The 57,671-nt window shown below is 56.6% G+C and carries 39 protein-coding genes and 1 tRNA gene (2 of these 40 running past the window's edge); 16 read left to right on the top strand and 24 right to left on the bottom strand.

What is annotated here, in order from left to right; genetic code table 11:
• Window positions 1–909 carry the end of a TlpA disulfide reductase family protein gene (locus tag GSQ91_RS15505; RefSeq protein ID WP_158822669.1) on the top strand. 1,224 nt of this gene lie to the left of the window's left edge, so the window shows 909 of its 2,133 coding nt (coding positions 1,225–2,133); its start codon lies beyond the left edge, outside the window; it ends in the stop codon at window positions 907–909.
• Between the two features lie 227 nt (window positions 910–1,136).
• Here GSQ91_RS15505 and GSQ91_RS15500 read toward each other — a convergent pair whose 3' ends face one another.
• Both GSQ91_RS15500 and GSQ91_RS15495 read right to left on the bottom strand, forming a co-directional pair.
• On the bottom strand, window positions 1,137–1,979 hold the full coding sequence (locus tag GSQ91_RS15500) for a hypothetical protein (RefSeq protein ID WP_158822668.1): 843 nt from the start codon (window positions 1,977–1,979) through the stop codon (window positions 1,137–1,139).
• A gap of 76 nt (window positions 1,980–2,055) precedes the next feature.
• Window positions 2,056–3,141, bottom strand: coding sequence for a mechanosensitive ion channel family protein (locus GSQ91_RS15495; RefSeq protein ID WP_158822667.1), 1,086 nt, complete (start codon window positions 3,139–3,141; stop codon window positions 2,056–2,058).
• 543 nt (window positions 3,142–3,684) lie between these two features.
• Between GSQ91_RS15495 and GSQ91_RS15490 the strand changes: the two genes are divergently transcribed.
• Together GSQ91_RS15490 and GSQ91_RS15485 are read left to right on the top strand one after the other, a co-directional pair.
• Window positions 3,685–4,251: a deoxynucleoside kinase gene (locus tag GSQ91_RS15490; protein WP_158822666.1), complete on the top strand. Its 567-nt coding sequence runs from the start codon at window positions 3,685–3,687 to the stop codon at window positions 4,249–4,251.
• The gene (locus GSQ91_RS15485; RefSeq protein ID WP_158822665.1) at window positions 4,245–5,129 is read left to right on the top strand and encodes a hypothetical protein; all 885 of its coding nucleotides are present in this window, start codon (window positions 4,245–4,247) and stop codon (window positions 5,127–5,129) included. The genes GSQ91_RS15490 and GSQ91_RS15485 overlap by 7 nt, the downstream gene beginning before the upstream one ends.
• A gap of 241 nt (window positions 5,130–5,370) precedes the next feature.
• On the opposite strand, the gene GSQ91_RS15480 is transcribed toward GSQ91_RS15485, so the two are convergent.
• Genes GSQ91_RS15480 through GSQ91_RS15470 form a run of 3 tightly spaced genes read right to left on the bottom strand, consistent with a single transcriptional unit; the run spans window position 5,371 to window position 11,281 of the window.
• The gene (locus GSQ91_RS15480; protein WP_158822664.1) at window positions 5,371–6,822 is read right to left on the bottom strand and encodes an efflux transporter outer membrane subunit; all 1,452 of its coding nucleotides are present in this window, start codon (window positions 6,820–6,822) and stop codon (window positions 5,371–5,373) included.
• Between the two features lie 17 nt (window positions 6,823–6,839).
• Window positions 6,840–8,096, bottom strand: a complete 1,257-nt coding sequence (locus GSQ91_RS15475) for an efflux RND transporter periplasmic adaptor subunit (RefSeq protein ID WP_158822663.1) — start codon at window positions 8,094–8,096, stop codon at window positions 6,840–6,842.
• 2 nt (window positions 8,097–8,098) lie between these two features.
• Window positions 8,099–11,281 carry an efflux RND transporter permease subunit gene (locus GSQ91_RS15470; protein ID WP_158822662.1) on the bottom strand — a complete coding sequence of 1,061 codons (3,183 nt, stop codon included), beginning with the start codon at window positions 11,279–11,281 and terminating at the stop codon, window positions 8,099–8,101.
• Window positions 11,282–11,831: 550 nt separating this feature from the next.
• On the opposite strand from GSQ91_RS15470, the gene GSQ91_RS26275 reads away from it, so the two are divergent.
• Entirely contained in the window at window positions 11,832–12,278 is a 447-nt protein-coding gene (locus GSQ91_RS26275; protein WP_371417117.1) for a MarR family winged helix-turn-helix transcriptional regulator, read from the top strand.
• A 497-nt stretch (window positions 12,279–12,775) separates the two neighbouring features.
• Here the strand turns inward: GSQ91_RS26275 and GSQ91_RS15465 are convergent.
• The 6 genes from GSQ91_RS15465 to GSQ91_RS15440 form a co-directional block, all read right to left on the bottom strand.
• Window positions 12,776–12,863 (bottom strand) — tRNA-Ser (locus tag GSQ91_RS15465).
• A gap of 53 nt (window positions 12,864–12,916) precedes the next feature.
• A complete protein-coding gene (locus tag GSQ91_RS15460; protein WP_158822661.1) occupies window positions 12,917–14,668 on the bottom strand; it encodes a carboxypeptidase-like regulatory domain-containing protein in 1,752 nt (583 codons plus the stop codon).
• Window positions 14,665–16,296, bottom strand: coding sequence for a carboxypeptidase-like regulatory domain-containing protein (locus tag GSQ91_RS15455; RefSeq protein WP_158822660.1), 1,632 nt, complete (start codon window positions 16,294–16,296; stop codon window positions 14,665–14,667). Before GSQ91_RS15455 ends, GSQ91_RS15460 begins: the two co-directional genes overlap by 4 nt.
• A 111-nt stretch (window positions 16,297–16,407) precedes the next feature.
• Complete coding sequence (locus GSQ91_RS15450; RefSeq protein ID WP_158822659.1) at window positions 16,408–16,812, bottom strand: hypothetical protein; 405 nt, start codon at window positions 16,810–16,812, stop codon at window positions 16,408–16,410.
• Window positions 16,813–16,884: 72 nt separating this feature from the next.
• A complete protein-coding gene (locus tag GSQ91_RS15445) occupies window positions 16,885–18,381 on the bottom strand; it encodes a glycoside hydrolase family 32 protein (RefSeq protein ID WP_158822658.1) in 1,497 nt (498 codons plus the stop codon).
• Window positions 18,382–18,878: 497 nt separating this feature from the next.
• Window positions 18,879–22,574, bottom strand: a complete 3,696-nt coding sequence (locus GSQ91_RS15440; RefSeq protein WP_158822657.1) for a carboxypeptidase-like regulatory domain-containing protein — start codon at window positions 22,572–22,574, stop codon at window positions 18,879–18,881.
• 380 nt (window positions 22,575–22,954) lie between these two features.
• On the opposite strand from GSQ91_RS15440, the gene GSQ91_RS26270 reads away from it, so the two are divergent.
• Window positions 22,955–23,116 carry a carboxylesterase family protein gene (locus GSQ91_RS26270; protein WP_158822656.1) on the top strand — a complete coding sequence of 54 codons (162 nt, stop codon included), beginning with the start codon at window positions 22,955–22,957 and terminating at the stop codon, window positions 23,114–23,116.
• A gap of 142 nt (window positions 23,117–23,258) precedes the next feature.
• Here the strand turns inward: GSQ91_RS26270 and GSQ91_RS15430 are convergent, their stop codons facing one another.
• Window positions 23,259–24,191, bottom strand: a complete 933-nt coding sequence (locus GSQ91_RS15430) for an AraC family transcriptional regulator (protein ID WP_158822655.1) — start codon at window positions 24,189–24,191, stop codon at window positions 23,259–23,261.
• Window positions 24,192–24,323: 132 nt separating this feature from the next.
• Here GSQ91_RS15430 and GSQ91_RS15425 point away from each other — a divergent pair, with 132 nt between their 5' ends.
• Complete coding sequence (locus GSQ91_RS15425) at window positions 24,324–24,680, top strand: nuclear transport factor 2 family protein (protein ID WP_158822654.1); 357 nt, start codon at window positions 24,324–24,326, stop codon at window positions 24,678–24,680.
• Between the two features lie 335 nt (window positions 24,681–25,015).
• On the opposite strand, the gene GSQ91_RS15420 is transcribed toward GSQ91_RS15425, so the two are convergent.
• Entirely contained in the window at window positions 25,016–25,609 is a 594-nt protein-coding gene (locus tag GSQ91_RS15420) for a hypothetical protein (RefSeq protein ID WP_158822653.1), read from the bottom strand.
• Window positions 25,610–26,155: 546 nt separating this feature from the next.
• On the opposite strand from GSQ91_RS15420, the gene GSQ91_RS15415 reads away from it, so the two are divergent.
• The 3 genes from GSQ91_RS15415 (at window position 26,156) to GSQ91_RS15405 (ending at window position 35,206) form a co-directional block, all read left to right on the top strand.
• On the top strand, window positions 26,156–30,019 hold the full coding sequence (locus GSQ91_RS15415; RefSeq protein WP_158822652.1) for a carboxypeptidase-like regulatory domain-containing protein: 3,864 nt from the start codon (window positions 26,156–26,158) through the stop codon (window positions 30,017–30,019).
• An 801-nt stretch (window positions 30,020–30,820) separates the two neighbouring features.
• On the top strand, window positions 30,821–33,877 hold the full coding sequence (locus tag GSQ91_RS15410; protein ID WP_158822651.1) for an RICIN domain-containing protein: 3,057 nt from the start codon (window positions 30,821–30,823) through the stop codon (window positions 33,875–33,877).
• A 33-nt stretch (window positions 33,878–33,910) separates the two neighbouring features.
• The gene (locus GSQ91_RS15405; RefSeq protein ID WP_254064609.1) at window positions 33,911–35,206 is read left to right on the top strand and encodes a glycosyltransferase; all 1,296 of its coding nucleotides are present in this window, start codon (window positions 33,911–33,913) and stop codon (window positions 35,204–35,206) included.
• On the opposite strand, the gene thiS is transcribed toward GSQ91_RS15405, so the two are convergent.
• Together thiS and thiD are read right to left on the bottom strand one after the other, a co-directional pair.
• Entirely contained in the window at window positions 35,156–35,380 is a 225-nt protein-coding gene (thiS, locus tag GSQ91_RS15400) for a sulfur carrier protein ThiS (RefSeq protein ID WP_254064608.1), read from the bottom strand. The genes GSQ91_RS15405 and thiS overlap by 51 nt on opposite strands.
• Window positions 35,381–35,409: 29 nt before the next feature.
• Entirely contained in the window at window positions 35,410–36,219 is an 810-nt protein-coding gene (thiD, locus tag GSQ91_RS15395) for a bifunctional hydroxymethylpyrimidine kinase/phosphomethylpyrimidine kinase (RefSeq protein WP_158822649.1), read from the bottom strand.
• 317 nt (window positions 36,220–36,536) lie between these two features.
• On the opposite strand from thiD, the gene GSQ91_RS15390 reads away from it, so the two are divergent.
• Entirely contained in the window at window positions 36,537–36,938 is a 402-nt protein-coding gene (locus tag GSQ91_RS15390; protein ID WP_216845272.1) for a septal ring lytic transglycosylase RlpA family protein, read from the top strand.
• Window positions 36,939–37,028: 90 nt separating this feature from the next.
• On the opposite strand, the gene GSQ91_RS15385 is transcribed toward GSQ91_RS15390, so the two are convergent.
• From GSQ91_RS15385 to GSQ91_RS15375, 3 genes are all read right to left on the bottom strand, one after another.
• Window positions 37,029–37,946, bottom strand: coding sequence for a dimethylarginine dimethylaminohydrolase family protein (locus GSQ91_RS15385; protein WP_158822647.1), 918 nt, complete (start codon window positions 37,944–37,946; stop codon window positions 37,029–37,031).
• Window positions 37,947–38,232: 286 nt separating this feature from the next.
• Entirely contained in the window at window positions 38,233–38,412 is a 180-nt protein-coding gene (locus tag GSQ91_RS15380) for a hypothetical protein (protein WP_158822646.1), read from the bottom strand.
• A 218-nt stretch (window positions 38,413–38,630) separates the two neighbouring features.
• On the bottom strand, window positions 38,631–40,169 hold the full coding sequence (locus GSQ91_RS15375; RefSeq protein WP_158822645.1) for an FAD-dependent monooxygenase: 1,539 nt from the start codon (window positions 40,167–40,169) through the stop codon (window positions 38,631–38,633).
• A 75-nt stretch (window positions 40,170–40,244) separates the two neighbouring features.
• Between GSQ91_RS15375 and GSQ91_RS15370 the strand changes: the two genes are divergently transcribed.
• Both GSQ91_RS15370 and GSQ91_RS15365 read left to right on the top strand, forming a co-directional pair.
• Window positions 40,245–40,883: a TetR/AcrR family transcriptional regulator gene (locus GSQ91_RS15370; RefSeq protein WP_158822644.1), complete on the top strand. Its 639-nt coding sequence runs from the start codon at window positions 40,245–40,247 to the stop codon at window positions 40,881–40,883.
• 322 nt (window positions 40,884–41,205) lie between these two features.
• Window positions 41,206–41,949 (top strand): hypothetical protein, encoded by a 744-nt coding sequence (locus tag GSQ91_RS15365; protein WP_158822643.1) that lies wholly within the window; start codon window positions 41,206–41,208, stop codon window positions 41,947–41,949.
• A gap of 156 nt (window positions 41,950–42,105) precedes the next feature.
• Here the strand turns inward: GSQ91_RS15365 and GSQ91_RS15360 are convergent, their stop codons facing one another.
• The 4 genes from GSQ91_RS15360 to GSQ91_RS15345 all read right to left on the bottom strand — a co-directional run bounded on the left by GSQ91_RS15360 (window position 42,106) and on the right by GSQ91_RS15345 (window position 47,994).
• On the bottom strand, window positions 42,106–44,214 hold the full coding sequence (locus GSQ91_RS15360; RefSeq protein ID WP_158822642.1) for a S9 family peptidase: 2,109 nt from the start codon (window positions 44,212–44,214) through the stop codon (window positions 42,106–42,108).
• Window positions 44,215–44,386: 172 nt separating this feature from the next.
• Window positions 44,387–44,776 carry a hypothetical protein gene (locus tag GSQ91_RS15355; RefSeq protein WP_158822641.1) on the bottom strand — a complete coding sequence of 130 codons (390 nt, stop codon included), beginning with the start codon at window positions 44,774–44,776 and terminating at the stop codon, window positions 44,387–44,389.
• Window positions 44,777–44,935: 159 nt separating this feature from the next.
• Window positions 44,936–47,647, bottom strand: a complete 2,712-nt coding sequence (locus GSQ91_RS15350; RefSeq protein WP_158822640.1) for an ABC transporter permease — start codon at window positions 47,645–47,647, stop codon at window positions 44,936–44,938.
• A gap of 2 nt (window positions 47,648–47,649) precedes the next feature.
• Window positions 47,650–47,994, bottom strand: coding sequence for a PadR family transcriptional regulator (locus GSQ91_RS15345; RefSeq protein WP_158822639.1), 345 nt, complete (start codon window positions 47,992–47,994; stop codon window positions 47,650–47,652).
• A gap of 350 nt (window positions 47,995–48,344) precedes the next feature.
• Between GSQ91_RS15345 and GSQ91_RS15340 the strand changes: the two genes are divergently transcribed.
• From GSQ91_RS15340 to GSQ91_RS15330, 3 genes are all read left to right on the top strand, one after another.
• Window positions 48,345–51,581 carry a carboxypeptidase-like regulatory domain-containing protein gene (locus GSQ91_RS15340; protein WP_158822638.1) on the top strand — a complete coding sequence of 1,079 codons (3,237 nt, stop codon included), beginning with the start codon at window positions 48,345–48,347 and terminating at the stop codon, window positions 51,579–51,581.
• Window positions 51,582–51,701: 120 nt separating this feature from the next.
• The gene (locus GSQ91_RS15335) at window positions 51,702–52,394 is read left to right on the top strand and encodes a GntR family transcriptional regulator (RefSeq protein ID WP_158822637.1); all 693 of its coding nucleotides are present in this window, start codon (window positions 51,702–51,704) and stop codon (window positions 52,392–52,394) included.
• 38 nt (window positions 52,395–52,432) lie between these two features.
• Window positions 52,433–54,280 carry a gamma-glutamyltransferase family protein gene (locus tag GSQ91_RS15330; protein WP_158822636.1) on the top strand — a complete coding sequence of 616 codons (1,848 nt, stop codon included), beginning with the start codon at window positions 52,433–52,435 and terminating at the stop codon, window positions 54,278–54,280.
• 28 nt (window positions 54,281–54,308) lie between these two features.
• Here the strand turns inward: GSQ91_RS15330 and GSQ91_RS15325 are convergent, their stop codons facing one another.
• Together GSQ91_RS15325 and GSQ91_RS15320 are read right to left on the bottom strand one after the other, a co-directional pair.
• A complete protein-coding gene (locus GSQ91_RS15325; RefSeq protein WP_158822635.1) occupies window positions 54,309–55,679 on the bottom strand; it encodes an FAD-binding oxidoreductase in 1,371 nt (456 codons plus the stop codon).
• A gap of 60 nt (window positions 55,680–55,739) precedes the next feature.
• Window positions 55,740–56,498: an AraC family transcriptional regulator gene (locus tag GSQ91_RS15320; protein ID WP_158822634.1), complete on the bottom strand. Its 759-nt coding sequence runs from the start codon at window positions 56,496–56,498 to the stop codon at window positions 55,740–55,742.
• A 420-nt stretch (window positions 56,499–56,918) separates the two neighbouring features.
• On the opposite strand from GSQ91_RS15320, the gene GSQ91_RS15315 reads away from it, so the two are divergent.
• Window positions 56,919–57,671, top strand: partial view of a M3 family metallopeptidase gene (locus tag GSQ91_RS15315; RefSeq protein ID WP_158822633.1) — the start only. 813 nt of this gene lie beyond the right edge of the window; the window shows 753 of its 1,566 coding nt (coding positions 1–753); the start codon lies at window positions 56,919–56,921; its stop codon lies off the right edge, out of view.

Raw genomic sequence — 57,671 nt, 5'->3', positions numbered from 1 at the left:
AAGCAGGTGCAGGCGATCCAGATCAAAGACGCAGCGGAAGCTGCAAAGAGAGATGATCGCTCCGCCGACCAGATCAAAGATAGCGAGAAAGAACAGGAAGAGATGCGGCAGGGAATGAGGAGCCAGCTGCTCGAAGCGGCTCTGCTCGCGAAGAAGCCCGATGCCGTGCTCTCTTTGAAGGCGGAGATTGAAACCGACCCGCCCAAAGAGAAGAAAGACGAGTCGCAGTACTGGTTCAACCGGGCGCGGCTGGCGGTTCTCGAAAACCGCAAAGAAGACGCGCTGACGTACTACCAGAAATCCCTGCAGACGCGCATGAAAGCTCCGTCGTACCAGGAAGGAACCCTCACCGACAAGCTGACGGATGAATCCCGTGCACTATGGAACGGGATGGGCGGCACCGAAACCGCATGGGCGGTGTGGAGCAAGGCGCCGACGGACAGAGCGGTCGATGCCTCGGAGGCCCGGTGGGAGAAGCCGACAAAGACTCTTCCAGATTTCGCACTGGCAGACCTCTCCGGAAAAACCTGGAAGCTGACGGAGCTGAAAGGAAAGACCGTTCTCATCAATCTGTGGGCGACGTGGTGCGGTCCCTGCAATCAGGAGCTGCCGCAGTTGGAGAAGCTATATGAGAAGGTCAAAGGCCGCTCCGATATCCAGATCATTACTTTCAATATCGATGAGGATGTGGGACTGGTCGCTCCCTATATGAAAGAGAAGGGATATACCTTCCCCGTTCTACCGGCATTTTCCTACACAGTGAATCTGCTGGATGGTTACGCGATTCCGCAAAACTGGGTGGTCGACACAAAAGGCTCATGGCTCTGGACGCAGATAGGCTATAGCCCCGACGACACCTGGGTGCAGAACATGACGCAGAAGCTGGAAGCAACAAAGCCGGGGAGTTAGAGCAGAATCCCTATTACTATCCCCCGGAAAGAGCTTAGAAGTGGCACTTTTCTTGGAAAAAAGTGCCCATCAAATGATCGCCCCTGGGTACATGTATAGGAATTCTGCTCTAGGCGGTATCGCCGTATAAGCGGGTGCCTCTGTCTGATCTGTAATAAGGTGAGTGCCCACCTATCTCATGCTTGAGAAGGGAGTACAGGCTCTGCAGTCGGCATGATTCTGCAGAGTTATGGCACGGGTGTCCCGCCGCCAGGAAGGATGCGCGTCGTAACTTCCATCTTGTGGTAGTTGCGATAGGTAGCCCGGTACGACCAGGCAGTCATGTGGAAGGTTCCGGAATCGCTGGTGTTACGCATGGTGATCGTGGAGGGCATCCAGAAGGTCTCGCCGCCGAGCAGGACAGGCGCATAGTCGACGGTGAGCTCCCGCTTTCCAATGACCGGTGCCGTATAAGAGATCGCCGGGATGATGACGTGATGTGGAGTGGTGAGTTCCAGGTGCGTAATCTGCATGGATGCAGGGTCGATGAAGGCGCGCCCCTTGCTGTTCTCCTGGAGAAGACAGTCGTCGGTGTTCTGGGGGGTAAGGACGGTGGAGAAGCGGACAACGTAAGGCTCCGTCGGGCGGTTCTTGTTGATCCGCTGCAAGGTGTAGTTCATACAGGCTGTCTGGCTGAGGGAGACGACGGCGAGGCCGCCCTCAAACGCTCCGCTAAGCAGGCTGGGACCATCCATCTGCTGCTTAGTCGCCGGCTTGCCGTTGACGCTCTTGATCTCGCGTAACTCTACAAGCATTGTCGTCGTATGATCGGCGCTGGGGATGCGTTTGAGGCGGAAGACGGAGTCAGTAACGGTGTCCTCATTGGGCTGGCCAGATTCCACGATCTGCGAGATGACATGCTCATCGCAGAAGATGCTTGGGACACGGGCGTCGTAGTGGTTCAGATTAGCTTCCAGCCTCTGCAGAATCTCTTCCATCGTCGGCGTCTTCGCTCGTTGCGCACACAGCACAGCCGAAAACCCTAGAAAGGCGACAAGCGAAATGGCCGCGGATGACGTTCTGGAGGTCATGGCTAATCGTACCTTCAAGACCTGGGTAGAGGAGTAGCGAAGTTCCTGCAAATATCGCTCAATCGTTTTCACGAACTCAGCTAGGCTGAGCCGCAGATGAATCTACCGGGCTGTTGGACAGATCTGAAAAGCGCGTCGTGGGGAAGGCATCCGGATAGTTCTTCTGGAGGAAGGCAGTCATCTTCTCTCGGACAAGACAACGGAGATCGAAGTTCTGGCTGGAGTTGTGGCTGCTCATCAGGCAGCGCAGCTCCATAGTGCGCTCCGAGAGGTTGGTTACCTGCAGGCCGCAGACCTTTTGGTCCCAAAGCGGTGAGGCATGGACAATGCGGTCGAGCTCGACTCGAAGCTCCTCGACGGGGACGGAGTAGTCGACGTAGAGGAAGGCAGTACCCATGATATCGGTCTGCTCGCGGCTCCAGTTCTGGAAGGAGTTCTCGATGAAGTAGCTGAGCGGAACGATCAGGCGGCGCAGGTCCCAGATCTTGATGACGACGTAGGCGGAGGTGATCTCTTCGATGCGTCCCCACTCGCCTTGCACGACGACTACATCGTCGATGCGAATGGGCTCGGTGATGGCGATTTGCAGGCCGGCGAGAAAATTGGCGGCGGTGGATTTAGCAGCGGTAGCGAGGATCAGCGAGGCGACACCGGCGGAGGCGAGCAGTCCGGTGCCGTAATGCCAGATGCGCGGATCGTGGAAGCTCCAAAGCAGCGCACCTAAGTCGATAACGATGACAAAACTAATGACCATGCGACGGAAGAGCTGGAACTGGGTATGGACACGGCGGGCCTGGATGTTGTTCTCGGCGGCGAGATCGTAGCGGCGAAGGAAGACATTTTGCAGAACATAGACACATCCAACCGCAAACCAGCCAAGCACAGCGATGAGCGCCATGACGAAGATCTGGTTGAGTAGGTCCTGCAGTTTGTCGGGCAAGCGCGGAACCACAGGAAGAGCGATGAGCACGCAGGTAATGAAGAAGACAGCGCGTGAAGGTGCGCCAAGATGGCGTTGAAGCCCCCATCCTAGATGGGCTTCCTTCGCTTCCTTGCGACGAAGAAGGCGAAAGAGCACAAAATGAATGACATTGGCAAAGACCAAGGCAGTGCAAAAGAGGAAGATCGCGAAGAACCAGTCGTGATGAAAGTGATAAGTCATGCTGTGCTCTAATCCCCAAGCGCTGCTGATTGACGCCGCGTCCCATGTACAAGGATCGCCTGCAAGAAGTTGGATGCTAGTTATTGAAAAGGAGCGCCTCGATGACGTTCCATCGTCTGGCCGAGCATCTCCGGAACTGCTCGCAATCTTCAATTTGGGCATGAGACAGGAGTTCTCATGGAGATTGAGTCGAACGGCCCAGGCCTGAGTCTAAGCAAAAATAGGTACCGTAGTCTGCGGTTGGCCGTGTGTCTGTGTCGTTGAATCTAATGAGCCGCCCAGTGCGTATACCCAAAGGGAACGTTAGAACAAAGCGTATGAATCTGAACAAAATGTTCCACTACAACGAAGGCCAGTGGCCTCAGGCCATGAATGCGCGTCTGAGGAGATGGGCTTGTCTGACGCCTGCCATGCCTCAGAATTGTTACATTCACTATTGGGCCCGTGCAGAAGTCTTAGGATGATCAACCATAGACTACGTTCGCTCACTCCCTCCGCTGGTGACGGATGTGATCGCAGACTAAAGATGTTTGGGTACCGCAGATGATGATTTGGCTTTCAGGACCTACAGGCGCAGGCAAGACTTCGCTGGCTCGTTCCTTGCGTACGAGCGGGTATTCGATCGTCGAGGAAGACGTGCCCGAGGAGTTGTTCAAGGCATTCATCTCCGAACCGACTGTATATTGCGAGCCCTTACAGCGCCACATCATGCAAGCCAGATACGATGGATGGCGTAAAGTCTCAGGCAATCCCAAGATAGCATTCGATCGCAGTATCGATGAAGATATCGAGGTGTTCTGCAAGATGCACATGCGAGCGGGCTTGCTGACAACGGAGCAATTCGATAGGCTGGCTCAACTCGGAAAAAATCTCCAGGCTCAGATTCCTGAGCCTGATTTGATCGTCACTGTTACTTCGGGCCAGGATGTCCTTCGTAGACGCATGCTGAATCTAGCGGGCCCCGGTCTCATTATCGACAACCTCAAAGAACAGATGTCTTTGTACACGGAGTGGCTCCAGAATCGAAGTGGAGAGGTTCTGGAACTCGACACGACACGGTTAAGCGAAAGAACAATGGCGAAGTTATTTTCGGAGATCTCCTCGTGCTGAAATCCATAGAACGCTCAACAGCGTTTGTTCTCTTTTGCGTCTTCACGGCTGCCTGCGTCGGTCTTGAAGTATATCTCTGCTATTCCATGATTGCGATGGGCTTTACCGTCGGCAAAGCAGTTACGGGCGTGCTGAATTTGACGGTTCTGTACGCCACCTGGAAGGCCTTTCTAACAGTGGTCTCTAGAGAGCCAGAGGATGTCATTTCCTTCAGCAAGTTGGACCGGTTTTCGTCCGATCGATACCGCCTGTTAGAGAAAGATATACATGCTGGACTGGACGACTACGCCACGCGCCAATATATTCTCACTGAGATTTTGAGGTTCGCGGAAGAATTTCTTCACGAGTGGTTACCCGGATCGCACTTTGAACTCTCTATTTTTATCGATCGCGACCAGCCACTACTCTTTGCACACTTCGATTCAAACCACGAGAGCACTGCCAAAAGTATGGAGATCAGAGAGCGCAATTCCCATTGGTATTTGGAAAACAAATACGAAGTGACGAAGCTCTTCAGTGAACCAAGCTCGCATCCGAGAATCATCTATAACACAGAGGATAAGAAGAACAGTTATTTTTTTTCGTCAGACCAACGGCGCAAACAGCTGCGGTCGACGATGCTTTGGTGCATCGATCTCGACGCCCCGTGCGCCATTGTGGTCTCCAGTAACGCCAGGAATGCGTTCCAGGAAGCGGATCCAGAGGTGGTGGCTTTCATTAAATTTATCGGCAACATGTCGCGGTTCTACCTTCATGAGAGAGGTTTCCTCTACCGTATCTATGAACTGAGACCCGACTTATTTCCTCCAGAGGCGATTCGATCTGTCGACGAGCGCCATAGTTCGTCGGCGAGGCAGTCGACATCTTCTCGGTTCTAAGGGAAAATAGATCGAAAGCTTCTGGATGAGGGCTGAAATGCGCTATGACGAGAAGGTCACAAGGCGCTGACCGAACCCAGGAATAGACCGACATCTATCGTTGAGCCCAGCGCCATAAGGCGAATGTGCCGTTCCCGCAAACCGCGATTCTATGGCTTTTCGTTCATATGCATATACTACCTTTCGTTTGCCGATGGGCCGGGGTGACTTATAGAACGCGTTTCGCCTCGGACCTCGGGGCTCAAAAGCCTGGTAGCTGTTGCGTGGTCCATCCACCACCCAGGGCTTTGATCAACAGGACACTTGCATCAAGCTGCCGCTGGATGATGTCGATGTCATTGCGTTGATTACCCAGAGCTGTCGTCTGCGCAACTACAACCTGGAGATAGAGCTCGAGTCCGCCGTCGTATCGCTCCTTGAAGGCCTTCAAGGCACGCAGGGAAGCAGCTGTTGCACCATGTTGATTCTCCGACTCAGTCTGGAGGACACGGAGAGCGGTAAGGGTGTCTTCCACCTGCTGAAAGCTCTGCAGAACCGTTTGCCGGTAGCTGGCCACAGAGGCATCGTAGTTCGCGGCTGCCTGGTTCGTGCGCGCATGCCGACGCCCTGCATCGAAGAGCGTTTCCGAAAGTGTTCCGCCTACGGCCCAGAAACGGCTAGGCCACGTAAACCAGTCCGCAGGAGAGATCGACTGTATTCCTGCGATAGCACTGATCGAGAGAGACGGATAGTAGGCGGCCTTCGCAATTCCTATCGCTTCGTTCGCCGCCGCCATCTGTCTTTCCTGAATGGCAATATCGGGGCGCCGCTCCAATAGTGCTGAAGGCAATGCAACGGGACCTCGTGGAACTGCAAGAGAGTGAATGGCACCCGGGTCGGACGCAAGAGTGAACATTGCAGGAGGTTTGCCCACAAGGATGGCAATGGCATGTTCCAGTTGAGAGCGCTGAATCTCGACGTCGTTCCGCTGCACTTGTGCTTGATGCAGTTGCGCCTCTGCCTGATCGACATCTGACTGTACTGCGAGATCCCCGTCCACTCGCTGCTTTGTCAGGTCGTAGGCATCTTGGTAGGCATGGATCGTATCGTCAAGAAGCTTCTCCCGTGCATCGGCGCTCCGCAGGCCGAAGTAATCCATGGCAAGCTCTGCGTGGAGGCTCAGGCGAGCGTTTGCCAGATCGGCAGCGTTCTCCTGCATCTCTGCTTGCGCCATAGCCACCTGGCGGCGAACTCTGCCCCACAGATCAACTTCATAGTTGAGATCAAGCGGGAGGATGAGATTGCCGCTTCCGTTGTTTGCAAGCGTCTTGTCGAAATATGGGGAGTTTGCAGAATCGCGCACCGTTCCTGCGTTTGGAGAGGTTCCAATCGTAGGAGCTTGATCAGCACGGGCAAAACCAACAACAGCACGCGCAGCGCGAAAGTTCGCCTCACTGATCTTGAGGCCCTGGTTGGCAGTATCCACCTGTGGCTCAAGCGCGTTGAGTTGCGGATCTCTATATAGCGTCCACCAATCGCCTTTCAGGGCAACATCGTTGGGCGCTCCCAGTTTCCAGCCCGGGGCAATCGCGGAGTTCTCTTTGAACTCCGGTGGAACTGGAGCGGCGGGCCGTTGATAGCGCGGTCCAACCATGCAACCGGTGAGACTGATTGCAATAGGAAGCAAAGCAGGGAATGAGATGCATTTCTTCATGGAATCCTCTCTTTCGCTCAGGGCTGAGCGATGGTGACCTGTTCACCATCCGTAAGAAGGTCGCTGGGATTTGTAACCAGACTTTCTCCGCCATGGAGCCCCGTCGCAATCTCGACGTTCGCTCCCATGTCCTGACCAATATCAACCGGGACAAAATGCACATTGTTATCAGCACTGACTGTGACTACATGCATGCCGTTTTTATCGATGACAAGTGCAGTTGCAGGAATGACAAAAGAGTGTTGGAGTTGTGGGATATGGAAGGTGACCTGTCCGTACATACCTGGAAGCAACGAGCCGTCACGATTGTCGACCTGTACTTCGGTCAACATGGTGCGGGCGTTCGTATCGACCGATTCCGCAGTTCGGGTAATCGTCCCGAGATACTTTCGGCCAGGCACCTCATCCGCCGTAATCACGGCTTGCTGGCCTGCTTTGAGCGCGAGCGCGGCAGATTGGGGCACCTCCGCCTGAACACGTAGCTTGCCGCTTTGAGCCACAGTAAATAGGCTCTTCGCACCGTTATCGCTCCCATCGTTGACCAGGTCACCCTGCTCCACATTGCGTGCCGTGATTACACCTTCAAATGGCGCAACAATTCTCTCGAATCCTTTGAGCTGGGAGGTACGTTGCATGTCTGCCGTGCGTGCCTGAAGATTTGCCTTGGCTACACTAATATGCGCCTTCGCCGCAGCAACATCCGCCACACGTGCGTTATAGGTCTGATCCGCCTCATCGAAAGACTGCTGGGTTATGGCACGCGTTCCTTGGAGCTTTGCATAGCGGTCCCGCGTAATGCGGGCCAGGTTCACGTTTGCCTCAGCCTGCTGCAAGGAGGCTGTTGCCTCCTGCAGAGCGGCATCAGCTTGAGTGGCGGAGGCACGTACCTGGTCCAACTGGCGGTCGACCTCGGGGGCCGAAACCAGCGCCAGGAGTTCACCTGCCTTTACGTGAGAGCCTATGTCGACAAAACGCTTTTCTACATAACCATTTGTTCGAGAGAAGATAGACGCCGTGTAGAGAGCCTGAAGATCACCGGGAATTGAGAAGATACTTTCCGAGGGGGCCGATTGGGGATGGACAACCAGCACTTCCGGGTAGAGCACAGGGCTTGCATGTACGACATCGTCTGCTCGATGAGCCCTCAAGATGCGAGGAATGGCTCCAAGTGCCAAGAGCAGAAGAGCGGCCACGGCGAACAGGACTACCGTCCTCTTGTTGCGAGACGCTTCAGGCGAGGAAGACTTCGTTATTACTTCATGGGATGGGTGCATCGTCACTGGGCAATCTCCTGGTGATGGTTCTCGTTTCGTCCGTGGATGAGGGTGTACATCAGCGGTACGAAGAAAAGTGTGGCCAGCGTTGCGATCAGCAGTCCGCCGATGACAGCGCGTGCGAGTGGAGCGTTCTGCTCGCCGCCTTCACCAAGGCCGAGCGCCATTGGCAGCATACCGACAATCATGGCGAAGGCCGTCATTACAATAGGGCGAAGCCGAGTGGCACCGGCTTCTACAGCCGAAGAAAATGCCGACCCGCCCGCTTGATGTATCTGTTTCGCCATCGTAACCAGCAGGATGGAGTTCGCCGTAGCAACTCCGATGGTGATGATGGCACCCATCAGACTGGGAACGTTGAAGGTCGTTTGAGTTAGGTAAAGAGACCACACCACACCGCAGAAGCCTCCCGGCAGCGCACAGATGATGATGAAAGGATCGAGCCAACTCTGAAAGTTCACGACGATCAGCAGATAGACAAGCACTGCGGCAAAGACCAGTCCGACGCCAAGCCTCGCGAAGGCTTCGTGCATGCTCTCGACCTGCCCTCGGATCTCGATCAGGTTTCCGGGGCCCAGTTTCTTCTGTTCTTCGTCAACGATCTTCTGCACGCGTGCTGAAATCGTCCCCAGATCGGTATCCTGCGGCGAGAGCATGACATCGTATACTCGCTGCACATTGTGATGATTGATCACAAGCGGCTCAAACGTTGGCTTGATCGTTGCCATGTTTCCAAGCAGTTCCATTCGGTTCGGGTCGGACTTGATGGGAATGGGAGTGTTCTTCAACGCGTTCAGGGAATCGAGACGATATTGGGGAGTCTGCGCCGTGACCGTGTACGTCACGTGCATCTTCGGGTCGACCCAGAAGTTGGGCGCAACGGCATAGCCTGAGGCCATGGAGACGAAGGCACTGTTTGCCACATCCTGCTGCGTAAGCCCGAACTCCGCTGCGCGAACACGGTCGACGTCAATCTTGAAGGCGGGGCTATTGACGACCTGTTGGAGATGAACATCGACAGCGCCGGGAATCCCGGACAGACGGGAACGCAACTCACGCGCGACAGCATAGTTGTTTGCCTCATCCGTTCCTTGAACCTGAACATCAATCGGGGCTGAAAGGCCGAAGTTCAGAATCTGCGTGATCATATCCGCAGGTTCAAAGTAAAACGTCATATCCGGAAATTGCCGCGGGAGCGAACGTCGTAATTCCTCGATATACTTGTCGGTTTTAGAATGATGCTCGCTGTTAAGCGAGACGAGAATCTCGCCATCAAACGGTCCGATGTTGGGCGTATAACCGAAGGTGAAATTGAATGGGTCCTGGGGCACGCCGATGTTGTCGAGGATCAGGTCGAGTTGGTTGGCCGGGATAACATGACGAATCTGTTCTTCCACTCTGCTGAACTGCACGCCGGACTCTTCGATACGAGTTCCCGGCATGAGCCGTACATGCAGCCGGAACTGCCCCGTATCAACCGTAGGGAAGAAATCCTGTCCCACAAAAGGCAGGATCAGGAGCGCGCTTAGCATAATGCACGTACTGAAGATGAGGGAACGACGCCGATGCAGAAGAAACCGCTCCAGACACTGGGAGTAGATCGCCTGAACCTTCTCATACCTGCGGTTGAAGGCCACATTGAAGCGACGCAGCCACGACGGCGAACCTTCTTCTAACGTATGATCCGGAGCATCCTCAGATGCATGCACTTCATTCGCAAGCAGGTAGTTAACCAGCGTTGGGACCAGCGTCCGCGACAAAACGTAGGACGGGATCATGGCGAAGACCACGGCCATCGCCATCGGGACCAGTAAGTATCGTGCCGGGCCCGTGAGGAAGAGCACGGACACAAAGACGATGCAGATCGTCAACGTCGATACGAACGTAGGTGTAGCAATCTCCGAAGCTCCCTGCATCACCGCGTCGTACAGAGACTGTTTGCCGATATGGCGGTGAATGTTTTCGATGGTTACCGTCGCATCGTCCACCAAAATGCCGATCGCGAGGGCCAGACCGCCGAGTGTCATCGTGTTCAGCGTCTGACCCAGAGCGTTGAGAACGATAATCGAGCTCAGGATCGATAGCGGGATCGAGATAGCGACGATCAGGGTGCTGCGCCAGCTTCCAAGAAAGACCAGGATCATAAGGGCCGTAAGTAGCGACGCGATGATGCCCTCTCGCACTACGCCCGCGATGGCGGCATGAACAATGATGGACTGGTCGAACAGACCCGCAATGTTCATTCCCTTTGGAGCGGCAGCCCGTACACCGGGAAGAATTTTGGTCTTGATGTCGTCGATGATGGAGAGCGTGGACACTGCGCCGTTGCGATAGATCAGGTTGAGCACGGACGGCTTGCCGTTCGCCCGCACCACGTTTTGCTGCACCAGCCAGCCGTCACGGACATGGGCCACGTCCCGCATAAAGATGACCGAGCGTCCGACGGTCTTTACGGGAACATCGTTCAGGGCCAGAGCATCCGTTGGACTATTGTTCAAGATGGAACCATACTCACGGCCAGCGATCTTGATCGTTCCTGTCGGCATCGTCACATCCTGGTTGCTGATGACCTGCTCGATGTCCATCGGAGTGAGCTTGTTCGCCAGAAGTTCTCTCTGGTTGAGGTCCACCATGATCTGTCGGACGACGCCCCCGTAAGGCGCGGAGAGTATTGTGCCGGGGACGCTCGAAATCTTCGTACGGATCTTGTAGATGCCATAGTCGTAGAGGTCTGATTGGGACAGCGTGTTACTGGAAAGCGCGAGTTGATAGATCGGCACGGTGGATGCGCTGAAACGGAGTACCCAGGGCGGGTTCACTCCACTCGGGAACCGGAAGCGGATCGACTGCACGGCGGCTCCCACCTGGGCCATCGCCGAATCAATATGAACTTGCGGCTGGAAGTAGATCATGAGCACGGCATAGCCGCGGATCGTCTGTGAATCGACCGACCTCACATCGTTCACGGTCGTGGTGATGAACTCGTTGAACGTCGTGATACGTTGCTCTAACTCTTCTGCAGGCAGGCCACGGTAGTCGTATACCACCGTGATGATCGGGATATCAATATTGGGAAAGATGTCGGCCGGCATCGTGGCGGTAGACGACAAACCAAGAAATAGAATCAGGATCGATGCCACGATGAACGTATAGGGACGATCCAGAGCCAGCTTCACAATCCACATAAAAACGCGTCTCCTGCAGAGGCCAGGCCACTGAGTCTGTCGCGAATCAATGGAAGATGCCTTGAGTTATAGGGTGAGATGAAAGTAGTCGGCGCTGTTGCATCGACTTCTAAACATGTAGTGAGTTGATATGCGAAGCCCCTACATCCTGTATCCCGAGAAGCCACTTTCGAATGAATGCAACAGCGCCCTAAAAGCCGCTGCTAGAGCACGGCCGAGCGCGAGCGACTGAAGAGCAAGTGCGATAGCGAAAAAAATCAGCGTCGATGCCGAGTACAAAACTGATTGTGTTCGCGCAATCAACATAATGCTGATCGTATCACAACTGATGTATATACATCTTATTTAAATACGTCTCATTGATATTTATTCCGAGGAAGTACTTAAGAGAACAGGAGGCCTTTTATGAGCTTGAAGATTTGTGAGGCACTGCTGGGTCTCTGTATATCAATCCCTTATGGCTAATATCCAGAAGACAAAGGATTGCGTCTGCCGTCCGCCCATGAATGGCTACTTTCGATTATTCCGAAGGAAATGATAGAATCGAGAGGTGTACACATCAGATGCTCCTGGATCAACGCCTTGCGCCTGCACGACAGTTAAGAAACTCTCTCGCATTCTTGGTCGGACTTACGATGAGGCTTTAAAAAGCGCTGGCATCAATATCACCCAATTAGCTGTACTAGGTTGCATCTCGAGAAGAGAAGGGGAGCCTCTCGCGAGGGTCGCACACGAGCTTGAGATGGATCGGACTTCTCTCTACCGAGCGATTGCGCCAATGATTCGAGACGGATGGCTGGTAATGGCCGCAGGGGCTGATGCTCGCTCTAGATCGGCGACTGTTACAAAGCGAGGCCGACAGATCCTGACAAAGGCTGCTGCGTGCTGGGAGGATTTTCAGGACCGCCTAATCCGAAGTTTTGGTCCAAGTGCATACGGATCATTGATGGAACAACTCAATCGACTCGCCGATTGTGCCGAAGCAGTACGGGAGTAAAGAAAGAGTCGTTTTTGATGTGATTGCCGAGTGACTTCGCCATCGTCTATCTCGCATCCTGGCCAATAGCGTCTTAGCCTAGAGCCTCTATGCATGGCATTTGCGATTGGCTCTTTTAGTCGATCCTGAAAACCAACAATGTCCCTATAAAACCTGATGAAAAGGGGTATTTGTTGATCTAAAATTTCCCTAAAGTCGTAGCAGAATCTACTGAAAACTAAAAAAACGATGCGGTCCAAGAGCAAACCATATCAGCCGCAGTGCGAGATGCAGGCAACGAGCCCCATTGTTCACATCGGTGTCGCACACGCACTGGTGCCGAAGTTAGCGAGGAGCAGCCATTCTTTTACAGGACCAAATCAAAGCCTTCCTGTTTGCCAGGTAAAGCGGAGAGCTGATGCGTTTAGGGCGCGCGAAGCGGTAGCCACCCAGTCGATAGATAGCATCACCTTTGAATGCACGGCTTGATTGATTCGATTAGGTTTAGGTAAGAAGTATGGCGGAGAGACAGGGATTCGAACCCTGGATACCTTGCGGTATACACGCTTTCCAAGCGTGCGCCTTCAGCCACTCGGCCATCTCTCCGCGGTCGCACCGGACTTACTGAATCTAACACATTTGGGGTGGGTTTCTTTCCACTACGGCGCCTGGGCCTGGATCTCCTGCTTGATATTCGCCCCTGAACGGAGGTCGAGAGGAATGCCGTGGATCAGATACATGCGCAGCGTTGCCGGATCGTTCCAGTTCACCTGCCAGCCGTGGTCGATAGCGATGAGGATGTACTGGCCCGGAATGACCTCCGGCAGTTCGAAGCTGCCGTCTGTGTTGCTCTGGTCGCGGCGCGGAATCGTAAGGCTCTCCGGCTCGCCGAAGGTCGCGGGGATGAGCAGGACCTGCGCGCCAACGGAGGGCTTGCCCTCATACCGTACAAAACCTGAGACCGTAGGACGTCCACTGGCGATATGCAGAAGCAGGGAGGCGTCGCCGCGCACCGTGACGAGACGGCCGGTGGCCTCAGCCCCGGTGGCCGTGATGCCCGTAAGGTACTGGTCCCCGTCGCCGGAGAGGACCACTCGATAGCGGCCGGGCAGGACATCGATACCCAGGTCGGCATGCGGCTCGCGCCCTGGGGCATCACCACCACCGCCGCTTCCTCTGAACCGGCCTCCACGCATGCTCCCCATGAGTTCGTTGACACGAAAGGCGTTCAGCGGATTATTGACATCGACGAAGGTGATCTGGCCAACATTGTGCATCCCCGTGCCATCCATCTTGAGCGTCAGGTGGACGCCAACCGAGGCGGAGTTGATGTCCAGCGACCGCAACGAGTTGGCCGTGATCTGGATGAGCGAGGTATGTGCGCCGGAGCCGCCGGAATCGGGCCAGTTGACCTGATACAAACCGGGGGAGATACCTCCTGTATCGACCTGGCCCAGCGAGGTGGAGGTTATGGACGGCGGCGCCCCTCCAAAGACACCACTGGAGGCAATCGGCAGAATCTGCGGGAAGTTGACGGGAGGCTGTATCTGCCGCCCATTCGTTGTGCCGGCAGACGGCACAGGCGAGGGAAGGCGCAGATGCACGGCGGGCATGGGCACCAGGTGAAAGTCGGCCTCGCCGCTGTCACCGCCGTGCAGGGTAATGGTCGAGGCCGAGGCCGGGTCTGTTACCCCCGGGAACCAGGTAACGGGATAGATCACGTCGAACGTGGGGTCAGGATGGGAGGTCTGGGCGCCCTGAGCGTACCAGACCTGGGCCTGCACGCCGACGCGATAGTCTCCGGGAGCCAGATTGGCCAGCTCGTAGTGACCGCGGTCGTCGGTCACGGTCGCACCGCGGGCTGTCAGGCTCTCCTGGCCATTATCGTTCTCGGGAGAGGTTACGACCTGAAGCGTGACACGCGCCTGCCGGATCGGTTCGCTGGCCTCGTCGAGCACGGTGCCCGAGATCCAGGCGTTGGGCATCAGGGGGAAGACCACGTCGAGCGTGGGGCTCGTCGAGGTGAGGACGACGGCGCTGGAGAAGCCCTCATGCGTATCCAGCGCCTCGGTGACATAGCCTCGGGCGCGGGCGGTCAGCCGCCACGCACCGGCTGAGGCGACGGGAACGTCGAAGCGGCCCTGATCGTCGGTTGCGAATTCGTCGGAGGTTGGCGACCGGGAGCCTTGGGAACGCCCGGCAGACGTTGCCGTCATCTTGCAGCCGGAGACGGGCGAGCGGGTTACGCTGTTGATCACCGTTCCGGTGATATGGAAAACGGAGGTCGCGGGGGCCTTTGCAGATTTTGCGTCCTGAGCTTGCGCAGGGCAGGGGCAGCCGATCTCGAGTCCAGCAACAAGAGCTATCGGGAGGAGAAGGGAAGCGAGCGCTTTAGGGAGCATCATGCTCATGGGTAGAGCTCCGCGAAGGGCACGATATCAAGACTCACGCTGCTTTTCATCCCTACCTCGACCGTAGTGCTCTGCATGCGTGCGCTGAAGGGAGCTGCGACAGCCGGATCGGAGAAGTCGATCTGCCGGGGTTGCTCCAGGGCGAGCACGCGGTAAGAGCCCGGTGGAATACGTGAGTTGCTGAAGCTGCCATCATCCCGACTACGCATGCTGATGATAGGAGTCAGGCTGGGAGTGGTGCTGACCATATAGATCCAGGCACCGGCGGCCGTGCTTCCGAGTGAGGTGGTTCCTTGCACGGTCCCGCTGTCGTTGGAGACGACGAGGCGAATCCCGGCTCCTCCCGCTCCGGGAGCAGAGACAAGCTCATTCTGCAGGAGATCGGTATTGCCGTAGGTGGCGGACTTTATGTACCACTGGTTTCCACTCCTGGCCTTGAGTCTGTAGGTACCGAAGGGAACGGTGAAGAAACTGCCTCCGTTACGGGTTACCAGAGAGACCTGTCCGCTTCCGCTCTCAGGGTCTGCCTGCAGGTTTTGCAGGAAGAGTCCCAGTTGATTCACGCTTGGAGGGGTGGCAGACGAGTTATCGGACGTTGTTGCTGTTGTTGGATCTACCGAAATGCTGACCGGGATGCTGGGAACCGGCATGAAGTTGAGGACTACTCCCGAGAGCTCTGCATTGGAGACCGTGACATTGGTCTCAGCCATCTCCAGGGCGTCCTGATCACCGGCTCGAGCATTCAGCGTATAGGTGCCGTTCGGAAGAGTGATCCGCTGCGTTCCCGGGGCCAAACTCCTCTCGGCAAAGAGGTTGATGCGAGAGCCATCTTCCGACACAGCGACGATGTTGGGAGTGGACTGGAGGGGTAGGCCTTCGATCCGGAGGTTGACGGGATAGGTGTGGCGCAACTGGGGATGCAGGTCCAGATGGGTTTCTTCTCCGCTATGAAGGTGAATGAAAGGTGAGGAGCTGGTTGATGTTTGTGCTGGAGCTATAAGAGGCAGAATACCTTCGATACGATCGTTATTCGGGGGGATGTAGCGCGTGGTAAGCCTGTAGTCTCCAGCCGGAACGGGAATACGGGCGTTGCCATGCGAATCGGTCAGCCCGGCACCTGCTGTCACCCAGCGACTCGTTGAGCCGTCGAATAGGACGCGCTGGGCGGTGAGAGAGACCCCCTGCAACGGTTCACCATCCGGCCCTGTGAGCTGCACGGTGATGAGTGCCTCTGGATAGATGCGGACCGTTACCGGACCGGTGATTTGATCGGTCCGAATGTAGACTGCGGTGGAGCTGGAGGGATCGGGGCTCATGGAGAAGCCGGGTTTCGTGACCTGGATCGTGCCGTTATCCGTGACCTGGGCGAACTCGAACCGTCCTTCATAGTTTGTCATTTGGACGTGTTCACCAAGCCGCACCAGGGCGCGGGGGACAGGTTGCCCGCTGGTGGAGTTGATCACCTGGCCGGAGACCGTAACCGGGCCGGGATTGGTCTGGCCGGACTGCGCCGAGACAGGCCGACAAAGACCAAACAGACAGATCAAGCCGAGGAGCGACAGCCAAATTGGAACGCTAGCTGCAGGAACGTGCGTTGATCGACCGACGCGGACAGAGAACAAGGACAAACCTCATGCAGGCTGACAAAACTAGAGACGAATGAAATGGCGTATTGGTGTCAAGCGGCTAGCAGAAATGTAACGCATCCGACGATGAGGGAGATAGTGGCATCTTCACTCCTACGCCTGGCAGAACCATTTGCCCTCCCGCATATCGCTGGCATTGCGGCCAAAGAAGATCTGAACAAGGTTCGAAATCGCGCCATTACTTTCGCGGTCCTTCTGCGTAAGGAACGTTTCTACCTCAGCTTTATCGTCAAGGAGGATGAGAGAGAAGTACCCGGTCACTTCACCGGCTGAGAGCCGCGTCTGCGCAAGCTGAAAGGGGTGGTGAAGCGCGGAGAACAGGAAATAGTACCGCTCTTCATCCTCGCTAAGGACCTGATAGTGCTCGCGGGAGATTGGAAACTCAAACGAGAGCGACATGTGGCCGCTCTCGACAGGGAGGTAATACAGCAACGCGCCATCTCGCTGGATCACCAACGGCGCAAAGGATTTTCTTCTGAGAAGTATGTGTTCATTCATAGAAATACGCTTGCTACTTATGCAGCCACTTTAACCCTGGCGAGCGATCGGAAGCCAATGTGTTTCCTGAGCCTACCAAATCGAGTTCATTGGGTAGATCTCAAGGCGATTGATCACCTTCGTATCCTTTCCCAACCCAAACGACAAGCCGTGGCCGCCCGTGGATGTCGGTATCTCTCTTACGATGTAGCGTGCACCTTCGCCCACAAAGATCTCCGCGACAGCCTTATCGATCAAGACCTCTAATGAGCCCGGCCCATTCTCGAGATCTGCGGAATGAACCGTAGCGACCACATTGCCTTGATACTTAATAGCTAGTTCGTCATCTTTCTCGAGTGTCAGCTTGAGTCTCACGTCGAGAGGTCCAGGTCCAGCTCTGTCCAGCGCTTGATTGGTCGCGGCAACTGTCAATGAGGAAAGTTTCTGCGTCTTTCCATGCAGCCTTTCTATCTCAGCAATGGGAGTAGTGCGCAAGCGGAGACCATCCCGAGTTGTCACCAGTTTGAATTCAGTGGGGAACAGCATCATCTGGTTGAAAGGCATGCCCTCTGGCTGAATTCTTCCCCACGCTATTTGTACTCGTCTGCCGTCAGGCATCTCGGCGAAGGATTGCGCTGCGTAGAGAGCATCGTCTCCATGAGCGTTCGCCCCCTCCGCATAGTGAAGTTCGTGGGATTCAGGGGTGAACGATTCTCCATCAAAGGTGCCGATGAAATAACTCGACGAGCCTCCATGCAGAATCCACTTCGTGTGACCTGGATCTCCATCGACGGGTAGTTCGAAGATATCGGGACATTCATGCAGCCCCTTGAAGTGGCTCTTCCGCGTCCACGCCTTCAGGTCTGTTGAAGAGTAGAAGGACATTCCATCCTTTTCAAAAAGAGCCATCACCCAATGCCTGGTAGGTCCGTACCAGAAGACCTTGGGGTCTCGCGTGTCGTTCGAGCCTACCTCGCGGTTGCTGTCCACAATCGGATTGCCGGCATAGCGGGTGAAGCTAACTCCGTTATCCGTGCTGTAGGCGATGCACTGTACTTGTTTCTGCGATTTGCGGTCGAAGGCCGTATAAACGAGCACCAATGCATCTTTCCCCCATCCACCATCGTTATTGTGGTCAACCAAACTGCTACCGGACCAAGGGGAACCGAGCTGGTCGAGCATGAGCGCAGGAGCCAACTCCTGCCAGTGGATAAGATCTTTGCTTACGGCATGTCCCCAATACATGAACCCGGTATCCCAGGTGGTGCCAAACGGAAAGGCCTGCCAGAAAAGGTGGTACTGCCCTTTGTAGAAGATGGGTCCGTTAACGTCGTTGCTCCAACCCCGCTTGACCGTAAAGTGGAACTGAGGCCGATTGCGCTCTCTGTACAGGGAGTCAGCACCTTCAATCGTGTCAGCCTGATAAATACTGTCCAGCGCAGAGTGCGAGGCTGGGCCTGAAAGCTTGATGGTCTGTCCTTTGAATTCGCTGACATCGATAAAGATCCAATAGTCGGGGTCCTGTTCCGCCAACTGCACGGGAAATTCCCGTTTCCGAATCCCATCGACTGTGATTTGAAACACGTGCATTTCACTAGCTCGAGCCACCGGAATATTCAGGTAGTGTTTCGAGATGTCTATGGTTCTTTCTTGAGCGAAAAGTATGGTGGAGGCAGAGAGGAACAGGGCGACGAGAAAAACGAGGGATATACGGTATCGAACTCGACGCGGCGTGCTCGCGCAAGGTCGCGAACCTTTGGTAAGCGCATCGCAAGTCGTGCGGCTAAATGAAGAACTTGATTGCACGGTTTTCCTCCAGTCAAGTCGGTTCCAGGCGGTAACAATCTCCACAGTTGTGGGACAGCACCTCCATACTAGTTGCAGATAGCCGAGTATCAAACCTGAACGAACCAAGGCAGGGAAGCGCGACGTCGGCAAACTACAACCCGCGCGAAATCCAGTTTGCGCTGAAGTACAAGTTTTAAATTGCAATCGTTTCTATTACAACCAGGCTCCTCTCACGAGGAGGTTGGGTAAAAGAAAAAGCCACGGGTTGCCCCGTGGCTTTTTAGTGATTGGAAGGAAGCTTAGAACTCGATGCGGCCTGAAAGCTGCAGCACGCGAGGCTGTCCGTTCATTTGGGTGAGTTGACCGAAGTTGCTCGTAGAAGGGACGTTGTCCGATCCGCCGTAGCTTCCATAATCAAGGTCGTCAAAGTTGGGATGATTGAGGACGTTGAAGGCGTCAGCGCGGAACTTGAAGTTTATGTTCCTGGACGGGAATATCGCGAAGGTCTTAGCCAGCCCCGCATCTATGTTGAAGTCGTTGGGTCCGCGAAGGATGTTGCGGCTTCCGATGGTAAGCCCGACCGGCCCGGAGAACGCCGCATCTGCTGCAGCGGGATTGGCAAAGACATTCACCGAACCATTCGACTCCTTGTGGATGCCACGTTTAACAGCGTTCTTATCGCCATTGAAGATAGCCGGCGCATCGTTTGCGAAGCCGGCGACGAAGGCATTCGAGAGCGGCGACCATGCCTGCCCGCTGTGCCAGGAAGGAATACCGCTCACGCTCCAGCCACCGATGAATTCATCGGCAATCCGCGGCAGAGCAGCACCGAACCTGCGTCCGCGACCGAAGGGCAGCGTGTAGGTGAAGTCGCTGGTGATGTAGTGTGTGGTGTCAAAGTCAGAGTTACCACGGCACTCGCGCGGATGCACGACATCGCAGATAAACCCATATCCGTCACCGGCACCGTCGTTCGCGACCTCCGAGGTGTTGTCAATGGAGTGCGACCAGGTATAGTTCACGTCGAACTGCAGCCCCTGACTCAGGTTCTTCTGCAGCGTGACGAGCAGGCCGTTATAGGTCGAGAAGCCTTTGTTGGTGAAGATGGTATTTTCGCCAAACTGGGCGGCCATACCCACGTTGGGTTGCAGGTTGGGAGAGAGCGCCTGGATGAAATCACCGAAGTCGCCAATTTCGACCAGGTTCGGGTTGGAGGAAGCGGCAGCCGAGGTGTTGTTCGGCAGCTTGCCCTTATAGGTGCCGGGGAGCTGATGTTCGAACCATGGTTCCGCGGGCAGGTTAGCCACGCTCTTTCCGGCACGAACTTCACGCTCGATGTTCTGCATTGCCTGGTTCATCGTCTGACCGGATGCTAAATCCGGGAAGTCGATAAGCTGGGCGGCGTCGCCCTGCGCCAGCAGCCTGCGGCCAAGACGACCGACATAGTTGACCTTGAGCACGGTAGAACCGTGGAACTGGTGCTGCATGCCGAAGCTGAGCAGGATGGAATACGGCGTCTTGAGGTTTGGATCGACCGTCGTGTTAAATTCGCCCAGTTGCAGGCCAGTGGGAACACCGTTCGTGACCCAGGGTTGAAAGGGAGCCTTGGGTGTAGCGGGGGCCGTTACAGTAGGTGCCGAAGCGAGCCGCGGATCGGTGGCGACGGAGCCGTCTGGATCGCTGTTATTGCCATTCTCATTCGAGACGTTCTGCTGAAACAGATAGGAGTACTCAATCTGCTGGTTCAGAATGGCATTGATGACGGTACGGTCATACACAACGCTCGCGCTGCCGTTGAAGACAGTGGCTGGATCAAAGCTCGGTGTATACGCGAAGCCCAGATGCGGGGCGAAGTTCAAGAGATTTGACTTGTAGAACCCCGGACCGTTGTTCTTTTTGCCGCCTAGTACGTAGGTAATAAACGGCACCGCGCCATTGCCCGAGATGCCGGCCGCACTCTGCGCCTCGCGGGCTGCAAAGTACTTGTCGAAACCTGTGGTCTGGATTGTTTCAAGACCGTGGGTCTCATAGGGCACCGTAAAGAACTGGTAGTTTAGGCCCGCATTGATCGTAAGCTGCGGGGTGATCTTCCAGCTATCGCTGATATAGGGTTGCGTCTGGTAGTCGACCCAATTGCGAATGGAGGAGGAAGGCTGCGGCAGCACGTTGCCATTGACATCATAGTTGAAGGTGCCGCCGGTGCTCGCAATACGTCCCAGCGAAGAGACAAAGGCGTTGTCGAAGTACTCCTCTGCTGTGCTGCTCGACGGCAGAAGGTTCGCAGGTTCGAGGCCAGGCGTGCTGAAGATGTGGCCACCGAGACCGAGGTTGTAGCTGTCGTAGCCACTCGTGCTGGAACCCATGAAGTGGATCCACTTGAAGTATCCGCCTAGCTGCAACTGGTGGCGTCCGAGGGTCCAGGTAAAGTTGTCATTCACCTGCGAGATGACCACGTGGCGAGATGACGCGCCCGAGGGGCTGGAGTAAGGATTGTCGACAAGCGTAGGCGTAAAACCGTTGCCGAAGCTGAGCTGGTAGAGCCCCAGGGCATTCGAAGGTTGCGCGTAGTTATAGTCCTGAACGGTGCTTCCGTAGGTGAATTGGTTGAACTTCGATTGGCTAATCTCCCAGTTCACGCCGGCTGCGTACCTATAGCTGCGGTCGACGAACTGCTGAGACGGCGGATCACCAGGAAACTGTTCCGCGCCGGTTACCTGGTTTTGACGAGAGAAGTTGCCGATGCCGAAGACCTTGATTTTTTCGCTTAAGGCGTAGTCAATGCGTCCTGTGTAGTTGGTCAGATTGTTAGGCATCGGCGAATTGAAACGGAAGCCTGCGGAATTCAGCCCGTCGCCGAAGCTCGGATCGTTTGGTGTCGGGTAGCGGCTTTTGAACAAGGCAAAGACCTGCGGGCTTTCTCCTATATGGGCCGGATCGATCTGTTGTACCTGGGCAGGGGAGAGAGAGGAAACGCAGTCTGGGGTGGTGTTCTGTCGAGAAGCGTTGGTGCAGCCCGCATTGTTGTTCATGTAAGAGATCGTTCCCGCAGCGAAGGACGGGAGAGGAACGGTACGCTCTACGGTTGACTGCTGCGCGATATGCGAGTCCAGAAAATTGACGAAGAAGAAGAGCTTGTCGTGCAGGATCGGACCGCCCACGGCACCGCCGAACTGGTTTTGGACCAGCTCCGGCTGCGCAACACCGGCATTGGCGTCAAACCAGTCATTCGCCGTGGTGGAGTTGTCACGATGATACTCGTTGATGTTGCCGTGCCACTGGTTCGAGCCGCTGCGGGTGACGAGCTGGAACTGGCCGCCGCCGCCCGGACCATTGTCCGCGGTGAAACCGCCGGTGGTGCCGCGGAACTCCTGGATCGAGTCGACCGGGGCGTTGCCAGTGATCGACTTGAAGTTACCGTTAGAGGCGTCGTTTACGTCCAGTCCATCGACCGTAACATTGTTTTGGTCTGTACGTGCGCCGGTGGTGGCACCAATCGCAGTAATGCCGGGCTGCAGGGTAAAGAGCACGCTCGGCGAGCTGCGGTCATACACGGGCAGGTCCTGCAATTTCGATACCTGGAAGTTGTTGCCGATGCTGGCGTCGGTCGTGTTGAGCGTCACGTCTGAGGTATCGGTGACCTGCACTTCCACCGTCGAAGTGCCGACAGTCAGCTTCGCGTTCTGCGTACGAGAGTTTGCGACGTTTACATAGATGTCATTGATCTTGAACGGGGAGAAGCCCGGAGCGCTGAACTCCAACGAATATCCGGGGCCCGGGGGAACGCTCGCGAAGTGGTAGGAGCCAGCCGAATCCGACTTGGCCTCGTAGCGAACACCGGTCGAAGCCTTGGAGAGAACAACCGTGGCACCGGGAATGACTGCATCCGACGGATCGGTGACAGTGCCATTCACAGATGCTGTTGTCTGTGCGGAAACAAACCCAGATGTGGCAAAAAGCGCTGCAAGGAACAGGGCTACGTGAAGAATTCGACGCATGTGACTCCTCAATAAAGTGTGATGAAACAGGGGTACCAGTGAGCACTTCCGGGGATAGTCGCATCCCTCGGCAGTCCGGCCGTTTTCGGACTTATGGTGAGACATAGCACGTAGCTGGCCAACCTGCTGGGCGCATTAAAAACCTTTGCAATAGGGGTTTATGCGCTTTGCGATATGCAATTTTGTATGAAATTCAGGAGAAGAATTTTGAGAATGGAATCGTTTCCAATCCCAGATTTAGGCCCAATATTGCTGTCACCATGGCAATCTGTCATCCGGTCAATTGATCGTACCCGAGCAGAGGCTGTGTTCCTTCTAATTGCGGCCGAATCGCGGCGGGTCGAGGGGCAATCGGGCATTGAGGATCCCCGGCGCGACTCATGGTGCAGGAGGTGGCCTACGTCTTCGGAAATCTGCCGGAGAGCGACACCACAAACGACCGGGCTATTTCGGCGGCGATAATGGGCTACTGGGTGGACTTTGTGAGGAGGGGCAATCCGAATGAGCCAGCAATTGCCTTGAAATCGCCAGTCTGGGCTTGAGCGACCAAAGCCCACCGCTGCATGGTCTCCTCGGGTGTATCCAGGCGAGACGACGTATCCAGCAACGCCAAACGGTAGAGTCCTCGGCCTGCTCCAACATCCGCCCGTCAGCCTGTTCCATCAGGCAGGGAAGCGGCAAATTTCAATTCGCCCGTATAGTCGCGATTCTTAATCGGTTCGTAAACGCTTTGGGAGAGCATCCCACGCGGCGGCTGAAGCTGGTGCTAAAAGCGCTCACTGACTGGAAACCCACCGCAAAGGCTATCTCGGAGGACGACTTTACGCCCTCCCGCAACTCGTCTTTCGCCACCGCGATACGCCAGTTCTTCAGATACTCGATCGGCCCCGTGCCTACCACCTCACGGAACCGACTAGCAAATGCCGACCGCGAAATATTGGCGAGACTTGCGAGTCCAGCAACCGTCCAGTCGTGAGCCACATCGTCGTGGATTGCGTTCAGTGCCGGAGCCACAACAGCATCACTCAGACCCGCAAGTAGACCTGGCAGCGTCCTCTCTGTATTCAGCCCCTCTCTACGAAGTACTTCAATCAGGATTAGCTCCATCAATCGCGCCACCACGAACTCATATCCGGGCCTCCGGTTTGCCGACTCCGTTGCGTTCATCTTCAGTAGTTGATGAATTCGCCGCATAGACCTATCTGTCGCGCGGATATGTACCAATTGAGGCAGCAGCCCTGTGAGAATCTCTTCATTCGCTGTATCGAACACGAACCTCCCACCGTGAAGCGTTGAAGACCGCGCCTTACCCGCTCCCATCTTCAACGCAATCGTGCTCTGCGACGCGAACGCCTTTTCGCTGTCGATGGACTTCACCTTTGCGTCAGAGGTTAGATCAAACGAGCTCGACGTTCGTACCAGTGCAAAGTCACCTGCTCGAAGCTTCAGTGCGGCCACTTTCGGGCGTTGCAGCAAGCACTCTCCCTTTTCTACCCAACAGAACAGAAGGTCGTTCCGTTTATGGAAAGAGATGCCCCAGCGTCCGCAAGCTTCGATCGTGCGCCAGAGTGTCGCCCGTGGTCGCAGTAGGCGAATTAGGTCAACAAATGGATCCATTTCTCTTTGGACGAATGATAAACGAATAAGGCTTTCCAAGCATAGAAACTCCAGCCCCAATTCATTACTCTTTGATTCGTGAGAGGGTCCGTTAAACCTCTTACCGCCACCACTGTGGCAAGGAGAAGTCAAATGGCAAATGCGGCACGCCAAGCAACATGGAAGATCTACCAAGACGCCTGGGCAGATATCACGGAAGTCGAGCGGAAGGAGCTACTCAGCCGCAGCCTAGCGGACAACATAAGCTTCTCAAGCTTGACAAGCGAAGGGCAGGGGCTCGCAGAAATGATTGCGAACATCGAGAATTTTCAAAAACAGTTCCACGGTGCCACCTTCAGAACGCACAAGTACTACGAGCACCACGATCAACTTCTGGCTGAATGGATGATGTACGACAAAAATGGTGCTGAGTTACTCGCCGGCAAGAGCTTCGCGCGTTTCGATGCCAATGAGAATTTGGTATTCCTATCCGGCTTCTGGGATGCATAGTACTTAATGGCTCGATCGAGTGTCCCGACCTGTGGGGCTTTGCATGGCGAGGGAGGTCCACATCGATCGAGCTTGCCTCCAGTGCGGCGTAGTGATTCATACAGCAAAACACCAAAAGACCACGCATCTGACTCCAGGATCTCCGAAAAGTACATGTACGTCTGATAACGGATATTCTGTATAGTCGAACTGCGAGAGTATAGAAAGCTACTTTGAAGACCTAAGGAGTTGAGATTTGTAGGCATCAGCGACATCGACGCCGGCAATGTTTTTCTTCCCTCTTTCATCGCGCATCGATTCGGCGATTGAGCCTCACCAAACTTCTGGGAGGCTTTTCATGACCTGAGAGCATCCTTATATGCGCCTTGAACGCCGTCACTCATGCGAGACATCATACGCAAATGGGCGAGCAGCGCCTGAGCCTGAATCTCGGCGGCTCGTGCCTCTGCTGGAGACATGGACGGGATTTTCTCCCCGTGTCCGACATATGAAGATAAAGACATCATGGACTCAAGTGTCGATGTTTGAAGTTGCGCTAAGCGTGATTGTTCGAAATAAGCACCTGCGAACCGCTGTACCGTGTCATAGTCGATTGATTCCATGGCACCCGTGACTGTAGCTGCCTGCCAATTCGCGTTTGTAAGGGACAGAACAGCTATCCCGATCTTGATCGGCGCGCCGTCCGTCTCGTGTCCTGCCTCTCGTTCTTGCAGCAACGCCACTGTTCCGGAAATGTTCTTTATCTCTTCCGGGATGGCATCCCTCAACTCCTGCACGCCGTCATTGTTTTCGCGAATCTCGCGTCTTAAGCCTTCTTCAGCGGCGAAACGCACGTGCCGCTGATGCTTCACCACCAGAATTCCGATAGTAACCCCCATAAAGACCAAGAGGACGGTAGGAACCACTACACCAAGCTTCATCGCTTTCATTTGTGCTGTCATCTCCTGTAGCAGTGATCCATTGATCTTCCATCGACCAGCGATAGCTAATTCGGTCACACCATTCGTGAAAAGTATAAGGAGTTAAAGACAGATCTCAGGTGTGTTGTTGCGAAGCGGTGTTTTTCCATGAAGAGTAGGCTTTCGAGACTCGCGAAACGCCCAGAAGAGCTTCTCGAATGCAATTGCGATCGGATGAACGCTGTCCGAAGGTCGAACTTTATGGCTTCGCAGATAGGCCGCTGGAGGTGAGAGGGATCTCAATTCCCTACCGTGTCTTCAGCAAAGACCAGCGAGTTAACCACACTGCCGTCGTAGAGAACAAACGGCTGGGCCATGCTCTGGCCTTAGTTACTGCAAAACAGGTTACATGTCGCCGTTCATAGAAATTTCAGGTTTTTTTCAGAACGCATCACTACTCAGCGCCTGATCTGGGAGTAGGCTTGCGATCAACTCCCAGGCTCCCGTACCTCATTGATGCAAATACTTCATTCGATGCATGTGATCGAACAAAAGCAAATCTTTGGAGGCTTCAAAATGAGACAGATTGTTGAGTGTTTTCGACTGCGGTTTTCACGGAGCCAAGGGACGCTCCTGATCGTTCTGATTCTGCTATCGGGCCTTTCCACGAAGGCCCAGGAATTCCGAGCTACACTCTCCGGGCGAGTGACAGACCCAACGGGCGCGGTCGTCGTCAAAGCTACGGTTACGGCTGTCAACGTAGATTCCAAAACGACCTATACGGCCAAAACAACCAACGATGGTACGTACTACATCCCTTATGTGCTTCCGGGCACTTATACGGTCCGAGTCACGTCCAAGGGATTCATGACAGCCGTCCAGGACAATGTGCGCATGTTTGCGGCGCAGGGGTTTGGTCAGAACTTCAAGCTGACAGTCGGCGCAACCAGCGACGAAGTAACGGTCACGACCGCGCCTCCAGAGCTTGAGACGACCACCGGGTCCGGCGGTAACTTGATCCAGGAGCGGGAGCTGGCTGCAGTCCCGCTCAACGGGGGCCAGGTCTATACCTTGATCGGGAGCACGCCGGGAAGCCAGTCCTATAACGGCACGACTGGACCCAACGGTACCGGTACCCGCGGCTGGGATAACAACAATGGATACAGCATTGGCGGTGGCGCTCCGCAGGGCGACGCAGCCAACGGATCCTCCAATCAGTTCACGCTCAACGGCGTCAATATCACGCAACAGACGACCTTCCAGAATCAGTCCGCCGGGGCTTGGAATGTCGCGCCTGATCTCGACACCGTGAGTGAAGTCAATGTGATGACCACCAACTACGACGCCCGGTACGGCAGAACCGCCGGCGGGACCGTCAACGTCGTCACCAAGGCCGGCACGAACAAGTTCCACGGCAACCTGACGGAGCACTACGGAGGCCAGATCTTTGACGCCAATACCTTTCAGAACAACCTTTACGGCCTTCCCCGCCAAGGGTACGTGGAAAACCAGTACGACGGAACGATCGGCGGCCCGGTTATAAAAAACAAGCTCTTCTTCTTCTTCGGCTTTGAAGGATACAACGAATCGATCGCGTCCGGAGTATCGATGAACGTGCCACCGGCCTATCTGCGGCCGGGATACAACGGCAATCCGGGTGTGAATTTTGGCCTTGTCTCCGCAATGGATCCCACCCATTTTGGCCCTTCGTCGGGCGAACCCAACGGAGTTCCGATCTATCAGCCGGGCTCGGCGACTTGTCCTATCAGCGAAGGCCTCACCGCGGCCAGCTGCAGCAACAACAACGACCTTTATCAAACCCAGTTTCCGAACGATACGATTCCTGCAAACCAGTTGAACGCTACCGCGCTGGCAATTTTGAAGTATATTCCGTTGCCGAATATACCGGGCGCCACGAACTTCGCGAAGGGCGCCAACTACTATCTGCCGCAGCCGCTCCTCACTCACTATTACCAACCCAGCATCCGGGTGGACTACAACTACAGCGACAACACCAAACTGTACAGCTATTACGAGTGGCAAACCGGTGCGCAATACCAAAGCACGAATGGCCTGACCGGACTCGCCGCCAACGGAAATATCAACCAGACCCGTGAGAATTGGGCGGCAGGGCAAGACGTCACCCATACCTTCTCGTCCACGTTGCTGCTCGACGTCAAGGTTTCCTTTGGCCGCTTTGTGGAGATAGCGCCGGATGGTAATTTCTCCCTTGCACAACCTTCATCGAGCCTGGGCCTCAACATGCCGATTCCCGGCAACACCACGCTTCAGAATGTTCCCGAGATTAAGGTCACCGACAGCTATACCGGTGGCATACTTGGCCAGACCTCAAGCAACAACCAAAGCATCTTCGGCAATTCCGTGGGATCTGACGCAACGACCAACGTCGAGCTGAGCGTCGATCTCACGAAAATCAAGGGAGCACACAGCATACATCTCGGCGGGACGATTGCCGACTACCGGTATGGCGATTGGTCTCTTTCCGGCCATCCCAATGGTGACTTCCAGTACAACGCCGCATTCACCCAATACAATCCCACCAACAGCGGTTGCTTTGGCGGCACTCCAGGGTCGACCAAAAATGGATGCAACAGTAATGAAGGGAACGGTTCTTCGCTGGCCAGCTTTTATCTGGGGTATCCAAGCGGCGGAGGCGTCGACTGGAACGGTACCAACGCAGAGGGTCAGCCGGTCTATGCCCTCTATTTCCAGGATGATTGGCGCGTAAGCCGGAAACTGACCTTGAACCTGGGCATCCGCTACGATGTGCAGCGCGGCCTGCGGGACCGCCACAACGCACTCGACGCCGGCATGTGCCTGACCTGCGTGAATCCTGTCGGCACCGATGCGAACTTTAAGGCCAATACCTCCAATGCCAGCAACATTGCCGCATGGCAGGCAGCGGGCGTTACGGCTCCGACACAGGTGCTGGGTGGCCAGGAATTTCCCGGTGTCAACGGCAATTCCCCCGATGCGTATTACACCGATTGGAGCGATGTCGGTCCGCGCGTAGGCTTTGCCTATGCTATCGATGCCAAGACCGTGATCCGCGGCGGTTGGGGCCTGGTCTATCAAGGCGGCCTGGAAGGCGGAAGCAACGTCGGCTTCGCTGAAACCACGCCCTATAATTCTTCCCCGAACGGCGGCATCACTCCCTCCACAGCCTTTCAGTCGGGATCTCCTTTTGCCGGCGTGAGTCTTCAAGTGCCTCCGGGAAGTTCGCAGGGGCTTTTGTCCAATATAGGAAACAGCGGTATCGCCTTCGATTTCCCCCAGCGCAAGCTGCCCCGCGGGGAGGTTTTCTCCATTGGCGGCCAGCGCGAGTTGCCAGGGAGGATAGTCGTCGATGCCCGTTACGCGGCGAATTACTCCTACAGAAACCGCGCATTTGTCTGGCTGAGCGCGGCCAATACAACTCTGTCGGATTGGAAAGCGGCCATCGCCAACCCCAGTTTATTTACGGCGCAGGTACCCAATCCCTACTACAACGTAGCCGCAGCGGAGCAGGGAGGGAGCGGCTGCGGAGCCTATCCAACCATCTGGGCTCTCGATCTGCGCGAGCCGCTCGGCCAGTACTGCCAGGGTGGCGGCCCCTCGCTTGTCGGAGAGTACAACGCGCCTATCGGCAAAAATTGGTACAACGGACTGGAGGTCAAAGTCAGCCGTCACATCTATGGAAGTGACCGCGGGCTCTTCTTCCAATCCGCCTACACCTGGTCAAAGACGATCAACGGAAACGGTTACCCCTTTGGATGGCCCTTCCAAGGTTCGGCCGCTCCCGTTCCGGGCGGCATCAGCACGAATCAGGTGCATATTATCTCCAGTAACGATCGCGATCAGGTCCTGTCGCTGATCCCGGTCTGGGACCTGCCTTTCGGCAAGGGTTCGCGGTTATTCTCGAATCCCCCGGCGCCGATTGGAGTGTTCATCAACGGCTGGACGCTCAGTTCCGTAATCTCGATTCAGAGCGGACAGCCCGTTGGGCTCAATAACGGCTGGACAGACAGTTGCCCCCTGAGCCAGTTGCGACCCGCGCAGGGAGCCACGCATAAAGAATGGCTCAGGAATGATGCCGCCACTCTCAGCAATTGCTGGAGTGAAATTCCCAACGTCGATGGATACACGTGGGGCCTGCAAACTCTGCCCCAGCAAGTCACCGCGGTGCGCACGCCCAGCGCCGCGAACATTGACCTTTCCTTGATGAAAAGCACGCCGATCCGGGAGAACATGAATTTCACTCTGCGCCTGGATGCATTCAATTCATTCAATACGCCGCAATTTGGGGGACCGGACAGCAATCCTGCAGACGGAACACCGGTATACACTCCGGGGTCCGGCTGGAGCGGTTTCGGCACGATCGGCCCAACTCAATATAACTTTCCGAGAATCCTGAAGATTACCGGGAAGTTCTCGTTCTAACCCATTACCAACGGCCCGATTTCTGTACAGCCAGCCACGGCGCGCAGAATTCGGGCACCCCTTCAACACAACTGCGCAGAGTCATCTTCGGATGGGATGTGCTGGCTTTGGCCGTGACGCTGGTAGATGCCGATCGCGTTCCGACGGATCAGCTACGCCTACGCGCAGGCGGCTTTCTCTTACTTTCACTCTGATGTAACTGAAGATTTGCGATGCGGAATTTTTTCAGGATACTGGCACATGCCTTGGCGATTTTCACGTTGGCGTCGGGGATGTGCCAGACGCACCTGGAGAGTTCTGGCTTCATGCATAATCCCCGCATCACTCATTGACACGCATCGACAATCCGAAAGCGCATGATTTTTCGCGCGGCGAAAAGCAGCGGAAATGCCGGTCTGATGGGAATGACATTTCTGCTTTGCACCGCCAGCGACACTTCTGCTTTGCGCCAACACAGCCGCTGGATTGCAGTGTCTAAACTACCCTTCCGCCCACGTGACAAGGCCGATTTACTGCAGTTACGAACACTACTTGAACGGAGCCATTCCAGATCATTGCGCTCCTCGTAGCCTTCGCAATGCCCCCTTGTTCGAAATGGAATTACGGAAAGAAATATTTGACAACCTTGCTTGGGTGCCAATAGGGTGTGTTGTGCAACTTTCCTTACAAAGTATTTTAGCTTGCCCTACCCGCTCTCTATGACACTGATTCCCCCTCGCTCAAGCTGAGTTGATGGATTCTGGCCATCCAGTATTGCGCTGCAGTCGATTCAAAACCAATTCTTGATCGGAGTTGAATTTGATGAGAAATCGCACATTTGAAGCTACTGTGGGCAAGCTATTCCTTTGCCTGACTTTCGTGGGGCTCCTCACCCTGGGCACTTCAGCCTTCGCACAGAACAGCACAATCTTTGGCCCCAACGTCTACGTCTTTACTCCCAGCAATTCGATCTCGTCGATCAACTCGACCCTCTCCACCTTGGCCGGTAACGGACAGTTCAGCACCAATCGTTATGCAGTGCTGTTCGCGCCGGGTACCTACACCGGCGTCGAATCCGAGGTGGGATTCTATGAGTCCATTGCCGGCCTTGGCCAGTCCCCTACAGCCGTCAACATCAGCCAGGGCTATCTGGAGTCGAACGAGACCATCAACGGAAATGACACGCAAACTTTCTGGCGTTCGATGGAGAACCTGGAGATGACCACGCCGGGGTCCGGCACTCTGCAATGGGGTGTTTCGCAGGGGGCTTCCATCCGGCGCATGCTGATCAACAATCCGGTAGAACTCACGGACTCCGGCTGCAACTACTCCAGCGGCGGATTCATCGCCAACACCAAGATCACCGGCCAACTCAACTCCTGTTCCCAGCAACAGTGGTATACGCGCAACAGTTCCCTCGGGAGTTGGACGGGGGGCAGTTGGAACATGGTCTTTTCAGGCGTCTCCGGGGCTCCAGGGCAAAGCAATCCATTTGGTGGCGGAGGTAGTTCATATACCGTCCTCGCAACCACTCCGGTCAGCCGCGAAAAGCCCTTCCTCTACATGGACAGCAGCAGCAACTACTGGGTCTTCTCGCCTACCTACGGAACAAATACGTCAGGCACAACCTGGGCTAACGGCGGTGTAGGCAGCGGAGAGGCTGGTACTTCTCTCTCAATCAGCGCCTTCCTGATCGCCACGCCCTCAACCTCGTTAGCCACGATCAACGCTGCGCTGGCCTCCGGCGAAAATCTCATTCTGACCCCTGGCATCTACCAGTACAGCGGATCCATCAATGTCACGAACGCCAACACCGTGGTGCTCGGACTCGGATATGCGGATCTTGTCCCGCAGTCGGGAACGCCCGCGCTCACTGTAGCCGATGTCGGCGGAGTGCAGCTTGCCGGATTTCTCATCGACGCGGGCCCGGTCAACTCATCGGTGCTTCTACAGGTAGGGGTGAAAGGCGCACCACGCGTCAGCCACGCAACCAATCCAACTACGATCAGCGATGTGCACTTTCGCGTTGGCGGAGCCACCCTGGGAACCTGCACCGAAGCCACGGAGATCGATAGCGACAACGTAATTATCGACAACATGTGGAGCTGGCGCGCCGACCATGGAAACGACGGAACCGTCGGTTGGACTGCGAATGTCTGCAGTAACGGATTGGTCGTGAATGGGGACAACGTACTGGCAACAGGCCTGGCTGTCGAACACTACGAGAACGAGCAGGTCGTGTGGAACGGTGAAGGTGGCGAAACCATCTTTTACCAGAGCGAAATGCCCTATGACGTTCCCAGTGAGAGTGCATGGATGAACGGCGGCGTGGACGGTTATGCGTCCTACAACGTTGCTCCGACGGTCGCCACCCATGTGGCCTACGGTCTCGGTGTTTACTCTGTCTTCGATCAGGGAGTCGCTATCGTTGCGAACAGCGGGATAGCCGCCCCGGTCGCCGCCGGAGTCACGTTCCATGACATGGTGTCTGTGACCCTTTCTGACGGCCAAATCAACTACAACATCGCCTCCAACAACGACACAGTCGATAATGGCGGCACAACGGCAGGCGCTAACAGCTATCTCACCTCCTGGGGAGGCACAAGCGGCAATTGCGGTTCTGCTCCGGGCACTCCTGGAACGCCCTCCGGATCGGGAACTTCAGGCAGCACGATCAACGTAACCTGGAGCGCCAGCGCTGAAGGGTCGAACTGCACGTTGAGCTACAACCTGTTCCGCAGCACGGCCTCCGGGTTCACGCCTTCGTCGAGCAATATGATTGCCTCAGACCTGACCGGAGCCTCATTCACCGATTCAGGTCTGGCTGCCACGACTACCTATTACTACGTCGTGCAGGCTGCTAATGCGGCCGGCACATCGGCTAATTCGGCACAAGGAAACGGTACGACCATCACCGGCAGCGGAGGTGGGACCACCGAAGGGCCTTACGGCGGAACGCCCGCAGCCATCCCTGGCACAGTGTTGGCCGAAAACTACGACACCGGTGGCCAGGGACTTGGCTACAACGTCGCCTCTGTCAACGGATCGGATAACGGCTATCGTTCCGATGGCGTCGATCTGGAAACGACCTCAGCTCCGGGCGGCGGCAACGATATCGGTTGGACAGCCAGCGGACAGTGGTTCCGATTTACGGTGAACGTGGCTACGTCCGGGACATACAACGTCACTTTCGAGGTCGCCTCTCCGGCCGCAGTGACCGATGGATTCCATCTGTCGAATTCCGCGGGAACAAACCTGACTGGGTCGGTCAATGTTCCGGAGACCGGCGGCTATCAAGACTGGACGACGGTAACCGCCAGCGTCACACTGACGGCGGGCCAGCAAGTCCTGACCTGGAACCAGGACAACGGAGGTTACAACATCTACTCAGCCGCCTTTGCATCGAACGGTGGTGGTGGATCTACTTTGAGTACCGGGGTGTTTTACAACCTCGTCAACGAGAATAGCGGTTCCTGCATCGACGACACCGCTTCGGGCACGGCGAATGGAACCGCCGTTCAGCAGTGGGCCTGCGGGCAAGGCACCTACAGCACTCAGCCTAACCAGCAGTGGGAGTTCGAGAACGGGAGTGCCAGTGGCTACTACTACGTAGCCAACGCCAATGCTCCGACCGAAACCTGGAATGTAACCGGCAACGGCACGACCAATGGCAGTCTCCTACAGACGTGGACCTATTCTGGAAACTCCAACGAAGAATGGGAGGCTGTGCCGCTGGGCAATGGCTACTATAACTTTGTCGGCCAAGGCAGCGGTCTTTGCCTGGACACTCCGAGTGCCTCGACTGCAAACGGGGTGCAACTGGATATCTACACCTGCAATGGAACAGCAGCCCAGGCGTGGAAGCTCGTCACGCCGTAATGGTTCACAGAGGGGGGGACTCTTCTCCCATCGATGAGTTCCCTCTCTGCGTTCAAGGGCTTACGCGGCTTTGTTATCCTAAAGCTGAAAAGCCTAACCCTCTTCATGCGAGTAGCCCAGGCCGTCTTCGGCGTCTTCCACCACTTCGAACTGGCTCGTGAACTCGAGCGCCGGGGACATCTTGACCGAGTCTATTCAACCTGGCCATGGTCCCGGCTGCAGCGAGAAGGTTTGCCCAGGGACAAGGTCAAGACATTTCCGTGGCTCCATCTTCCGCAGATTGCGCTGCAGCGCAGCCCGTTTGATCTGCCGGTTCTCGATGACCATCTCGGCTATGCGAATGCCTTGACCTTCGATCGCTGGACTGACCGTCAGTTTGAACGCAACCTGCGACGCGGTGAACCCTCGCCGGATGTTCTGATCGCTATCTCCGGAGCCGGTCTTCTGACCGGCCGAAATTTGCAGGAGCGTGGCGGTATCTTTGTGTGCGATCGAGGATCGACGCATCAGCGGTATCAGGAGAACATCGTCGCGGAGGAGTATCGTCGCTGGGGTGTCGAGCGGCAGGTCTCTGACGAGCGTGACACGATGCGCGAGGAGGCTATCTATGCCCAGGCTGACGCGATCACCGTTCCATCCAGTATGGCGGCACGGTCCTTTGTCGAAATGGGGGTTCCTGCCGCCAAGGTTCACACCATTCCCTATGGTGTTCGTTTGGAGAATTTCCACCCTGTCGGCGAGCCGCCTCAGGGCGAGTTACGTGTGCTGTTTGCCGGAGCCGTGGGGCTTCGCAAAGGCATTCCATATTTGCTCCAGGCTTTTTCGGAGTTACGTCATCCGAGCAAACGACTGCTGATTGCCGGTCAGATGCAGGAAGACCTGCGTTCCGTATTGCCCAAATGCCCACAGGAAAACGTAGAGTTTCTCGGGGCGGTTCCGCAGCCACGGCTTGTAGAGTTGATGAGCACCAGTCATGTCCTGGTGCTGCCCAGTATTGAGGAAGGGCTAGCTTTGGTGCAGGCGCAGGCTTTGGCCTGTGGATGTCCGGTGATCTGCTCAACCAATACCGGAGGGGAGGATCTTTTCAGCGACGGGGTTGAAGGATTTATCGTCCCTATTCGAGACTCTGGAGCGATTGCTGCGAGGCTTCAGCAGCTGGCTGACGATCCCCTTCTGCAGGCGAGGATGCGGGCTGCCGCACTGGCTCGGGTTCAGGCCATCGGAGGCTGGACTCAGTATGGAGACCGCTGGGAGCCGCTTCTACGCGACCTTCTGGCGTCATCCCGCAGTGGGCGGGCTGCCGCCTCCGACAAAATGCACAACCTCTAACCGGTCGCCGGACTGCACCACTGTTCCGGTCCACTCCGCCCGAGGCACGATCTCTCCGTTGCGCTCGACGGCGACTCGGTCGGCCTTCATGCCGAGTTGTTGAATGAGCTGGTCCAGCGTTGAGGGCGCGGGTTCGGGGAAGCTGCGTGTTTGTCCGTTGATTTGAAGCGTCATGTCAGTCTGCATCTTGGCCTAACAACATCTTAAGCTGACGGATGCCGCAGAGGCCAAAGCAGATCCATCGGACCTCGGCCATGGCCCACTCCGGGAGCATGATTTAAAGCGCCTTCGACAAAAGCTTTCGCGCCGGCGACAGCGCTGAGGGGGGTATCTCCCAGTATCAAACGACTGAGAAGCGCCGAAGAAAAGGCACAGCCGGTTCCGTGGGTTGAGGTTGTGTCGATACGTTTGCCCGGAAAGGAGTGAATCTCTCCTGTTGGAGTCCGCAGTAGATCTATGGGTTTATCTCCATGATCGCCGCCGGTAGCGACTATGTGCAGATGGGGATAACGAAGTCCAAGAACGTGCAGGGCGGTTTCGGCATCGGGTGCAAACTGCACTTTTCTGCTTGTTAGAGCGGCGAGCTCAGCCCAGTTTGGCGTAATCCATGAGACCCGGTTGAGAAGCTCTTCCTGAAGAACGCGCAGCCCTTCCTGATCGAGGAGAGGAGCGCCTGAGCTGGATAAAATAATAGGATCTAAAACAATTGGAATTAGTAGCTTATGAGCATCAGTGAAAGTTGTGGTTTTACTGACAATATCATGAGTCGCCAGCATCCCGATCTTGATTCCGGCTGGAGGTAGATCGGCGTTGAGATGATCCAGAGTCTGACGAAGGAGCACTGGGGAAACTGCCTCAACAGAAGCCACTCCCAAGGTCGATTGAACGGTGAGCGCCGTGATCGCCGATATCCCAAAGAGTCCGTGGGCGGCGAATGTTTGCAGGTCGGCGGTAATCCCTGCGCCGCTCGAAGGATCGAAGCCGGCAATCGTGAGTGCTATCGGAGGTGGCATCGGGCCTTTCCCTGCTCCGGAGGCCCGGATGTATGGCACGGATTGCGGAGGCAAAAGGGCCAATTCCCTATCTAATTTCCTACCATGGAGGAACCCCTTGAGTCAACACTTTATGGAATAAAAAAGCCTTTCAAATGTTTGACTTAGGTTGCTTGGCGTTCGACAATATATGTATGAATGGTTACAACACGAGAGATCGAAAGAATACCTTGAGTGGCACAGGACGGAGACGCAATCGCGTCGTCCTACTGGCAGCTGCCTTGGGCCTGACGAGCACTATCGTAGCAAGTCCCCCGGCCCCTGCAAGTGGAAGCATCGTGTCAACACCCGCGGCGTCCATCAAGCACCATTGGTTCCAGGTAGGCAAAGCCTCCTGGTATGGGACCCGCTTTCAAGGACACAAGACTGCAACCGGCGAACGCTTCGACATGAATGCCTTTACCTGTGCGCACCGCACGCTTCCCCTGGGAAGCTGGGTTCGGGTTACCAACCTGCATAACCAGAGGTCTACGTTTTTGCGGGTAAACGACCGTGGCCCCATGTCCGGAAACCTGATCATGGACCTCTCCTACGCAGCAGCACAGAAGCTAGGGATCCAGGGTCTGGGTAAGGTCAAGGTTGAAAAGGTCAGCCCTAGCGATGTACAGATGTCGGAGGATCTGGTGGCTTCTCTACCTGAGATGTCCCCGATGCCTAGCCCAATTATTGTCGTCCGCTAAGGTACGCAACCAATTCCGTAAAGACAGAGCTTAAACGAAAACGACTGTGGCGGTCCTTCTTGTTAGAAGGACCGCCACAGTCGTTTTGGGTTAGCGGCCGATGGTGGCGTGTGTGACACGCAGATCGCTCAAGCGAAGAGCCAGCGACTTTGCGCCGCCGCCACTCTTGATGAACTCGCCGAGTTCCAGTTGAACGACGTCGAACCCGACGTCGAAGAGCTGCGCCGCCAGTTCACGGCTCAACTCTCCGGTGAAGATCGTTCGACCGATGTTCAGCGCACAGCATGCCATATGAATCGCGTCATGCTCGGAGACGGCGATACGCTTCTCTGCCGGGTAGGCAGCCTCGATCGAGGTCAGCGAAGCCGCGTCGAAGGCCCCTGGGTAGTACATCAGGAAGCCGCCATGCAGCGGAGTGAAACAGGTGTCGAGGTGGTAGAAGCGCGGGTCCACCAGGTGGAGCGACGAGACCGGCGTATGCCAGGCATCGGCGACGTGACGATGGGCCGCGCGGCAGGTGCGGACGCCGTGGGCTGCCCAAAGGGTTGTGCCATCGTCGTTGAAGGTGACGTCCCCTTCGCCTTCGAAGGCGGTTTCACGCGGCGTCTTCCAGAGCAGGAAGCCCTGGCTTTCGAGCCACTTTTGCAGGTGCTGGGTTTCGGCCCGGCGCTGCGGATGATTGAAGCTGGAAATGGCTGCCACGCCGTGATGCACCAGTGCACCGTGGCTGAGGAAGACCATATCGGGACAGCCCGGCTCGGGATGCAGGAGACGCACATCGGCGACGCCGCGCAGGACGTTGTGAAAGCCTTTCCACTGCGCAAACGCCAGATCACGCGAGGAGCGGTGGACATTGCCGGCCATCCAGGGGTTGATGACGTAGTCGACGCCGTACCACTCGGGCGGACACATCAGGTAGGTGGGGCGGGTGTAGTGAGGCGATGAGGCTAGGGTGGGGAGGGGGGAGGGCGTGACTTTGGGGCTGGTTACTAGGATGCTTGTTGCCATGATTCCTGTTTCCCTACTTTCCGTCTGGGAGTCTGCTCGCTCAACACAACACTCGTCAAGTACCAGGGTGCCGAAGTCGATACATCAATGGCAGTTCACAGCTACTACGCCTCTGGAAGAATCATGCAAGGTGGTTTTCCTTGGGAGAAAACCACGCCGACACCTTTCGCTCAGGATGTACCGGCTGTGAAACCGCCAAACCCCAGAAGGGTTCTGGAAGTAAGACGCACATCCACGATAAAAGGCCCCCCTCAGAAGGGGGGCCTTTCTGTGGATCGCGAAAAGTTTACAGTTTTTCGAAAAAGTCGCAGGCCGAACACGAAATATATACGCCGCCTGGGACGCCGCGCTCGCGGTCTTTGACGCGCTTTACGATGCGTGTGGCCTTGGAGCACTTCGGACAATCGGTGCTCTTCTGGGTGTCCATGACCTTCTTGCGGTCGCCTGTTTTGGCAATCTTCGCCATTGTGGTATCTCCCTGAAACGAATAAGTGGCTTGCCCGGTTATCGAACACAGCCCGACCTTGCGTTATCTGTAGGCTGGCTTTTGAAGCTGGGCCGAACAGGAGAGTGCGAGGGCGAAACCGGATAAAGCTCGAAGTTGATTCTACACCATTCGCAGGGTGGATTCATCCTGCGAATGGTGTCATTTGCGGGATGGAGAGTGATACATGGACAAGACGATCACTGTTCGGATCGCAACCTGGACCCGTCATCCAGCCTTGGGATGAACCAGCGATGGAGCGCTTCCTCCAATCCGTCTATGCTGTTCTCCTCCTCGGCCCAGGCGACGCAGGCATCGGGACGGATCAACATCGAAGGCCCTGCATCGACGGCAACGCAACGTATCCTCAGCGTGCTGGCCGCAACAAGCCTGGAAGCCTTCCCTTCGGTTGAGGCGTCGAGAAGAACACCCATGCCATCCTGCATGAGATCGTAGAGCGAACCTTCGCCATCTCGATGGCTGACGGGCCTGTCGCCAATCAGTCGTCCGACCTCGTCCCGCTCCGACCCGAGATCGTAACGGGTGGAAAGTCCACTCATGATCTCGCCGATGAACCGGTTGACGTCATCGAACTGCATGAGGTTCGCGATGATGTCCCGCATCGCACCCGATTGAGGATCGGGCCGCAGGATGGCCATCTGAGCACGGGTGTTCGCCAGAACGGCTTCGGCGACGGGTCGCCGCTCGGCCGTGTAGGTGTCGAGCAGGCTTTCGGGCATCTGGCCGCGAATGACCGCGGCGAGCTTCCAGCCAAGGTTGGCAGCGTCCACAAGCCCGAGGCTCAGACCTTGACCACCGAACGGTGTATGGATATGCGCCGCATCACCCGCAAGCAGCACCCTGCCTCGGCGATAGGTATCGGCAAGCCGCGTATTGTCCGTCCACCGGCTACCGCTTTCGAGCGCTTTGACACGGACATCCGCGCCGCTGACACGGCGTAATACGGCTTCAATCTCCTCGCATGTGACCGGAGCCTCCCTGTCTTCCGGTGGACCGCTGAAGTCCAGCATGACCAACCGGCCGGGGAGAAACCCATAGGAGAACACGCCACCCGATGTGCGGCGCCAGCCACTGGGCAACAGGCGTTCGGGATGGTCGATCTCGGCGACCGCGTTGTACATCGTCATGGATGGAGCCGTGCCAGGAAAGTCAAAGCCGGCCATCTTGCGGATGGAGCTGCGTCCCCCGTCGCAACCAACAAGGTAGGAGCAGCGGATGCGGCCATCACCTGCCGGAGACGCCCACGCCACGTCCACACCGTCCGCCTGCTGAACGAAGTTCGTGACATCACACTCGCGGTGGATCTCGATCCCAAGAGAGAGCGCGCGGTCGGCCAGCATGGCTTCGACGGCCTGCTGATCTACCGGGTGGGCACGCCGTTCCGGCTCCTTCTGCGCATCCTTTCGGATAAGAGTCAGGCCAGCGAAATGGCCACTGAACCTGGTCCCTCGACCACGCGCGTCTGGTCCGTTCTGCTCCGTGGACTTCTTCATCGCCGCGAAGATGCGCTCCTCTGCGGCGGTGATGGCCGCAGCCATCCCGCGACGCTGCATCGCTTCACTTCCAAGCGGTCCGATGCCCAATGCCTTCGAGACCATGCTCGGTGTCACCAGGCGCTCCAGCACAAGGACGCGCACGCCGCCCAACGTCAGTTCTATGGCGGCAAGAAGTCCGACCGGCCCAGCTCCTACAACTACAACATCTACATGCTCTTCCATACGTCGTCCTCTAACATGTACCAAGTACATGTACTAAGTATACATACTCAGTACATGTAAACTGTCAAGAGTCACATGCCAAAGCCATTCGACCGTCGATCCCGCAACCGGCTCGCCACGCGAGAAAGCATATCCGATGCCGCCACACGCCTCTTCACCGAGCGGGGTTTTGATCATGTGACCGTAGACGAGATCGCGGAAGCCGCGGACGTCGGGCGAATGACGGTGTTCAATCACTTCCCGCGCAAGGAGGACATGTTCTTTGATCGCGATGAGGAGATTCGGGAGGCCCTGCGTGAAACTTTGCAGCAGCGTGATCCCCGCGTATCTCCGATCGAGTCGCTACGGCTGCTCGCTCATCGGCTGATTGCGGATCAGAGCCCTTACGTCGAATTTTCCGTTGCGAGCCAAGGCTTCATCGAGACCATCGAGCGCAGCGAAACCCTCAAGGCTCGGGCCAGGGCGATACGTGACGAGATCGCGCAATTCGTAGCGGTCGCGCTATCTGAAGGCGCAGGGCGAGAACCTGCCGATCCCGACGCCTATCTGGCGGCCAATCTACTTTTGGCAACGTGGACCGTGGCCCACATTCAGGCTCACCGAACCTTTCGAAAGAGTCGAAATACAAAGAAGGCGAATGCCGCCTTTCTCGCGATGGTGGATAAGGGAACCATCGGCCTGAAAGCTGCGATGGCAGGCACGCCTTACGCGTGAGCCATCAACTCCGGCTCGATGATGCTTCGCGTCTATCTGTGCCCCTCCCGCAAACGCCCCCCTCTGTACTCCATGGCTAGCCAGCCGTGACGCTTTAGCAACGCGGACGGAGGAAGCCGTGGCCATTAGGTCATGCCATAAGGACAGTTGAAAATCGGGCTTTTAGCCGCGTTTGTAGAGGACTATTCCCTTGCCGTCTCGCCTGACCGAAACGCGCTTCAAAATATCCCGCAATAGATCACCATTCATCTAAGCTGATCCGGATTGAGTATCGTGTTGGATCCCGGGCCCGGGATCTTCCGACAAAAGAAAGAGGACGTGCATGGCTCTTAGGAATGAAGACTCCAACCTGATGGTGCGAACCCAGCGCGCTGCAGCGTCTCGCGTGCAACGTCGCATTTTAAGCTTTGTCTGCCTGGGTCTGATCTTCGCCCTTACAAGCACCGTTACTGTTGCCGCTCCTGCCGATGATGTCATTCCGATCGCCAAGGCACGTTCCCTGCCCCTGGGCGCCCACGTCACGATCTATGGGGTGGACTCCACGCCCTCGGGCGCCTTCGAGTCGAGCTTTGACGACAAAGGCTTTGGATTGCAGGACGCCAGCGGCGGCATCTATGTCAGTACACCGGACAATGCAAGTATTGTGCCGCCCTGGCGCGCGCGTGTCAGCGGTGTGCTCACGGATAAGTCCGGCCTGCTGGTGGTGGTCCCCGCCGACGCGGCAGCCGTGAAGAAGGCGACCACAAAGAACGACAGTGACTTCCATGTCATCGCGCCGAAGCCGCTGAAGACCGCAGAGGTGGGCGAAGCCAATGAAGGACTGATCGTCAAGGTGCACGGCAAGATTACGCAGGCACCGGCTGGTGATGGACCTTATGGCTTCAAGGTTTCCATCAATGACGGTTCCGGTGAAGCCCTGATCTTCGTCAATGTGCAGACCGGCATTCCCACGAGCAGCTTTGCTGCGGGGAAGGTGGTAAGCGTAACCGGGTTCAGCAGCCAGTACGACACGCATCATGAGATTGATCCGCGCAGCCCTGCAGATATTGGCGCAGCGAAGCCATGAAAACGCTGTTGTGTGCCAGTTGTAGCGTTAGAGACAAGGTATAGATGGGCGGGAGCAGTCGGGCGTTCGCCCGATGCCCACCTTAGGCGCAAAAAACGCGCCGAAGATGGGGCACCCGGATTGGTGGCTGGTAACGATTCACTATTTACCACTTCCCTACTTCTTGTCTTCCTTCGCCTTCGCTACCGGAGTAAGATCTGCCGGGAGAGGATCACCCCAGATGTAGTGGTTGAACCAGAGCTCGTTCTCTTCCATGACAGCGCGCTGCTGTTTGGGCTTGGTGATCGGATGCCCAAAGCCTTCATACAGCACCATCTTCACCGGGACTCCGCGGTCCTCGAGCGCCTGCCGCAGTTCAAAGGAATTCGCCACCGGCACCCGGTGGTCCACACTGCCCTGCTGAATGAGTGTCGGCGTCCTGGCATGGCTGATGTAGTTGATCGGCGAAGTCTTCTTGTAGATCTCAGGATCGCTCTGCGGCGTGGCGTCGAGATACTGTCTTGTAAACGGCGTTATGTCGGTGTTGTAGTAATACGTCGCCCAGTCCGAGATGCCTGCGCCCACGCTGACCGCTACAAAGCGGTCGCTCGAGGCCGTGATGAACGCCGAGATATAACCTCCCTCGCTCCATCCCATTGCCCCCACCCGCTTCGGATCCACCATGCCCTTGGCAATCAGGGAGTCGACGCCGCTGATCACATCGGCATAATCTCCCACGCCCAGGTTGCGCACGTTCAGTGCGCGGAACTTCCCTCCATACCCTGCGGATCCGCGGTAGTTAGGCCGCAGCACCAACGCGCCCCGTGCCAGGAAGCGCTCCGCCGGATAGTACCGGTCCGGCGCCAGCACCGGTGTGTCGAGCCCCGTGGGGCCGCCATGAATGATCACCAGCAGCGGGTACTTCACTCCCGGCTGAAAGTTAGCGGGTTTCTCCAGCACGCCTTCGATCGTGGCCCCGTCGCCGGACTTCCATGTCACGATCTCACGCGTGGACCGTGCATAAGGAGCGAGTTGATTGTTGACGTGGGTCAGTTGCACCGGCGCCCATGCAGCGGAATTCGTAGCCCCGGCATGGGCGGAGCCAAGCTCCGCCGTATCGATCTCCGGCATATGCTCCGCCGACGCTCCGCGATACGCCACGTGTTTGCCATCCGGCGAGATCGAGACCGCCGTGATGTACTGATGTTCAGGGCTTACCGCCGCGATGGACTTCGCCATCGGATCCAGCCGGAACAGCCGCATCGTGCCATGCTCGAAGCTCGTGAAGTAGATCCCCTCCGCCGCCCACGCAACCAGACTCGCATCTTCATCGAAGGCCTCGTCCACCACCACAGGCTTCGCGCTTCCGTCCGCGGGAACAATGGCGATCCGGTTATTTGTATAGAAGAAGTGCGGATCGCCGTTCGCAGTGACGAAGGCGATTTGCCTGCCATCCGGCGACCAGTACGGATCCTCATCCGGACCTGCCGTCTCTACAATCTTTTTCACCGTATGCCCGGCCAGGGTGACCGTATAGATGTCCGCGGTAAAAGCAGATATCAGATCCGGATCGCGCTGCGCCGAGAACGCGATCTGCTTGCCATCTGGCGCAAACTTGAAGTCTCCCACCGAAAAACTGCCGTCCGTAATCTTGACCGGCGCCGGAGTCGTGACACCTGGGTCTTCCGGCACATCCACCAGCCAGATGTGCTCCATGTCATAGTCGCCGTGGATGATGTGGTATTCGCCAAAGCTCTCTTTGCGATCCTTGAGCTTCTGAGGGTCCGGATCGGCACAGGTGAAGGCAATCGACGTGCTGTCCGGTGACCATTCAAATTGATCCACGTCCGTTTCGGTGTGCGTCAATTGCACGCCTTCGCCTCCCTCAGCCGGCGCGAGATAGATCTGACCCTTCTCCGCCGGGGACTTCGGGATCACCCCTGGCCGGTCCGAGACAAACGCGATCCATCGTCCGTCAGGAGACCACGCGGCCTCAACGGCAGACTTGTTCGGCGCGGTCAGCCGATGCGGCTTCGGATCATGGGTCGAGACCACCCAAAGATCGTCCTCAAACGCATTCCCATCCCAGTTGGTTCGGCTCTGCTGATACACCACGCGCGTCCCATCCGGAGAAACCGAGGGCGCGGTCACGGAGATCATCTCGAGCGACTGATCGATCGTCGGCGCACCCGGCGCCGTGACTGCGGGAGCCGCTGGTGTAGACACCACCTGCGCAGACGCTCCCAGGAACGCCTGGCACAACAACAAAGAGAACCATCTAGGCATGGGAAAACTCCATCCTCAGAATTTTGCTGAGTGTACCACCCAGCTTCCCGTTGCAGCTGTAGTGGCTCTTGCCCTTCTTACTCGTCATCCCGAAGGGGATCTGTGTAGCCTTCGCGGTCACGAGACAAGAGGCTTTCGCAAACCCACTTGCGACAAACAGGAAGCAGCGAGGCTATCTGTTTACAGGCACTCTTAGAGTTCGGCAGGAATCGGATGACCGGGTATTCCAAAATGCGCCGCCGGCCATGTAGACCTCTTTGACCGCGAGGACAACACTGCGGCGATTCGCGCCCGGATAGGCGATCTCGATCCAAGATTCGTCCCCCGGATAAAAGATGCCGGTCTCGTGATGGCAGATCGCACTGCCAGACTTGTGGTTCGCAGACGGCGTGCATGAGAGGCTGAGTTGCTCAATGGGAATCTTGCCTTTATTCCTGAACTCCAGTTTGATGCGGCCCTGCTGGGCAGTCGCACTTGTCAAGGAGACCGGACAGGGCACCTGACTGTACATATCAGGAGTGGGCACGATCGCGAAGATAGCCAGAACTAAGGTCTTCCACATGCGACCGAGAATATCACCGGAGCGCTTCAGATTTATGCCTGACAATCAGGTCGCGATGGAGCTTGGCTTTGCTCATCAAATCTATTTCTTCTCAAAGTGGTCGCCGAAGTAATAGACCCTGTGATGGGATCCGTTCAGTTCAGCAGCATGCGGAGGGTGTCACTCTAAGCGCAACGCCTTTATAGGATCCACGCTCGCTGCCCGGCCTGCTGGCACAGCGCTTGCTACGAGAGCTACGAAGGCAACACCAAGGATCGCGAACATATAGCTTGCAATATCGAGAGCTTTCATTCCGTACAGCGAACTCTCCAATTGCATGCCCGCAGCCATGGCCAGCGGAATCCCTAATGCCACTCCAATCGCCGTCAGCGAGAGGCTTCCGCGTAAGACCATCCAGACCACCTGCAGGCGCTGCGCGCCCAGTGCCATGCGAACACCGATCTCCGCACTGCGACGGCTCACACGATAGGCAAGCGTTCCATACAGGCCGGTCGCGATCAGCACCACAGCCAGCACACCGAAGCAGCCCGCAAGACGGGCGAAGAGTGCCTGTTGCGATATGGACTGCTCAAAGACCGCGCTTTGAGTCATTGGTTCCATCAATGGCAAGTCAGGATCGATCTGCGCAATCATCTTGCGCACAGTCGGCAGCATCGCCATGGGATCGTTAGGCACGCGCATCTCGATATTGAGTTGGCTCACTGCGTCACCCTGCGTGAACACATCCCAAATCATCGGCGTCGCCTCTTCCGTGATGCTGGTGTACTTATGATCTTTCACAACACCTACGATGAGGTTAGGCTCAAGCCCCTTTGAATTACTGAGAACGTGGCCTACCGCGTTCAAGGTGCCGAGATACTTCTTCGCAAAGGTCTCATTCACAATCAAAACTTTAGGAGCGGTAGAAGAATCGGCATCGGAAAAATCTCTGCCCCGAATTACCTGGACACCCATCGTGCGAAAGTAGTCCGGGCCTACCGTATTGTGTCGATAGTTTGCCTGCTCTGGTTCAACCCCCTTCGGTTTATGGCCGTCTACAAGGACACCAGCGTTGTTGTCGGACCATCCAGAACCAGGCCGATTGCCAGCCATCGAAACGCTCTGCACGCCTGGAATCGTTCGCAGCCTTTGCTGCAACGCGACAAAGAAGGCAATGCTCTCCTCTTTGGTATGCGCATGTTGCGGCTGCACGCCGAAGACCAGCAATCCTTCCGGCTTCTGCCCAAGGGGTGTCTTCAACAGGTTTCGCAAGGTACCGAGCAGCAACCCCGCACCTACCAGCAACACCAGACACATTGCGATCTGCGTCACGATTACCGCATTGCCAGCGCGCACTTTTTGAGAGCTCGTATGGGAGACCGTAGAGGAACTACGGAGCACCATCTCCGGTCCGCTGGACATGGCCCTTCGTAACGGGGCCAGCCCGAACACCAGCGCCAGGAGAAGTAGCACCCCCAGAGTGAACCACGCCACCGCACCATCGGGCTGCAGATTCGATTGAATGTGCGCCCACGATCCCAGAGCCCGCGTCGCGCCCAGCGCGAAGATCCATGCGGCAGCGCCACCCAGCGCCACGAGCAACAGGCTCTCAGTGAGTAACTGCCGGGCCATCTCCCCGCGCCCTGCGCCGAGTGCAATACGTACACTGAACTCTCTCTGCCGGCTCGCATTGCGGGCCATCAACAACATGACCACGTTGCTCATGGCGATGAGCAGGACCAGTCCCACCATCATCATCAGCACCTTCAAGGATCGTGCAAACGAATCATCCTGACTGTCAAACTGCTTCGCCTCATTAAACGAAAGCTTATACGTCTCATCTCCCGCGTGCTTCGGTGCAACACCCGCATAGGCGACTCGTGCAAAGATTCCCTGCGCTCTTGCCAACCCCTCCTCACGGCTTATCCCAGGCGCCGTGCGGACCATTAGCTTCATGCACCACTTGTTGGGTGTTGTCAGGTACATTCCATACTCTGCCGGATTGCCCCACGCATTGAACTCGGGCCTGCTCTGCAGAGGAATCCAGAAGTCCAACGGCAACCTTCCTTCCGTCCCCTCAAATCCCTTCCTCGCCACACCGACGATCGTGAATGGGACCGACTTGATATAGAGGGTCTTACCAATCACATCGTGGCTGCGCTGATAGTGCGTCTCCCAGAAGCTATCGCTGATCACGACGACAGAAGTGTGGTCGTCCTCATCTTTCTGTACAAAGCCGCGGCCCAGCTCTGTGCCTACTCCCAGCCCACTGAAGTAGTTACCGCCCACCATGTCACCCGCGGCTTCCTCCGGCACTGTGCCGACCCGTATGGAGGTCTTGCCGCTCGAAGACATGGGAATGAAGGTCATTACCTCCAGCACGCCATGCTGCTCGCGTAACGCTTGATACATGGGGTACGCAAAGGACGTATCAGAGTCGCCAGTCTGAGAGGCTCCGTCAGGATACCCCGTTGTGTGTAGGTAGAAGACATGCGAAGAGTCCTGCACCGGCAACATCTTTCTCAGCACCGCATGCATCACGCTGAAGACGGCTGTGTTGGCTCCGACGCCAAGCGCGAGCGTGAGTACGCAGACGATCGTGAATACCGGAGTTCTGGCCAATTGCCGCGTACCGTAACGCACATCGCGCCACACCTTCGAAAAGAACATCGTCGTCCTCGATTCTCTCTGCCTCTGCCGGAGCAGCGTCGTATTGCCAAACTGCCGTTTTGCCGCTCGGATGGCTTCCCTGGCGGTCATCCCTTCCCGCTGATACTTCTCCGCGAGCATCTCCAGGTGGGTGTTCATCTCTTCGTCGAAGGCAACGTCGGCTCGTCTCTGCCCGACGAGTCCCTTGATTTTTGCGAGGAAGGTAAGCGCGCGATCGAACATAACTAAGCCTTTGCCTCGAGCGCCAGTACACGGCCAATCACCGCGGCGATGCGCTCCCAGTTTTCTGTCTCGACCGCCAACTGATTGAGACCGCGTTGGGTAATGCTGTAAAACCGCGCTCGCCGATTGTTCTCGGAGACGCCCCACTCGCTCGCAATCCAGCTCTTCTGCTGCAGACGCAGGAGCGATGTGTACACGGTGCCCTCGTTCAACGTCAGCACGTCTTCGCTCAACTGCTCGATGCGCCTCGCAATGCCAAAACCATGCAACGGGCCCAGGGCCTGCAGCGTCTTGAGGATCATCAGATCCAGCGTTCCCTGTAAAACCTCGGATTTGTCCGCTGCCATGCTTTCTCCTTTGGATATTGCATAGAAGCTACCACCCCTCCTTTGCAATGTCCACAGGAGAGCTATACGCGACGCTTTCTCGAAATGTTCCCTGGGTGTCTCAAATACAAAGGCAACGAAAGCGATTCGTCAGGTTGAAAGCTTACGTCTGGTTCAGGCTTCTTCTCCCAGATCGGGATCATAAATTTGCCCGGTACTGCTGACACTGCGGTAAAGATTCTGCGTACGGAAGATGAATTTTGTTTTCACGGGGCATTAAATGTGATATCTGATATATGTTCCCTGACATTTAGTACATTTTTGGTTAGCCGCGGGCCCACTCCATTCACAGCACCTTCTGGAGGTCGTAGATGAAGCTCTTAAATTGGTTTTCTGTTTCTGTCCTGTTTAGCGTTGGCACCCTTGGAGCCTGGGGCCAGTCGACTGCCACACTTTCAGGGACCGTAACGGATCCAAGCGGCGCAGTCGTGCCTGGGGCGCATGTAAAGGTGCATAGCCTGGCGACCGGGCTTGACCGCGTCATTGATACCAACTCCGACGGACTTTACGTTGTCCCCTCGCTACAACCCGGTGATTACTCGGTTCAGGCCACGGCATCGGGGTTCAGCAGCTACTCTGTGCAAAAGGTCACCGTGGACGTGGCCCAGACGGTTGCGGTCAACATGCACCTCGCTGTCGCGTCCGCAGGCGAGACAGTACAGGTGGAGAGCACGGCACAGCAGATCGAGACGCAGACGATGACGGTCGGACAGGTCATCGACAGAAAAACGGTGCAGGATATTCCGCTCAATGGACGTCACTTCCTCGACCTGACGGTACTGACGCCGGGCGGCGTGGTCGCTCCGACATCAGGAAGCCTCACCTCTCCCAGTCGTGGGCTGGGGGCCAACTCGTTCATTACGGCTGGTAATCGGGAAGACTCGGTGAACTTTCAGATCAACGGCGTCAACCTCAACGATATAAGCCAGAACCAGATCACCTTCCAGCCATCGATCAGCACGACCTCCGAGTTCAAGATCAACAACTCCACCTTCAGCGCGGAGTATGGCCGTAGCGATGGCTCGATTGTGACCGTTGCCACGAGATCCGGTACCAACCAGTTTCATGGCGAGGCCTTCGACTACTTCCGCAATGAGGCGCTGGATGCGCGCAACTACTTCAACCGGAACTTCAGTCCGACTACCGGACTTCCACTCGCGGGCCTGCCAGGCGAAAAGGCGCCGCTCAAGCGCAATAACTTCGGCGGTTCTGTGGGCGGTCCCATATGGAAGGGCAAGACCTTCTTCTATGCCAGCTACGAGGGCCTGCGTCAGCACCAGGGCATCCTGCAGAACAGCACCGTACTCACTCCAGCCCAGCAAGCGACGATAGCCGCCAATGCCGCTACTTTCCCTGTTGCCGCTGCGCTGGCCAAGCTCATTCCGCTGCCCAATAGTGGAAACAACTATGTTGCCTTCACCCCGGGCCCGGTCAACATCGACCAATACACGGGCGATGTGCTGCATCAGTTCAGCAGCAACGATTCCCTGCACGGTTTCTATGCCTTCCAGAAGGACGTTCGGACAGAGCCTGCGTTACAGGGCGACACAGTCCCCGGTTGGGGAGACCATCGCGCCGCGCATCGGCAGATCCTCACCTTAAGCGAGACGCACATCTTCAATCCGAACTTCGTCAACGAAGCTCGTCTGGGCTTCAACCGCATTTCTATCGCCTTCAATCCGGCCAATCTCACCGACCCGACCAGCGTAGGCCTTGGCGATGGGCTCTCAGGCAACGTGGGTCTGCCCCAGACCACACTCTCGGATATCGGTCTGGTCTTTGGTGGGCCCTCGGGTTTTCCGCAAGGACGCAACGACACGCTTGGGATCCTGTCGGATACGGCAACGCTGCTACGGGGTAAACACACGATCAAATTTGGCGGTGAGTTCCGACGCTACCTCAGTGCCAGCTTTGCGGCGAACATCGGCACCCTCACCTTTGTGAGCACACCCAATAACTTCGAGATGGATAACGCCACCGTCTTCAGCATCCAGCCCAATACCGTCTCCAGCCGCGTCTACGCCGATGCTGCGGGAGCGTTTGTGCAGGACAACTTCAAGATCACGCAGAGGTTGACGCTGGAGTACGGCCTGCGCTTCGAGTGGAATGGAACTCCGGTAGAGGGTGCAAACCGCTTTGTGCTCTTCAACCCCGCCGGTGTTGGCGGCCCAACGCTGACACAGGTTGGCACCAACGGACTCGCGGCCAACTCGGCTTATGGCCAGAACTATAACTACGAGCCACGCGTGGGATTTGCGGAAGACCTCTTCGGCACCGGCAAGACCGTGATCCGCGGCGGCTATGCGTACCTGGTGGACCAACCGGTTTCCGACGCTGTGACGGGACTGGCCTCCAATCCTCCTTTCAGCACCGCGGTTTCCTATAATGGGGCCGCCATTCCACTCTCATCTCTGTATGCCTCCGCAAAGGCCGCCGGTATTGGAATCAGCTCTATCAACCCCAACTTCAAGAATGCCTACATCGAGAGCTTCAATCTGAACGTGCAGCAAGCTCTACCCGACGGCATCGTCGCGTCGCTGGGCTACTACGGCTCGGTCGGACGCCACCTGCGCATTACGACCAATGAGAACCAGGCTAGCGGCCCAGTAGGGTCTCCGCATCTTTACTCCAACCTTTCGGCCAACAGCCCTATCGATCCCGGGGTGAGCATTGCCTCCAATATCAGCGAGGTGAATAGCATCGGCACCTCGAACTACAACGCCATGTGGGCTGTGCTCAGCAAGAACATGAGCCACGGACTCGAGATCAATATGAACTACGAGTGGTCGAAGTCGATGGACATCAACTCGCTGGGGTCGGAGGGCGGCCTCACGGCGGCAGGCGGAGCGCTGCAGGACAGCAACAATCCCAGCGGGAACTATGGTCTGTCGGACTTCGATACGCGCAATCATGTGGCCGGAACCGCGATCTACGCACTGCCCTTCAAGGGCAACCGACTGGTCTCGGGTTATCAACTCTCAACGATCGTGCAGTACCAGACCGGTAATCCAGTCAACATCACGGCAGGCAGCTCGAGCTACAACGGTCTTACTGGCGTGGTGCGCCCCTCGCAGGTTGGCCACATCATCACGCATAAATCGCAGACTCCCGTTGCTGGTTCGACGAGTTCGTTCACAAACGTTACCTTCATCCAAAATACTGGGGGCTTAAGCCCTGGCGGTACGGTCTGCGATGTGACAACGTACACCCCAGCCTGCGTCTTCGAGATCCAGGGGACCCAAGCCAGTTCAGCCACAGCCACCGCGCCGAGTAACTACACCGGCATCGGCAACATGCAGCGTAATGCAGTGACCGGCCCCGGGTTTGCGGATGTCGATCTGTCCGGACAGAAAGAGACGAAGCTCTTTGCTGGGGTGGCGTTTATTCTGCGCGTTGACGCATTCGACATCCTCAACCATCCCAACTTCGGTCAGCCGTCGGGCAACGTCCAATCGTCGACCTTCGGTCAGATCAGCTCAACTCGCTTTGCCACCAGCGATGGCGGCTCGTCTCGTCAACTCCAGATCAGCGGTAAGTTCACCTTCTAACCGATTGTGTGGGCTCTGCCGAAAGGTCTCTTTGGCAGGGCGCACCCTTAGCGCGTTCGAACCGTTACCATAGCGTCCGAGGGCGGAACACGAACGAACTGTGGATTCCGTGAATATGAAATGCTCAAGATAGCTAAACCGCCAAACCTTACCGAGCTCGCTTATCTGAGCGTCAGGCAGTCCCTCGTCGATGGTTCACTGGGCGAGGGGGAGAGACTGACAGAGGAATCACTAGCGACCCAACTGGGCATCAGCAAGTCTCCTATACGCGAGGCGCTCACCCGCCTGGAAAGCGAAGGCCTGCTCTGCATCGAAGCCAGGCGTGGTGCGTATGTCCGTATGTTCAGCGGCAAAGACGTCAGCGATCTGTATGAGCTCCGAGAGTTGCTGGAGGTCCATGCAGTAGGGCTGGCGGTGATTACACCCGTGTTTCTACTTGAGCTGGCGGAGAGCATCGAGCGTACCCAGATACATCTTCAGGCCGGCGATAGGATGGCGCACGTCGAGGAAGATATTCGTTTTCATAACCTCATCTCCACGGCTACAGGGAACGAAGAGCTTCGTCGCATTCTTGAGAATTTGAATCACAAGAGTCTTCTATGCCGGTCGAAGACCTTTGGGCTCTCCGCAACAACGGCGCCGGTAAGCCACAGCAGAATCTACCTTGCCTTGAAAGAGGGTGATCGTGGGCTGGCCCAAAAGGCCATGAGAGATCACATCCAATTCGTTCGCGACTCGCTGCTGCGCTCGCTGGGCGGTAGCGAGTCGAAGGTTGTTTCGGAAGAAGATGCCGGTGTCGTTGTTTCAAGCTAGCCACCGTTCAACCGCCGTTATGAGGTAAAGGAGAGCCAATGCTCCGTAGAACGTTTCTTGCAGCGATTCCCCTGACAGCCGCAGGTTCTCTCGTTGCTGCCACGAATGGTAATCACGAGCCTGCATCCGGTGACGGCGCGGAAGAGGTATTGAAGCTACCCAAGTTTCAAGCGCCTGGAGAGGAGCGGTTTCTCCGGCCCGATGTGCACGCCGGAGATCGGCCTGCCGGCGCCAGCTTTGCTTCTCGCTCGCCTGCGCTGGGTTGTTCGGGAGCTGCGGGAACGGCGCATCCGCTGGCCACGCAGGCAGCCATTGAGATGCTCAAGCGCGGCGGGTCGGCGGTCGATGCGGCTATTGCGGCCAATGCCCTGCTGGGCTTTGTCGAGCCGACCAGCTCAGGCCTTGGAGGCGACTGCTATGCGTTCGTCTGGGACCCGAAGGTGGGCAAGCTCGCGGGGATGGCGAGCTCGGGAAGTTCTCCGAAGTCGCTTTCGCTCGCGACGGCACGATCCCGTGCGATCAACGGAGCTTTGCCCGCGCTGGGCGCTGTCACGGTCTCCACGCCTGGTGCGCTGGACGGCTGGTGGATGCTGCACCAGCGCTACGGCAAGCTCAAGTGGGCAGAGCTCTTCGAGCCGGCCATTCACTATTGCGAAGCCGGCGATCCTGCACCGCAGATCATCGGCTGGTATATCAAACGGAATATGGCAGCGTTTTTGCGGCCGCACTCGGGTGTGGAGGAGACCGCGAATGCGGTACGTACCTATAGCCCAGGTGGAGTCTCTCCGAATGAATACGACGTGCGGCGAAATTTTGATCTTGCGAGGACCTATCGGATGATTGCGCAGGGTGGCCGCGATGTCTTCTACGATGGCCCGATTGCGAAGACCATCGACGCCTACTTCAAGCGGATCGGCGGCTGGCTATCAGCGGACGATCTCCGCGATCATCATGCCGAGTGGGTTGACCCGCTGGTGACGCAGTACCGTGGAGTGGACGTGTATGCGATGGGCGCCAACACGCAGGGGCTCGCAACCCTGCAGATGCTCAACATCATCGAGCAGTTCGATCTGCGGGGCTTTGGCTTCCAGTCGCCGGAGTCGATCCATGTACAGATTGAGGCCAAGCGCCTCGCCTACGAGGACCGTGCGCAGTTCTACGCAGACCCTCGCTTTTCGAAGATTCCAATCGATTGGCTCAACTCGAAGGAGTATGCCAAAGATCGTGCCAAACTGATCCAGTTCGGTCGCATCCTCGATCCTGTCTATCCTGGCCAGGCTCCCAGCCATGGGGACACCACCTACTTCTCTACTGCCGACAAGGACGGGATGATGGTGTCGATGATCCAGTCGAACTTCCGCGGCATGGGGTCGGGTCTGGTTGCCGACGGCCTTGGCTTTATGTTCCAGGACCGCGGTCAGTTGTTCTCTCTGCAGGATGGCCACCCGAATATCTACGCGCCCGGTAAGCGTCCCTTCCAGACGATCATCCCCGGTTTTGCGGCCAAAGACGGTGTGCCGTGGCTTGCGTTTGGAGTGATGGGTGGAGATATGCAGCCCCAGGGACAGAGCCAGATCATCATCAATCGCGTCGACTATGGGATCGATGTGCAGGCTGCGGGAGACAGTCCGCGCTGGCACCATGAAGGCTCCTCGCAGACCATGGGCGAAGACCCGCCGCACCTTACATCTCTTGGAATTCTTCGCCTGGAGAGTGGGGTTCCTGTTGCTACGCGCAAAGCTCTGGCCGCCATGGGCTGGCCGATGGGCGAGAGCGACGGTGGTTATGGCCGTTATGAGTGCATTGAGAACCGCAGCCAGGGTGGAGATCGCGTGTATGCGGCTGCTACCGAGATGCGCGCGGACGGGGTGGCGCTGGCGTATTGAGGGGTGACCGATTGATAGGACACAAATCCTACGCTTTAGTTGTAATCGGACGAGCCAGACCTACTCTTCGGCCCAGATTCGAGGTAAAAACACAATCGGGATCGTATTTAGCCTTTGTTCGGAGCCAGCCCTCCACCTCGGGATACATTGTGCGGAAGTTAGCCGCGTCCGTATAGGAGTCTTTGCCAAGATAGATGCGGCCGCCCGCCTCGATCACCATCGCATCGAGGCGGCGCAACAGAGCTGGGGTTTTCTCCCGGACGGGAAAATCAATGGCGAAGGTGTAACCCTCGCGTGGAAAGGAGAGAACACCTCCGCTTTCCTTACCCAGGCGTTTCAGGACGTTGAGAAACGGTAGCTCGCCGGAAGAGAGGATCGCCGTCAGGATCTTACGCATCTCTGCAAGGCCATTCTCGAAGGGAATGACGAATTGATATTGGGTAAAACCGCGCCGTCCATAGCTGCGGTTCCAATGAGCGATTTTGTCCAGCGGATAGAAAAAAGCTTCATAGTGGCCGAGCGGTTTCGCGCTCGCCTGTATGCGCTGGATCACAGCATTCACGACTCGGATGCTGAGGGGATTCAGGCTGGATTCGGGAAGGTCGAATGGCACGGTGAGCTTTGGAGGCCCTGATACTCGCAGCGGATTCGCCGCAAGCAACGGCGGTAGATCGCTCGTCTTCGCGTGGTCGCCAACGGTCAGAACGCCGCGACCTAATCGTGCACCGGTTGCCAAGACATCGAGCGTAGCCACTGAGTACGGAAAGGTGTGATCGTGCTCATCCAGTGCAGCCAGCATCTCCTCAAGGTCATTTGCACGAATCGATTTCTGGTGGAAATAGGTGGTTTCGATTTTGCGCAGCCGGATGGTGACGGTGAGGATAAAACCCAACAGTCCCATGCCGCCGAACGTGGCCCAGAAGAGCTCCGCATTTTCGTGGCGGCTGGCGCTTACAACTTCGCCGCTGGCGAGCAGGACCGTTATGGAATCGACACAGTTGCTGAAGCAGCCCTGGGCATGGTGAGCCTTGCCGTGAATGTCGTTCGCAATGCAGCCAGCGACGGTCACAAACTTTGTTCCCGGCGTAATCATTGGAAACCATCCGCGTGGAGCGAAGATTTTGATAATGCTCTCCAGACTCGCTCCTGCTTCGCAGGTAAGAACCCCGGTAAGCTCGTCAAAGAAGAGGAACCGCCCCATGTGTGTCGTGCAGATTACCTGACCATCGGCGTTGATGGCGCAATCCCCATAACTGCGCCCAAGGCCTCGGGCAATGGTTCCCGAGCGGTCTAGCACCGCCGCGACCTCCGAGCAGAACCCAGGCTCGTTCAAGAAACACTTGACCCGGAGGTTGGCACCCCAGCCTGCGAGAGCGGTCATGCCGTTATCGGTAGCCATGCTGTCTCCTACGGTCTAAGGTTTAGGGTCGACCAAGCTGGGTCACTGGAAGCGGTACTATCAGAGCCGTTCGCTGCGGAACCGTGAGGGTGAGATCCCATACGCCGCTCTAAATGAGCGGGACATATGGGAGTGGCTTGCGAATCCGCACGCCAGTGCAACCTCGACAAGGGTGACCTTGCTCTTGCGCAGCAGCACCTCCGCCTTCTGTAGGCGGAGGCGGCGCTGGTATTCACCCATCGTCTCGCCGAAATGACCGCGAAACGCCTTCGCAAGATGGACGGGATGTTTGCCGACGGAAGCTGCTAGCTCCTCGTTCGTTTTACTCTGCTCAGGCTCATCCTGCAGTTGCTCGCGAATTTGGCGCAGCCATGCGGGAATCGGCTTAATGTGGTGGCCATCATTCTTTTCCAAACGGCCAAATTCGGCTATGAGTTCCAAAAGCAGACCAGTCACGGTCAGTTCCGAGAAGCTGTCATCATGGCGTTTCTCGGCAATGACTCTACGCGCGAGTTGAGTTATCGCGGGACTCCGGACATGCGGTGCCTGGGCCAGGGCCACACCCCGTTCCGAAAGAAACTCCAGAGAGGCTGCTGTTGGAACGAAGATGAGCTTGCTTGAACCGGATGAGCCGAATTGCTGGGAGTGAACTTCGCCTGCCGGGTAGAACAACATGCTCCCTGGGCAATGTTCCGTATCTTCACTTCGAATGGTCTCCTGGTAGTCACCGCGGACGACAACAGTGAAGGTGCAGTCCTCGTGCAGATGAGGGCTCATACGATTATTTGCCGCATACGAGGAAAGCCGAAGCGCAGTCATGATGCTTCTCCGAAGTCACGAGTCGATGCTAATCGGGTGCAACCGGGCTAATTCAGGGAAAGACTCTTTCTGACCTGTTCTGTCACCATACCAAGTATGCGATATCCACGGAGAAGGCGAACAAGCTTCGGAGATTCGAAGCATCCTCTGAAAGGTCATGCGGCCGGACGAACAACCAACCCATTCAATACTCTTCTGATCCTCGCTGCTCTCGCCCTCGTCACAGGCTCAGCCGACGCGACGTTCGCTCAGGGGACCACGCAGACGCCGGACTTTTCTGCTGCCCACATATCCCCAACACTCTATTTCTCTTCTCCTTCTGAGGAGATGACGAGCCGCAACGCTCTACACATACGTGTTACAGACTTCGTCAAAGATTTGGCTCGCACCGACACAGCAGCGTTACCAGGAACCCTTAAAGTGGCCGATCAGATATTGATCGACCTTCAGCGCCACGCCGCATATTTAAAAGTGCAGGCTCTTGAGAACACGCAGGACCAGGTGGCGATAGACGCACGCGAAACCGTAGGCACGGACCAGTCCGTTCTGGAAGCCGCGGTCAGAGGCCGTCTAGGGCTAGTGCCTCAGGATCAGATCGCTACGCTCGGTCCTTATGCTTTGCTCGCACAGGAAGCCAAACAGGAAGCAGCTCATGACTTCTCACCCGACACAGAACACTATCGAGGGGTTGTCACCGCGTCGTTCGAAAACGATATCGAGAACACCTATGATCGTTTGTCTGAGACGTTGGGAGGCGGCAAAGACGTTTCGTCGACTGACCCAACCGTACGCCGCGCCGCGATCGGCCACTGGAACGATATCTACAATCAAGCCGCGCCCCTGACAGCGGCTCTACTGGGCAGCCTGGTGGATATTGAAAACCGAGACGCCGTCGCTCAAGGGTACGAGAACGCTGCCGACCGCAAATACCAGTCTCTTGGCCTTAGCTCCAAACTCATCGATCAGACACTCACAGCGGTTGCGGCCGAAGCTCCGGTATATCGCCACTATCAGCAGGTGCTGGCGGAACACACCGCGCGGAAGCTCGGACTTTCTTCCGTTTTCCCAGACGAGTTGAATTTGGGCTACACCACTTCCCCGCCTATGTCTTTCGCGCAAAGCAGAGATCTAATCCTCGATGCCTTGCGCCCCCTGGGCAAGGACTACGTCAGT

The organism is Granulicella sp. S156 (assembly GCF_009766105.1).
Classification (GTDB): domain Bacteria; phylum Acidobacteriota; class Terriglobia; order Terriglobales; family Acidobacteriaceae; genus Granulicella.
The sequence above is the reverse complement of the archived record's forward strand: the minus strand, read 5'-3'. Positions and strand labels throughout refer to the sequence as shown.

Excerpts from the sequence above, each read along its gene's own strand:
- GSQ91_RS15340 (WP_158822638.1), top strand. The coding sequence starts at position 48,345 with ATGAAGCTCTTAAATTGGTTTTCTGTTTCTGTCCTGTTTAGCGTTGGC.
- GSQ91_RS15330 (WP_158822636.1), top strand. The coding sequence starts at position 52,433 with ATGCTCCGTAGAACGTTTCTTGCAGCGATTCCCCTGACAGCCGCAGGT.
- GSQ91_RS15475 (WP_158822663.1), bottom strand. The coding sequence starts at position 8,096 with ATGCACCCATCCCATGAAGTAATAACGAAGTCTTCCTCGCCTGAAGCG.
- GSQ91_RS15355 (WP_158822641.1), bottom strand. The coding sequence starts at position 44,776 with ATGTGGAAGACCTTAGTTCTGGCTATCTTCGCGATCGTGCCCACTCCT.
- GSQ91_RS15430 (WP_158822655.1), bottom strand. The coding sequence starts at position 24,191 with ATGGATCCATTTGTTGACCTAATTCGCCTACTGCGACCACGGGCGACA.
- GSQ91_RS15460 (WP_158822661.1), bottom strand. The coding sequence starts at position 14,668 with ATGAGCATGATGCTCCCTAAAGCGCTCGCTTCCCTTCTCCTCCCGATA.
- GSQ91_RS15490 (WP_158822666.1), top strand. The coding sequence starts at position 3,685 with ATGATGATTTGGCTTTCAGGACCTACAGGCGCAGGCAAGACTTCGCTG.
- GSQ91_RS15365 (WP_158822643.1), top strand. The coding sequence starts at position 41,206 with ATGGCTCTTAGGAATGAAGACTCCAACCTGATGGTGCGAACCCAGCGC.
- GSQ91_RS15495 (WP_158822667.1), bottom strand. The coding sequence starts at position 3,141 with ATGACTTATCACTTTCATCACGACTGGTTCTTCGCGATCTTCCTCTTT.
- GSQ91_RS15320 (WP_158822634.1), bottom strand. The coding sequence starts at position 56,498 with ATGACTGCGCTTCGGCTTTCCTCGTATGCGGCAAATAATCGTATGAGC.
- GSQ91_RS15350 (WP_158822640.1), bottom strand. The coding sequence starts at position 47,647 with ATGTTCGATCGCGCGCTTACCTTCCTCGCAAAAATCAAGGGACTCGTC.
- GSQ91_RS15405 (WP_254064609.1), top strand. The coding sequence starts at position 33,911 with ATGAGTTCCCTCTCTGCGTTCAAGGGCTTACGCGGCTTTGTTATCCTA.
- GSQ91_RS15420 (WP_158822653.1), bottom strand. The coding sequence starts at position 25,609 with ATGAAAGCGATGAAGCTTGGTGTAGTGGTTCCTACCGTCCTCTTGGTC.
- GSQ91_RS15385 (WP_158822647.1), bottom strand. The coding sequence starts at position 37,946 with ATGGCAACAAGCATCCTAGTAACCAGCCCCAAAGTCACGCCCTCCCCC.
- thiD (WP_158822649.1), bottom strand. The coding sequence starts at position 36,219 with ATGCCACCTCCGATAGCACTCACGATTGCCGGCTTCGATCCTTCGAGC.
- GSQ91_RS15500 (WP_158822668.1), bottom strand. The coding sequence starts at position 1,979 with ATGACCTCCAGAACGTCATCCGCGGCCATTTCGCTTGTCGCCTTTCTA.
- GSQ91_RS15450 (WP_158822659.1), bottom strand. The coding sequence starts at position 16,812 with ATGAATGAACACATACTTCTCAGAAGAAAATCCTTTGCGCCGTTGGTG.
- GSQ91_RS15445 (WP_158822658.1), bottom strand. The coding sequence starts at position 18,381 with ATGCACGTGTTTCAAATCACAGTCGATGGGATTCGGAAACGGGAATTT.
- GSQ91_RS26270 (WP_158822656.1), top strand. The coding sequence starts at position 22,955 with ATGGTGCAGGAGGTGGCCTACGTCTTCGGAAATCTGCCGGAGAGCGAC.
- GSQ91_RS15380 (WP_158822646.1), bottom strand. The coding sequence starts at position 38,412 with ATGGCGAAGATTGCCAAAACAGGCGACCGCAAGAAGGTCATGGACACC.
- GSQ91_RS15415 (WP_158822652.1), top strand. The coding sequence starts at position 26,156 with ATGAGACAGATTGTTGAGTGTTTTCGACTGCGGTTTTCACGGAGCCAA.
- GSQ91_RS15440 (WP_158822657.1), bottom strand. The coding sequence starts at position 22,574 with ATGCGTCGAATTCTTCACGTAGCCCTGTTCCTTGCAGCGCTTTTTGCC.
- GSQ91_RS15370 (WP_158822644.1), top strand. The coding sequence starts at position 40,245 with ATGCCAAAGCCATTCGACCGTCGATCCCGCAACCGGCTCGCCACGCGA.
- GSQ91_RS15425 (WP_158822654.1), top strand. The coding sequence starts at position 24,324 with ATGGCAAATGCGGCACGCCAAGCAACATGGAAGATCTACCAAGACGCC.
- GSQ91_RS15410 (WP_158822651.1), top strand. The coding sequence starts at position 30,821 with ATGAGAAATCGCACATTTGAAGCTACTGTGGGCAAGCTATTCCTTTGC.
- GSQ91_RS15480 (WP_158822664.1), bottom strand. The coding sequence starts at position 6,822 with ATGAAGAAATGCATCTCATTCCCTGCTTTGCTTCCTATTGCAATCAGT.
- GSQ91_RS15375 (WP_158822645.1), bottom strand. The coding sequence starts at position 40,169 with ATGGAAGAGCATGTAGATGTTGTAGTTGTAGGAGCTGGGCCGGTCGGA.
- GSQ91_RS15335 (WP_158822637.1), top strand. The coding sequence starts at position 51,702 with ATGCTCAAGATAGCTAAACCGCCAAACCTTACCGAGCTCGCTTATCTG.
- GSQ91_RS15345 (WP_158822639.1), bottom strand. The coding sequence starts at position 47,994 with ATGGCAGCGGACAAATCCGAGGTTTTACAGGGAACGCTGGATCTGATG.
- GSQ91_RS15360 (WP_158822642.1), bottom strand. The coding sequence starts at position 44,214 with ATGCCTAGATGGTTCTCTTTGTTGTTGTGCCAGGCGTTCCTGGGAGCG.
- GSQ91_RS15325 (WP_158822635.1), bottom strand. The coding sequence starts at position 55,679 with ATGGCTACCGATAACGGCATGACCGCTCTCGCAGGCTGGGGTGCCAAC.
- GSQ91_RS15470 (WP_158822662.1), bottom strand. The coding sequence starts at position 11,281 with ATGTGGATTGTGAAGCTGGCTCTGGATCGTCCCTATACGTTCATCGTG.
- thiS (WP_254064608.1), bottom strand. The coding sequence starts at position 35,380 with ATGACGCTTCAAATCAACGGACAAACACGCAGCTTCCCCGAACCCGCG.